Raw genomic sequence first — 57671 nt, forward strand, 5'->3', positions numbered from 1 at the left:
AGTAGAGAAATACCCATTACGAAATTCCTTGTTCCTTTTTCCCGTTGACGGGTTAATAACTATAGATGTGCTTTGAGCCGAACCTGTATATGTTAAACTCTTCAATTCACACTGAACACTCCCGTGGGCAGAACAACCTTCACTAACTCAATCTGTTCGGATTATTTTATAATTCTAAAAATCGGAGGGAATGCATGCAATGAGAAGAATGACGCTATTATTTCTAGTATTCATCCTTAGTCTCGGGGCATCGGGGCAAGCCATGGCTTACACAACTACGGACTTGGGCGAGGGAATCATTGAAGATCCCGCTTTGGAGGACGGACTGAAGTTAATCCTGAACAAACCTCTGGATATGCCATTAACTTCAACGGATCTGGAGCAGCTTGAGGTGGTGGATCTGAGCAATGCAGGTATTCACAGCCTGTCCGGTCTCGAATATGCAACCAATCTGACTCACCTCCGATTATATGGGAATGAGATTGAGGATCTCACACCGCTGGCGCACCTAACCCAGCTTCGCGAGATCGATGTTCGCAATAATTACATTACATCCATAGATGCACTTACTGAATTAAAAGACTTGGGACGGCTGTATATCAGCAACAATTCCATTTCTTCCATAGAGGTTGTACGTGGGTTCAACCGATTACATACGTTCCACGCCAGTGGTAACCAGATTGCCAGTCTTGCGGCCCTCTCGGATGCGGATGCACTGAAGTGGCTTGAGATCTCGAACAATACGATTAACGATCTGACACCGCTCATGGGTAAAACCCGGCTCCAACAACTCAATGTAGCAAACAACCAGGTTCAGACGCTGGACGTACTGGCTGAATTGCCAAATACACTGCGGAATCTGAATGTGGCAGGTAATCAAATCACGGATCTGACACCACTGGAGCATATGACACGCCTTCGGACACTTGATATCTCTGGTAACCAAGTACAGCATCTCAAGGGGCTTGAGGAACTGACTGGGCTGACAGAGCTGAATGCAGAGTCCAATCAGATCTATGATCTGGAACCTTTACGGCAGCTTTCCAGCCTGGACGTGTTGAAATTATCCAACAACCGGGTGTGGGATCTGACACCGATCGCAGGTTTTACGTTTACCCGTGATCAGTCAGCGACAAATGTTATACAGGATATCTCGGCGTCTACCTCGTTATCCTCGGGTATTCAGACGTCTGTCTCAGAGGTTGAGCCTGCCGGACTCACGGTGCAGAACAATTATCTGGATGTTGTGAGTGGCAGTCATACAATGCAACTTCTGAATCGGATGAATGTGCGGGAGCAGAAACGAACGCCCCAGGGCAGCTTTCAGCGTCTAATCGAAGGGTCTACCACCGCCTATGTTGGGGATCGTGCTTACGCACTGGATGCTGCACCTTTTATCGATGAAGGGCGGACCTATGTGCCTCTGCGTTTTGTCTCGGAGCAGTTAGATGCCCGTGTGAACTGGAACAGCGGTACGCGCGAAGCTGTGATCACACAGAATGATAAGACCATCCGCTGGAGCGTGGGCAACAAACAAGTTGTCGTGAATGATACACTTGCGATCAATGATGCTCCTCTTCTGATGAAAGATGGTAAAGCTTTTGTACCGGTTCGCTTCATCTCGGAGCAATTCAATACCTCTGTTGGTTACATCGGAAGCAGCAAAACGATTCTGATTTTTGAAAATAAACAGCTTGGTGAGAGTGTACAGCCTTAAGTTGTGTCTCACGTTCATTTACAGCCATAAGAGAATATGAGAAACATAGCGCAAGTCCCCGTCTGAATAATCAGCGGGGATTTTGTTGTGTTATGACAGTTGTGTTAAGACATTGGATAATGGTATATGGACATCGCCGATCACAAGCAAATACAGCATACGATCTGTCTATGCGAATACGAACTCGTAATACTCCATCTTCGATTAGGGTAAATTTCACACGGTTTAGCATATCTTCTTTTGCCGTGGGAGTTGTTATACTGAACGTAATATATATGACAACTGAGGTTCAAGCGAGGAGGAAATTCACATGACATTCACGCTCACTGGTTATTCCACAACCCAAGACAGCCCGTGGAGAGAGCTATCTTTTGTGCCAACTAATGAAAGCGCTAACCTAAAACTCACGGGTGAACAGCACCAACTTGTGGAAGGGTTTGGCGGATGTTTCAACGAGCTTGGTTATATGGCTCTGTCCCATTTGAATGAGGAGCAGCGCCATGAGGTATTTCACTCTCTTTTCCATCCCGAGGGCGAGCACAAGTTTAACATCTGTCGCCTGCCGATCGGCGCAAGTGATTATGCAGAGCAGTGGTACAGCCACAACGAGGTGGACGGCGACGTGGCCATGGAACATTTTTCGATCAAACGTGATTTCAAATATCTGATTCCTTACATCAAGGAAGCTCTGACTTATAACCCGAACCTGCAATTCTTCGCCTCGCCATGGAGTCCGCCAACGTGGATGAAGTCGCCCAAAGCCTATAACTATGGGACACTGCGCTGGGAGAAAGATATTCTGGAGGCCTACGCCCTGTATTTCGTAAAGTTTGTACAGGCTTACCGTGACGCAGGCATTACGATCCATCAGGTGCATGTGCAGAACGAAGTGATTGCAGATCAGAAATTTCCTTCTTGCATGTGGACAGGCGAGCAGCTTCGTGAGTTTATCGGCGATTATCTGGGCCCGGCTTTTGACCAACACGGTCTGGATACGGAGATCTGGCTGGGAACGATCAACGCCCCTGATCCATGGGAGGAATTAATCAAGAAAAAAACGAATGACTTCGATGAGTACGCCGGGCTTGTCCTGAGTGATGCAAAGGCCTATTCCTATATCAAAGGTGTTGGATATCAGTGGGCAGGCAAAAATGCGATTCAACGTACCTCGGCGAGTTATCCGGAGCTGCGTTATATGCAGACCGAGAACGAATGCGGTGATGGCAACAACTCATGGAACTATGCCAAGTATGTATATAATCTCTATCAGCACTACTTCAGCAACGGAGTGAACGCGTACATCTACTGGAACATGGTTCTGGAACCCAAAGGCCGCAGCACATGGGGCTGGGAGCAGAACTCCATGATTACGATAGATCCAGACAATAAGGAGGTTACTCGTAACCCGGAGTATTATGTGATGAAACACTTCGCGCATCATATTGTTCCTGGTGCTCGAAGAGTCGGTCTGTCAGGCGCGTGGAGCGGGAAATCCGTTGCTTTTCGCAACCCGGATAACAGTCTCATTATTGTCATCAACAATCCATTCCAGGACCGTCGTGACCTGTATCTAACCCTTGAAGAAGGACAGACCCTACACATGGAGCTGGAAGCCGATTCATTCAACAGCATGGTTATTCATCCGAAATAACTAATCCAACACATCGTTAAAAACGCGAACATCAATAGCGTCAGGCCCCAAGGATTCCCCGGGCCGGCGCTATTTTTCATGGGCCATTCAATGCCTAATGTCACCATTATTGCTACTGTAGAACACAAACCGAAGACAACTTAAAGAAATGACGTTTCACCTTTTATATTTACAAATCTATAAATATAGATATAATGTAATCCAGAGAACTTACTCTCATGTCCATCATATTATAGGAGGCAAGGCAGGCTCATTTCGACACAATATATCTACTTTTCTGTATATTTAAATTTATTGGAGGTACGCTTTGCATGAAATCACAACAGGTCAATCCACTCCTTATCCTGATTCTGGCACTCGGGGTATTCGGGATTATTACAACAGAAATGGGAATTGTGGGGGTACTGCCTCAGGTTGCGAATAAATTCAACATTACGGCTGCACAGGCAGGTTGGCTGGTCAGTATATTTGCGCTAGTCGTAGCCATTGCGGGCCCTTTTCTCACCTTGCTGGCATCCGGGATGAATCGCAAAATTATCCTTTTAGCCGCTGTGCTGATGTTTGCCATTTCAAACGTGGTCTATGCCTACGCCACAACATTTGATACCATGCTTATCTTCCGTATCATTCCCGCGTTATTCCATCCCGTCTTCTTTTCCGTAGCCCTGGTCACCAGTGCCCAACTTGTTCCGGCAGAGAAAAGCAGTCAGGCCGTCGCCAAAGTATTCACCGGAGTTACCGCGGGCTTTGCCTTGGGCGTGCCACTCACATCGTATCTTGCTGAACGCCTATCCCTCGAAATCGCCTTCCTGTTTGGAGCGATGGTCAGTGTGGTCGCTTTGATCGGCATATGGATCTGGCTACCCTCGATGCCCGTGAAGGAAAAGATGTCCTATGGCAAGCAGCTCGGTATTCTGCGCAAACCTGGATTATGGCTGAATGTTGCCGCAGTCATTTTTATATTCGCCGCCATGTTCTCCGTGTACAGCTATTTCGCCGAGTATCTTGGACAGGTCACCCACATGAGCGGATCATGGATCAGTGTCATGCTGACCGTCTTTGGTGTCGTCATGATCATCGGAAATTTGGGGTTTGGACAGTTTCTGCGTAAGAGCGTGGTCCGCACTGTCCTCATGTTCCCCCTTCTGTATGTAGCAGCTTACGCACTCGTCTATTGGGTCGGTCCCCACTTCATGTGGATGGTTATTGTAGTCATCCTCTGGGCATCCGTGCATTCAGGAGGATTAATTGTAAGCCAAACCTGGTTAACCGCTGAAGCGCAGGACGCGCCTGAATTCGGCAACAGCTTGTATGTATCCTTTTCCAACCTCGGTATTACCCTGGGTACTGCTATCGGCGGATGGTTCATCGCAAACCTGGGAATACATCAACTGATCTGGAGCGGAATGATATTTGCGCTGATCGCTTTTGTCTTGATTTGGATTAAAATTAAATGTTTCCCTGCACCATAAATTGCCGAACACTGTTGAGACAAAGCATTAACACAAAAAGCGCCATGTTCCCATGCTTAACATGTGGAACAGGCGCTATTTGGTGTTATATGATTACCGGATTTACAAAGGATGCTCCGACTCGTCAAAACGCACGCTTAAGGATTGTTCGCCAGGTAATTTCTCAGCCATTGCATAGCCGGACGTTCTGTACCGTTGCTATTGACCAAGTGAGAGCCAGCCTGCCAGGTTTGATTCTGGTTGTAACCCCACAGCGTCACACCTTTAACAGCAGAGTGTTTCCACAGCACAGGGAATTTCTGCTGATAACGTTGCAATTGTGTATTATCGTCACCTGTCATATCCAGCTCGGATACATAGATTGGTAGCCCTGTAGCCGCAAGCTTGTTCAGTACCGTGTTCATTGTGTTCACAGAAACGTTGTCCATATTGAAGTAATGCGCCTGGATTCCAATACCATCAACTAGACCTCTGTTTTTCAAAAGGTTGATAATCTGGATATATTGGTCCGCTTTAGCAGGATCACCGATAATACCATATTCATTAATTAACAATTTGGAGTTAGGGAAGGCTTGTCTCGCCTGTTGGAATGACCAGATAACCCAATCCCAACCCGTTGCCCCATCTCCACCAATGGCATTGCGATAGGATGGTTTCGCATGCAGAGGTTCATTCACCACATCAACGAAGGCAGACTTCGAATACCGTTGTCCTGCGGCTTTAATCCATTGTGTCACTTCAGCCTTCTGATCTGCGGCTGAGAGACTGTTAATCCAATTTGGCTGTTGATTTCCCCATACGAGCGTATGGAACTTGAACGGAAATCCGTTGTTGTTAGCATAGTTGTAGGCCATGTCCGCCTGGCCCCAATTCATTACGTTGCGTGTGCCTTCAACAGCATCCCACTTGGTTGAGTTCTCCGGAGTTACCTGATTCCAATATGGACTAAAATTCGAAGGAACCTGGTTGGCAATAATATTGCCCAGAAATTTGCTACCTTTCGCCAGACCAGCGCTCACACTACCAACCGCAACAGAAGCAGCGAGAATCCCTACCAATGCCAGTGAGCCGACTGTTTTGAACCACTTAGACTTAATCAATGATTTTCCTCCTTAGTATTCTTTTTTGTAAAGCGCTTACAAACATCATTTTACTGGATAATTTTGGTTTTTAACACCTGTCAAATTATAGTATTTTATTGTAAAAAAATAGATTTAAATGCTTTTTCTGAAGTTATTTATAGATTCACTCACTTAAATCCAACATAACTCTTACATTGGAGTTTACATTCACCACATGTTTATCTAGTATGAAATGATACATATCTTTACACACACTAGATAACAAGGGAGATTACAACATGCGCAAAATTTCAACGAAACGTTTCGCCGGATGGCCTTTATCTTTCCTCTTATGTGCCTCCATTTTGTTCGCCCCTTTTGCTTCCACTCCGGTTCAGGCTGCTGAGGCAGACAAGGAGACCAAGATTACGTTGCTGGGTACATCGGATATACATGGTCGATTCATGCCGTGGGACTATGCTCTGGACGGTCCAAACCCAGCCGGTAGCATGACACAGCTCTACACCATTGTGAAAAAAGTCCGTGCGGAGAATCCCAATACGATCCTGCTGGATGCAGGAGACATGATTCAGGATAACTCGGCTGAGTTGTTTAATGATCAACCTCAATCTCCCATGATGGTTGCAATGAACGAAATGAAATATGACGCATGGGTTATGGGTAACCATGAGTTTAACTTTGGACTGGACGTACTGGAGAAAATCTCTTCCCAATTCAATGGACAGCCTCTCGTGGGTAACATTTTCAAAGAAAACGGCGACCGCTACATGCCTGCCTATACGATTATCGAGAAAGACGGAATCAAAGTGGGTGTTATCGGAATGAACACACCTATGATTACCGAGTTTGAGAAAGGGACGGATCACCTGGACGGCATCATCGTCAAAGATCCTGTGGAAGAGACCAAAAAGGCCATTGCTGAGCTGAAAGGCAAAGTCGATGTCATGGTTGGACTCATGCATATGGGATTGGACAACGAGAACGGTAATCCGGGAACCGGAGTGACGGATATCGCCAATGCCAACCCGGAGCTGGCTGCCATTTTTGCCGGACACATGCATACTTTGATTGAATCCCAAACGGTTAACGGCGTATTGATCTCCGAACCGAATAAATATGGCTCACATATCTCTCGAATTGACCTTACATTTGAAAAAGACGGCGACAAAGTTGTGCTGAAAAGCAAGGAAGCTCAAGCACTCGCTGTAAAAGCAGCAGACGGAACGTATGAAGTCTCCGATCCTGCGCTGGAAGAGACTTTGCACCCGTTCCACGAGTTCGCTCGTGCCGATGCCAACATCGAAGTGGCTGAACTGAAAGGAACGAACCTGGTCCCTGCTGATGAGATTAAGGGTATCCCTGCGGTGCAGATCCAGGAAACACCTTTGTCTGATTTTTTCACCGAAGTGATGTTGCATTACAGTGATGCCGATGTGGTCGCGCATCAGATTGATAACGACAAAGCCAAGCTGGATGTAGGCCCGATTAAGAAAAAGGATATTGCATTCAACTACCAATACACCTTTGGTGAAGTGACCGTATATGAAGTAACCGGACGCGATCTAATGGATTATATGGAGTGGTCTGCGGGGTACTTCAACTCCACACGCCCGGGTGATGTGACCGTCAGCTTTGATCCGAAACGACGTGCTTCCAAATACAGCACCGATGATTTCTTCGGCGGCGTAACGTATGAGATTGACCTGACCAAACCATACGGTAATCGGATTACAAATCTCAAGTACAGCAATGGGTCAGTGGTCAAAGAAGATGATACGCTGAAACTTGGCATGAACGCCTATCGAATGGAAGCGCTGATTGCCAAAGGTGGTGCCATGGAAGGGCGTAAGTTCAAGCAACTCTGGTCCTCCAAGGACGCCTCGGCATTTGGTGAGATTCAAGGCACGATTCGCAACCTGTCCATCGCCTATCTGAAAGATGTCATGAAAGGTGTCTACGAACCGAAGATTCAACACAACTGGAAAATCACTGGCGTAGACCTGACTGCACCGGAACGTGTAGATGTGGTGGAGTTAGTTAACGATGGCATCATGTCTGTGCCAACAACGGAAGATGGCAAGTACACCAACATTGCCTCCATTAACATTTTAGATGCAGTGACTCAAGAAGAGATTGATACATTATCTGCCAAAGCAGGTGTGAATGCAGCACAATTTGCAGGCGTGAAAACCAAGGGAGCGTTCTATCAACAGCTGAACAAAGCTCGCAAATCGTCAGGCAATGGCGAGGGAGCAACTACTCCTACACCTGAGAAGCCGACAACGCCAACAGTACCAAAACCAACACCAACTCCAGGCACGCCGAAACCTGGTAAACCATCCACACCAAGCACTGGTAAACCGGGAACTGTCATCAAAGGCAAACAAGCCAAGGTTACTGCGGCTTACCTGAACGTACGCGCTGGCGCTTCATCCAAAGCGAAGGTCGTTGCTGCGGTACCAAAGGGCACCCTGCTTGAGGTGATCAGTACAGACAAATATGGCTGGGTAAAAGTGAAGCTGGATGGACGTGTAGCATTTGTATACGGGAAATATGTGAGTATTTTGAAATAAGTAAAATCGTTACGCACTACGCTTAACGAAAAAGAAAAAGGGCGATTCTCCCATGAATATCATGGTCAGGATCGCCCTTTGTTATGTTAAACGAATGGTTATGCGTATGGCCCTTCCTCTACTGCTCTAGGGGAATGAAGTCATTTAGCCTTGTGGTTGGTTCTTGATTTTATCCATAAAAGCGTCCAGCTGGATGCCATTCGTTTGTTCCATAAAATCACGCAATTCCTCCGATTCCCCCTCGTAGGCGGCAAGTACGTAGTCATCATCGACAATATAGTACGTGCCGTAGCGAGTGAATGAATATCCTCCCTGCTGTTCTCCGGTCGTCCCCTTTTTGACTACAGCGATAATCTTCATACCTGGTTTAAGTTCAGGCTCCACACCTGCGAAGTCAGCGTTGTAAAATAAAAAAGTATCCTCGGGTACATCATCTCCTGTTACTACTTCATTTACCTTCACCTGATAAGAGATGAATTCAGGTTGGTAGGATGTGATTCCATTAGCCCTATCCTTATCAGCCATCTTTCGTTCAGGCGTACCAGGTTTAGTCGAAAGCTCCACACGAAAACTCGGCAACACCTTCACGACCTCCGCCACAACAACCCCATCCCCAAACGCCATGACCTCATTGAAGCTAACTTCTCTCATGTTAATCGTCGCGGGGACGCCAGTGGATAGCGGATATTCCTTGCGGAGTTCCTTCATTCGATCAAAGGATAACCTGCTCCCTGCGGCATTAAACGATTCGTAAAAAGGGGACGAGCACCCGGATAGGCTGACCAGAGCCAGTACGATACTTAACAACCAACATGTCATCTTGACTCGCGGCATATCTTATCCCCCTTTTCCTGATAAAAAAATAAAACACAGACATCCATGTCTGTGCAGTCCATTAAAATTTCGGTTGTACTCGCTCCGGCCGGGTAATACGTAGTATATAAAAGTACCACTATTATAAAAATTCTTTCATGACTAGCGACATACGTGTAATATACGATTGATTATCCTATAGCTTTTTTACGGGTACCCATATGCTACCATATCCCATTTTTCAGTTCCAGCCTCAATGGAGTGATTTTTGTTCTTTATTCCATTGATGTAAAGGAACTTTGTTGTCTCTAAGACCGTCCATACTTATAGATGTATTAAAAAGGAGGTGAGCAACCCAATGTCCATTGCACGAAGGTTATCCTTACTACCAGTCATCATGCTCCTGTTAACCCTTGGATGTGCAGAGAAGTCCGTAGAACAAGGGAAAGAGAAGCCACATGTGCGAGGAATTATTACGGATTTTGAGGAAGAAAGAGGTCAGGTACTCATCGAGAATAAAGAAGATGGCGGTGTTGATTCAGGACCGATTTGGGTCTCGCTCAGCAAGGACGCCGAACTCATCGTCGGAGGAGAGATTGTCACCGTCTCTTTGGATGAGACACTCGTTGGTCGAAGTGCAGAAGTGTGGATCAATGGAGTTATTGCTCAATCTTACCCTCCCCAAACCAAGGCTGTGAAGATGGTCATTCATTAACACCAAGCATATACGCCGATACATTTCGTTTCACGTGGAACGTTATGATACACATACGAACAGCAACGGGTGGTTGCTACTAAAATCGGAAATGATGAAAACAATTTACACACTTGAAGCATTTACTCCGTTAGCCTGCCTGCATATAGAGTATAATGAAGAGGTATACGATAAATGTACGGTGCAATAATTGTACAAAAACTAACGCAAAAGAGGTAAACGATGAGCAAGCAACAATTTAAAGATTATGGACTTGGTGAAGAGATCGTAAAAGCACTGGACAGTCTGGGCTATGAGACACCAACCGAGGTTCAAACCAAAGTTATTCCGGTAGCACTAGAGAATCAGGATCTTGTGGTCAAATCACAGACAGGTAGTGGTAAAACAGCTGCTTACGGCATTCCGCTCTGCGAGCTGGTGGATTGGAATGAGAATAAGCCACAGGCTTTGATTCTTACCCCAACCCGCGAACTGGCTTTGCAGGTTAATGAAGATATTACGAATATCGGGCGCTTTAAGCGTATTAAAGCAACCGCACTATACGGACAGTCCCCTTTCCATATCCAAAAAGCGGAGTTAAAACAAAGAACCCACGTGGCTGTTGGTACGCCGGGCCGGGTTCTGGATCATATCGAACGTGGCACGCTGCCACTCGAACGGATCGCTTATCTCGTTATTGACGAGGCTGATGAGATGCTGAATATGGGCTTTATCGAGACGGTACAGGCAATCATTCAGAAACTGCCGCAGGAGCGAGTAACGATGTTGTTCTCCGCTACATTCCCTGAAGATGTAGCCAAGCTGTCACGCAAATACATGAACAAACCGGTAGAGATCGAGATCAAGGCAAGTGGACTGACAACAGCCACGATTGAACATGCTGTGATTAACGTACCAGAGGTGAACAAAACCGCACTGCTTCAGGACTTGTTCATTGTGGAAAATCCGGATAGCTGCATTGTGTTCTGCCGTACGCAGGAGAATGTGGATAAACTGTTCCGGGTCATGGCTGACCTGGACTACCCAGCAGATCGTATCCATGGTGGTATGGAGCAGGATGAGCGGATCGAAGTGATGAACGCATTCCGACGGGGACAATTCCGTTATCTGATCGCGACAGATGTAGCCGCACGTGGTATTGATATCACAAATATTACTCATGTCATCAACTACGATATTCCTTTGGAAAAAGAGGGCTATGTTCACCGTACAGGCCGTACGGGTCGCGCAGGCAAAACAGGTAAAGCCATTACGTTGATTACACCGAAAGATGGCAGACGTCTGGCTGAGATTGAATCCTATATCGGATTCGAAATCCCTGTCGTGAAGGCTCCTTCCGAGGAAGCTGTAGATCGCCGCAGAGAAGATTTTGAGAAAAGATTGAAGATCGTTCCTGAACGTAAAAAGGACAAGCGTGAACAGCTGAACCAACAGATCATGAAGCTGAACTTCAACGGAGGCAAGAAGAAGAAACTTCGCGCCGTAGACTTTGTAGGTACCATCGCCAAGCTTGAAGGGGTAACCGCAGACGACATCGGGATCATTACCATTCAGGACAATGTAACGGATGTGGAGATCCTGAACGGTAAAGGCCCGCTCGTACTGGAGCTCATGCAGAATACAACGATCAAAAAGATGCAGCTCAAGGTTCGCAAAGGTCATAAATAGTTTGGTAAACACGGTCAAACAACTAGGAATTCAAACAGGGATAGTGGACTCTTTTCTAAGTCTACCATCCCTGTTTTCATTACCTTTTCTTTTTCCGAACTGTACCGCCTTCCACCGTATACCGAAAGAGCGCATCTTCGGCGCCCCCGATATCATCCGTAACCTGAAATGTCGCTGCATCTCCCGACTTATAAACCCCACCCGTCACAAAGCTGAACACCACACGCTCATCTTTACCCCAATATTGATTCAGCATGACAAATGTACTACCGCTCACACCCTTTACCGTGCGGTTGCCATTGGCATTATACAGACCATTCTGATCCATTGCCCAACTCTGGGGATCAGCATCGAATAGATGTGTAAAGCTGGCTCGATCGATATGTTTATTTGGTTTACCCCATAGATACACACGATTGGCATCCACCGCCCAACTGCCGGAAGGTGTTATTAACTCAAACGTTGCAGCATCAGCTCCCTTGATGATCTGAAGCACATCGTCTGGATGACCGAAAGGCTGACTTGTCCGAACAACCTCGGCACGGTACACATGTTGCTGATCCTTGGAAAGTCCAAGATGCTCCGTCCCGGCATACGTTTCAAAGTGCTGAGTATCAGCTCCATCTACACGGTAACCGTTGTAATACACATGATTGCCATCACGACCAAAAGGCCCACCTAGCGGCTGGAACGTATCCGGGTCTGCTCCTTTTACAGTACGCCACTGAAAATAAACACGTTCCCGGTCCCGAGCAAACTGCTCATCCAGCGGTTCAAAGGTAGACCTGTCCGCTCCACGAACAAAGTTGAATACCGCTTTTGCTTCTCGATGAGCCGTCCCGCCCCATTCTGTTCTATAAAAAATAGACGACGCAGTCTCAACCCAATTCCCTGTGATCTGCGTAGCGCCCTCTCCACTGCGGGCATAATGCACATGCCACCAGCCATGTACGTCGGGATGATGTTCTTGCAGCCATGCCCTCACCTCATCCTTTTCCCCATTCGCGTAACGAAGAGAGCTAGACAGATGGAACAGATGGTCCTTGTCGGTGCAATAGTCGTGATGAGCAATCACAGAGTTCGTATCAATATCCTCAAATAGATGAAAATGCGTGCTGCTCTTTACATATAAATAACGTTGGTCCTGAGCAAAGTAAGGCGTATCCAGCAACAGCCGAAAGCTGCTCGGATCGGAGTCAGGCACGGCCTGATCTTCCAGATAGACATACTGAGAGTCGCAGCAGTAATCTTCATCGATCACACGAAAAGCTTCCGTATCCCGACTGAACAAACTCGCCTTATTCTTGCGGGCATTGAACCACCATATTCCCTGATGATCACGCAGATAGGCGAAGGTCAACCATCCCTTTTGATAAGTAGAGATGACTTCAAAATCCTGAGCAGTAATGCCTCCCTTAATCGGAGCGCTGGTTCCATCTTCTTCATTTTGCAATATCACTTGAAGGTCTTCATCTACAATAAACTTGTCCATGATGGTTCCCCCTCCAGATCTGTTGTAACAATTAGTCTATCCTCATTTTAACGTGTGCACCTGAGCCTCTCTACATCATCGTACTTGATATTTAGGAACATTTCCTCCGCTCTCACCGCTCAGCCACGATGAAATGAAGGTTTGTTCAGCAATGGATGGATTGTTCACTTGAAAAAGAGTCTGACCCAACTACAATATAAATGAAAGCGCTACATTTTATCTGATATCTTTCGGGAGGTGTATGTAATGGGTAACAGGAAAGCCGTCTGGTTTCTGGTCTTTGCACTCACGTTCACCCTGTTTGGACTTCATCCTGAACGGACAAGCGCAGCAAGTGTCGCGATAACCAACGGTACCGATTGGCTCGATACCGCAGGCAACCCCATCCATGCGAACAGCGGCAACATTCTGCAGGTAGGCTCTACGTATTATCTGTACGGTGAACATGCGGTGGGCGGCAGGTTTGACAGCGTGAACGTCTACACCTCCACCGATCTGAAGAACTGGACTTTCAGCAACGCTATTCTGACGAAAGATTCCGCAACCGAGCTGGCTTCCAGCAAAATTGAACGCCCCAAAGTCATCTATAACGCATCAACCAACCAGTATGTGCTCTGGGCACACTATGAGAATGGAACGGACTACAACCTCGGGCGTGTAGCGGTCGCAACAAGCAATACCCCGAATGGCAAATTCACCTATGAGGGAAGCTTCCGCCCGCTGAATTATGAATCCCGTGACATGACCGTCTTTGTTGATACAGATGGCACAGGTTATCTGGTTACTGCTTCACGCAAAAATGGCGGTGCCAATGATACGATGGCTATTTTTAAAATGAATGCAAGTTATACGGGAATACAATCCTTCGAGGGCTGGCTGTTCGAGAACGCCTACCGTGAAGCACCTGCTGTTGTGAAAAAAGGAAACCGTTACTACCTCTTCACCTCTCAAGCCGCTGGCTGGTATCCGAATCAGGGCGCTTATGCTACAGCAACTTCCATGACGGGTCCATGGGCTGCGCTTACGCCATATGGCAATCCATCTGCCTTTGGTTCGCAGATTCATGATATTGCCACGATTACAGGCAGCAACACCACATCCTACATCTACATGGGGGATCGCTGGAATCCGATGAACCTCGGAGAGCACAAACATATCTGGCTGCCGCTAACCTTGAATGATTCGAACGGAACCGCATCACTGGAGTGGTATACAACGTGGAATATCGACGCAGTAACGGGTGCGGTAACACCGCCTGCTCTCGTCAATCATGCACAAGGCAAAACAGCTACCGCCAGCTCCACAGCCTCCGGCTCGTCTGCATCCAACGTCAATGATGGCAACTACCAGACTTCATGGGTGGCTTCCTCCAATAGCTGGCCTGCCTGGTGGCAGGTGGACTTCGGCGCACCAAAGACGATCACCGAGATCGACACGTCCTGGTTTATGTATAAAGGTTCCGAAGGGTACTACAAATACAAAATTGAAATTAGCAACGATGGAGTCAATTACTCCACCTTGGATCGCACCAACAATCTGACCTATGGCTTTACGACCGATGCTGTGCATTTCACAGCCCGTTATGTACGGATCAATATGGTGAACGCCGTCTTGTGGAATAATCCGGGTAACTGGTACACCCCAACTCTGCACGAAGTCAAAATGTTGGGCCCTGCAACACCTGAAGCCACAGGTTACAGCCGGTTCAATTCACACAACGTTCCGGATCGATACATCCGCCATGCCAATTACACCGCTCGCGTGGATGCCAACGTCTCTCCTGTTCTGGATTCCCAGTTCCGCGTCGTACCGGGTCTTGTCAGCTCCACAGGAATCTCGCTTGAGTCCATTAACTTCCCAGGCTACTTTCTGAAGCGTAATGCCAGCAACAAAATTGTACTTGAAGCTTACGCCAACACCGCCGCCTATAAGGGAGATGCTACGTTCCTAAGCAGTCCTGGTTGGGCTGATAGCACCAAAGTATCCCTTCAATCGTACAGTCAGCCCGGATATTACATCCGGCATTATGACTACGTTTTGCAGTTGGATGCTGTAAATGCAGCCAGCAGCGCAACTGTGAAGAGTGATGCCACGTTTGGGCGAACCAATTTCTAAACACATAAATTGGAGATAAGATTAGCATCTACATCTACAATTTAGATCTCGGGAAAGGCCGTTTTTTCAGGGTTCAAAACTGATTAACCCACCGAGGTAAAAGTCTAATGCCCATTCTGGAGGAAATCTGCAAATGGGGTGTGCATAACGTCCCAGAGACACAAACGCTGCATGAAATATAGTGAGTTATGTAATATATGCAAAAAAGCCTACTCCGATGGGAGTAGGCTCTTCTGCTAGTTGATCTATAAAAGTTATTTGAAATTAGGATCAAACTTCATCACGTTCATTTTACCTTGTTCCTTATAACTCACATAGATGTTATCGGTGCTGTCTATGGTGATGTCTAGCTGAAGAACGTCACCAGCGGAGAATCCGGCAGACCCTACGGGTCTCCAATCCATGTTCTCATATTTCAACACAGTCACCCTGTTGCCGTCTGCTGCATCTCGATAAGCAACGTAAGGCGTTCCTTCGCTGTCAAAGGCCATATCCATGCTTCCTTCTTGAGATGTACCGACCGAGAATCCGGAAGTGTTCACCTTTTCCCATGTCGTATCTTCTGACGGAGTCGAGTGCGGATATTTCCACATTTCAACACCATTGGAGCTGCTAAGATAGATCATATAAGGTACGCCAGATGGATCAAGCGCGGATGCAGCATCCATATTTGCAGTTATTAGATATGCTTTACCATCCAATTGTTTCCATAATCCATCTGCCAAGCTATATCCTTTTGCCACAGGGGTACCAGTTAACCTGAATGGAGCAAATAAATACATGCCGTTGTTTGGTAATGGTGCGAGGAAGGCTCTTAGACCTGCGAATGCCTCTAGTCTCGCTTCTTGTTTCCATCCACTACCTTCATGATAACTCCATGACATAAGCATTGACGGTTCCGCAGCATTACCGACCAAAATACCTCTAAACATCAGAAAAGGATTATCATCCTTATCGAAGGTAATGAAGAAGCTATCATTAACTTTATCCACTTTTCTGCTCGTCTTTCCATCATTCCAACTGAAATCAGAGATAGTAGATACTGGTCTCCACCACTTATGTTCATCATTATAATTCTTAAAGCTTACTTTACCTGAGCTATTCTTATAAGCAACATAAAGCTTGTCCTTACTGTCTATTCCGAGCGATATAGCTGAGCTCCCTAATCCTCCCGCTTTTTCAAGATCGCTTTGATTGCCAAAGGACTGCCACTTGCCTCCCTTAAATTGCATCACAAACACTTCGTAATTGTCCTTTATATAAGCCACGTAAGGAGTCCCTTGACTGTCGAAGATGACATTGGACTTACTATTCAAATCCAACAAGTCACCTACTTGCAGCCACGATGTCATCGTCCACTTCGCGTACAGGGTGATGTTTGACGTCACCGGCGTCATGAAGTCGTAGGCGATCTTCAGATCGCGATCGCTGTACCAACCTTCAAATCGATACCCTGCCCACTTCAGCGCAGCAGGTGCCACAGCTTTGTCGCCAGTAACCACCGTCTGACTACCTACTGCTGCCCCACCGTTACTGTCAAAGTCCACCGTGCGGCTGTTAAATGTCCACTTCGCGTACAGCGTAAGGTTACCCGTCACCGATGTCGTGAAGCTGTAGGCTTCATTCAGTCCGGCGTCGCTGTACCAACCGTTAAACACGTAACCGTCCCTCGTCGGTACGGCAGGCTCCGTAGCATTGCCGCCGTTTTCCATACTCTGGTTATCCACCGATGATCCGCCGTTACTGTTGAAGGTGACCGTATATATAGCCGTCCACTTCGCGTACAATGTGAGGTTATTCATCACAGGTGTCATGAAGCTGTAAGATTCATTCAGACCAGCATCGCTATACCAGCCTTCAAATACATGCCCTGCACGGGTCGGTGCGTCAGGAACTACTGCCGTGTCACCTTCACTCACGGACTGACTGCTCACCGACGATCCGTTGTTACTGTTGAAGCTCACTGTGTAGCTGTTCTTTGTCCACTTCCCGTACAGCATCACATTGGCAATTACACCTTCTGTGAAACCATAAGGTATCATCAATTCGCTATCGCTATACCAGCCATCGAACGTATACCCTTCCAGCATCGGAGCGCCAGGAGCAGTAGCCACGGCACCTTCATTCACAGTCTGTTCTGTGACCAACGATCCGCCGTTACTCTCGAAAGTTACAGTGTAGGTAATCGGTACATATACCGTCCACTTCGCGTACAATGTCAGGTCTCCCGTAACCATCATAGTCGTGAAATTGTAGGCGTTCATTAGCTCACTATCGCTGTACCAGCCGCTAAACACATAGCCGTCTTTCGTCGGAGGGGCAGGAGCCATAGCCTTGACGCCTTCATTCACTGTTTGGGCATCTACTACCGACCCTTCATTACTCTCGAAGCTTATCGTGTAAGGGATCAGCCACTTCGCATACAGTGTGAGATCCGCCGTCACCGCTGTAGCGAAGTCGTAAGCATTCGTCAACGTGTTATCACTGTACCAACCGCCGAATACATAACCATCTTTCGTCGGTTCAGTCGGCGTACTAATCGTGGCGCCAAACCCTACAGTCTGAGCCGGCACTTCTTCGGACCCACCGTTACTGTCGAAATTTACAGTGTAGTCGTTAATTGCCCACTGAGCGGTAAACTGGACATCTTCAGCAGGCATCGTGGTCGGAGGCGTTGGCGACCAACCCGTAAAGCTATATCCCTGCCATGTCGGAGTGCCTAGACGCAACAGCATCGTCGCTCCGAAAGGAACATTATCCGTTTTATTTGTTGCCCCAGAACCGTTATAATCAACCGTCATTTGGTATACATCACGCTTATAATATACCTTCAACGCCGTTTTGCCGTTGCTCGTGATTAGATCCGTCAGTACCGAAATGCTGTCGTCCCGCACGAAGCCATCATAGGATCTCGGCTTGACATCCGCCAAATTCGCCTCGGTACCCGTAACTCCACGATACGATTCCGTATCTGCAACCGTATAGGTGTCACTTCCGATATTTTGCAGCAAGTACACGACCTGATAAGGCGTACCCTCTCTCCCCGTCCACTTCGCTGTATACGTAGTATCCTCAATCGGCATTGTACTTGGAGCTTCTGGCGACCAACCGGCAAACGTATATCCCTGCCTTGTCGGCACAGGTATACGAGCAGCAATGTTCTTGCCAACGGCTTCCGTTAGCGAGATTTGGGGCGCACCGGCATAACCCCCAACGAAGGTCATCTTTCGATTCTCCGGATAGTAATTAACTCTTACGACTGTCGAGCCGTCTCCCTTGATTAATACGCCGCTTACCGTTCCGGTCGCATAGCCCTGCTCCTTAAACCTGTCGGAGCTGATTCGAATCTCTGTGTCCGTTGTTCCAGTCCTATTTTCAGTATCCACAGGCGGAGCCTGTATTCTGCTGTTCGGGTCTAGCACATAATACTCAACCGTATACGGCGTATTCTTGTTCGCAATCCAGTGCGCGTACAGTTTCCGATCCTCCGCAGCCATTCGGTTCGGAATCGTGATCTTCGTGCCGCCGGAAGCGGCCGTATACCAGCCGTCAAAGGTGTATCCTGGATATACCGGGGTGACCACACTGATTGGCGCGTTATAAGGAGCCGCCACAACCTGGGTCACTCCGCTGTTCTGTGGATCCAGCTGAAGGATGTAGTCACCCACTCTGGCAAGCCAGCTTAACTGAATCGTACGCTTGAGTGGCTCGGACATGAACGACGCCGGTGCCCCCTTCCAGGTGATAACCAGATTGCCATCACTCACCTGAATGTTCTTGTCCACCACTTCAATCATCCCGTTTGCTGCGTCATACTTGAAGTTTGGATTGTCCACCTGAATATCGAAATTCGAGCGATCATACGCCTGTTCATCCGTATCGCCTGTCTTCAAATCAAAGGTATTCATCGTGACCCACAACTCCGGTACAGCGATGGATGACGCAGAACCCGCCATGTTCACTTTGAGCGACTTATCCTGTGGATAGGCGAAGTCGTAGACGTTCTGTTCTTCTCCAATCGTATACAGTGGCCACTCTTCATCGACCAGCTCCACGCCGCCGGAAAGCGCTCCATCTCCTAATTGAGCGCCGAGTTCGACCTCCAAATAGATCCCAATCTCGACGAACAGGGCACCTAAAGACTTCGTGGTCTTCACCCCGCTAATATTTTTCAATTGATAATAGAAGTAGCCCCAAAGATTCACATACACACCGGGTTCTACAGCAAGCCCGATACTATTCAACTTGACGCTTCCAATCCCCGCTTTGACCTCCATATGAATACCAGCTCGTAAACCGATCGTCCCCATCACATAGAAGGTAAATTGGTAATCTCCGTCTCCCGGCAAGCTGACCGTATTGCTCGAACCACTGAAACTCAATACGCGCAAGCTAACCGAGTAGCGCTTCGCCATCTTATAGTAGAAATCTGCCCCCACCGTCAGGTTCACCTGGGCGCTGACCACAAACTCCGCTTCAAATTTGACTTCCACAATACCTAAAGCCACGCGTACGCTCTTTTCAAAAAGCTCTTTCTTGATTAACGGAACCCACTCCGTGTCTTGCTCCAACATCTCTTGATACTTTTCCTTCAACGATTCCGCATCTACGGCAGTATCCTGCACACCCGCCATTACCGCTTTAATCTGTGTCGCAATGTTCTGAACCTTTCCCAACCTGCCAGCGTTCTTCTCGCCCACCCAGTCATTCAGTGCATCATTTAACTTATCGTGTTCAACGAGAGCTATCTCTGCCGTGATGTTCATCCCGGTATAGCTATAAGCATCCAGATTCGCCGTAATTACATAATCATCAATGCTGTACCAGTAAGGAATCCCCCACTTTTTCAGCCAGTGCCCTTTCATATCCCCATTGATACCGAGGTCCAGGCTCATCTCCTGCACGAATGTACCCGTCATATGGATGACAAGATCGCTGTCTTCATTGATATTGACAACAATATCGGCACCCACTTGTAATGTAACGCTTACGCCTGAGGTTCGGCCGTCAATATTCTTCAGCCTCGTGCCGAGTGAAGCAAAAACGGTCAGATTCTCCACACTTACCCGGCTCCCTTTACTGGACGCTAGGGAGGACTGAGCCTTGATCTCCTGAATTTCCTTCGTCTCCATGGCGATGTCAGACAGATAATCCGCGGCTTCATTGACGAATCCGCTGTCTCTCGCTTGCTGCTCAATTTGCTCTTCGAGCTGTGCAATCTGTTCTTCCGAAAACAGATCGTCGCCGTCAATTGCTTGCTTCTGATAGATGTTGAAGGCATTTTCAATATCTTCAATGGTGGCATCTTCATACGTAATTACGTCCATCTCCGCCTCAGGCGTAATCGACGTAATACGTCCATAACCCATGATCTCAATACCTTCTTGATCGAATTGTCCATCATAAAAACCAATAAAGTCGCCCACATCAACAGTGGTCAGCTCATCCAAACCAAAGGGCTTGTACAGGCTGTCACTGTAGTTCATGGCAGTGTGCTCAACCGTGATGGAATGGTTATTGGGAATTCCATCCTTATCTGCTTCTATGCTCACCGGTAGAACATCCGGCTTGAACAACACTTGATTGGCATCTGCGTGATCATAAGTGTAGACACTTCCATCTACCGCCGTGATCTGGACATAGGCCACATCACCATCGTCTTCACCAGTCGTTTCGACTGTGCGCAGTTTGGGACTAACTCCCTCATAGATGGCTACGGTATCACCGACTTGAATTACCGTGCCAGTGCTTCCGGTGTACTTGAACGTTCCACTACTCGCATTCACTTCGGCGAGTGCATTTTCGCCACCTACCGTCGTAGTAACGACTGAAATCGCGGGCGAATCGACATCTGCTCCATTTATCACCATATCCGTGACATCCGTGAACGGAATGTAGATCATATTCGGATTGAGTGGAACATTCATGACTTCTTGTTTAGCAACGCTAAATACATAAATACTTGTCGTCGCGTCTTGGCCTTGGAAGGACAAGCTGTCATCCGTCAACGTAAGTTGATATGTGTTACCTTCAACGAACTTGCCGTTTTCGGCTGCTGACGATACCGTGAAAACTCCGTTCCCGCCAGAGACGGTAACCCCTTCGAATTCGGGATTCGCCGTATCCACGAAGTTCATCCCCTCTTTGACCTGGGATTCCGTTAGACTGCCCGATGAATCCTGCACCTTAATGGTGAAGTTCGGCGCGACATCCAGTACCGAATAGCTTGGTACGCTCTGTACTGCACGATCTATGCTATCCGTATACTTTGCATACAACTTTGTATCCGCGTTCAGGGTGCTGCCGCTTGCGAAGATGAGTGAAAGATCACTATCCGCAAACCACCCTTGGAATATATATCCTTCTTTTGTTGGAGCAGGTAGATTATTTAGCACCTGGCCTTTTCGTACCGTCTGCGCAGCAACTGCCGTGCCTCCGTTGCTCTCAAACGTGAGCGTATACGCAGTGGAACCCGTGCCTGGGTTACCTCCGTTATCTCCAGGCGTTCCGCCACCACTATTACCGCCGGTTGTTGGTGTCACCGGCGATGTCGGTGTTGGTGTTGGAGTAGGCGTCACCGGCGTTTGATTCTGATTTTTCCACGCCTCTACAACCGCGTTGTTGCGCATGAAGAGAACCGCTGCTTCCGCGCGAGTCGCTTGTGCACGCGGATTGAAGTTCCCCTTTTCGTCCCCGGTGAACACACCGGCTTGCCACAACTTGATGACCGCGTCAGCCGCCCAAGGCGATACATCCCCGAGATCGCCCGGCTCTGTCGTGACCGGATTCTCGGTCTGATAAGGGATCTGTTCGCTTTCGAAATACCGCAACGTCATCGTCGCCATTTGCTCCCGAGATACGGTAGCATCCGGCGAATATTTCCGATCCCCCGTGCCATCGGTAATTCCCTTCTTAACCGCCCATTCGACATATGGCGCATACCAGCTGCCCGCCTGTACATCGGCAAAGCTCGAAGTGGAGTACGCCCCGGCATCGACTCCCGCCATCCGTCCAAGTGCCGTTACATACATGGCACGTGTCATTGTCCCCTTAGGAGAGAAGCTACTCGCGTTCGTTCCGCTGAATATGCCCTTCTCCTGCACATGGACGACTGCATCATAGAACCAGTCGGTGGGACTCACATCCTGGAATCCAGTAGATGTGGTTACTTTTGTCATCTGCATCGGCAGTTCAGCCGCTACTGCCGATTGCGCTGGTAATAGGGGCACGGCAGAAACTACTAAGCTGATCACCAGCATCCACATCAGGATCTGCCGGCTCACCTTCCATCCCTGTCTTACTTTCTTCACTTTCATTCATCCCTTCTATGTATAGATCAAACTAAAAAAGACCTTCCAAAATTGGTTTCTAATCAAGCTAATCAACAAAGCCAGACTAATAGCGGATACCACTGACCCAGATCGGGATCATTGGTTTCCTGCGAGTCAGTTCGCTCGACACGTGGAGATCAAGCGAGGAAAAACTTTACATACAGAAATGGAATTGTCCTAGCTGCGGCGTTCAGCACATTCAGAACATCAACGTCAGCTCAAACATCCGACTGAAGAGATCCGACTGCTTTAAGGTACGATAATGCCAACTTTACAGATTGAATTCGTTCACCGACCTTCCTGATCAGTCGCAGTCGAATTGTGACACCGACACAGCAAATTATGTCGTTTTTTCTTCCGTATTTTATCATGCGAGATAGGGGCGCTTGTGAATTATAAAGAAAACTTTAAGTAAGCAACTACTCGCAAGTGAGAACATCAATGACATCAAAAAATAGCGGCGTAGGGAAGGTAACTCCCACACCACTCTTTCATGAATTCTTTAGCTCGTCTGCAATCCATTCCAGATGGTTCTCTTCCCAACGATTCATCTACCAGAATCGACTATAACGAACTACTCTTCCCCCAACGCAGTCTTGGAGGAAGTGAAAAAACACTAATATGCCTCTTGGGTTTCAATGAGATAAAAGGCTCCTGCTGATTCTTCGCCACATTGTGGGCGATATGCCTGAAGCGCAGCCCGCTTTCAAACTCAGGATTAAGCGCAATCGGGATGCCCTTATGTACGGAACGTATAATTTCTACATCGGCATGGATCACGCCAATCACACCGATATTGAGAATATCGATCATATCCTGCATCTTTACCGTTGCCGAACGGGCTTCCTGTCCGTCGGCCATATTAATAATGAGCTGTGGCGGAGCCGGAATCATATCTTCTAATAATCCGATTACGCGATCCGCGTCCTGAAGCGATGTACGATGAGGTGTAGTAACGACAATAGCCTCATCTGCTGCCAAAGCCGCATTCCAGAATCCATTTTCAATGCCTGCCGGCGAATCGATCAGCACATAATCATAGCCCTGGGCTATTTGCTGTACAACCTTGCCAAAAACTTGCGGATCATCATGATGCACCGTGTCGTTACTACAGGAGATAAAGGACAAGGTACTGATTCGCTTATCTTTGACGATCACTTGATGTAAAGCACATCGACCCGTCAGAAAATCAGAAATATGATACCTTACCCTATTACTCAAACCAAGCGGAATATCCAGATTTCTCAATCCAAAATCAGCGTCGATCAGGCAAACGCTGCTCCCCGATAAGGCAAGGGCAGTCCCGAGATTAGCCGTGACCGTTGTCTTGCCAACTCCGCCTTTCCCTGATGTGATACATATAACTCGTGCCATCGGAGCCACTTCCTTCTCTTCAAGTACTAATGCGGGACAGCAAGACAACCATTTCTTCACGTATTATCGTTTGATCAGGCTTGAATGTAACGTCCTCGTAGCTAATAATCAGTTGCAATTTGATGAAATATGTCGTTATATCGACCACAGTGATTTTATCATGATGGATTATCCTACTTGAGAAATCTAAAGAAAACTTTAAATCCGTGCGTATTGGATCGTTTAATTTTTCGGAGAGATGGCACATCATTTTGACGAGGATGGAAAAGCGCAGACTGGTGTTGAGGGATTCAATATCTTGAGTCGATTACGAAGCTAGTGGAAAGAACAAAAAATGGGCCAATAGCGTCAGATACTGCTCCAACGCCATTTTCCCATTTATAATAGACTACCCTTACTGCTATATTCATGCTTGTGACGTACTGTTAGAAACCAGCATATATCCACTCCCCCGAACCGTAATGATTCGCTCGGGGTCGGCAGGGTCAGACTCAATTTTTTTGCGTAAATTACTGATATGTACAGCAACCGTTCTCGTATCCTCCAGACTTTCCATTCCCCAGATGATTTGAAACAACGTATCGACACTGACGACACGATTCACGTTTTGTGCCATATAGGACAGCAGACTGAATTCTTTTTTCGATAAAGAGATAGATGTACTTCCCATGTTGACGGACTGCGTGTAGAAATCCAGTGTCAAACCCGGTAACTCCAGCAGTTGTTCCCTTCTACCCGTCGACACTCTGCGAAGGTGAGCCTTGATCTTGGCCATGAGCACTCCCGGACTGAACGGTTTGGTCACATAATCGTCCCCGCCATAGGATAATGCGCTAATTTTTATTTCGTCTTCCTCTTGACTGCTCAGAAACACAATCGGCGCACTGGTGAGATTACGCGCATTCCTGCACCAGTCAATACCGTTTTCATTAGCCAGCAATATATCCAGTATAATTAAATCCGGCTCAAACGATGCAAGCAGCTCCATCGCTTCTGACCCGCTATGACTGCAGGTGGAGACAAATCCCTCCCTATCACAATACACCTGCACAATCTCGCATATATGAGGATCATCATCAACGATCATGATTTTGTGCGTGTCCATCTCATCACCCCTTTCCTTCAATCACCGTACAAGGAAACGTTACATAGAATGTCGCCCCCATCTTGCCGTCGCTCTCCGCTCGAACCATTCCTCCGTGCGCTTGTACGATTTCCCTGCAAATTGCCAGCCCCAGTCCACTGCCCTCTATGCCCATTCCCGGCCGATCATATCTGTAATTACGTTCGAAGATTTGCTCAAGCTGATCCGGAGGAATCCCCATTCCAGAATCCTGTATGCTAATGACTGCATGGGGAGCATGATTCACCACTTCCACAACTAGTGCAATACGCACCAGCCCCCCGCTGGAGGTGAACTTCATGGCATTTGACACTAGATTAAATAAAGCCTGCTCTATTCTTTTCGCATCCATCTCGACAACTGGCAAAATAGATCGTCTATCCTCGGCATCTCCGATATCCAGTATGAAGTCTAATCCTGCGTCGCGCACTACCAACTCATATTGTTCAAAAAAACCATGCAAGAAAGGAATCATCTGAATCGGCTCCATTCGGTACGAGACTTGTCCAGTCTCCAAATGAGACAAGAAGGACAACTCCTCGATCATACGGTTAATCCTTATCGTGTTCTCCCGGATGTACTTCAGATATTGTTCATTGCGTTCCGGCTTGACCCTGTCCTGTATAGCTTCTACATATCCAAGCATACTGGACAACGGCATACGCAGATCATGCGTAATATAAGCAAGTAGCTTCTTCCTCCCTTGCTCGGAGTGAAGCAGTCGGTCATACGAGGTTTGGAGATCATCATGCACTGTAGATAAGGCCTGTGTTCGCTCCTGAACGGTCTGTTCCAGATTCATATTCATTTCAATCAGCTTGTCATTAACGTACTGTAATTCACGTGTAATTCTCTCTTCGTTCGATGCCGTCCTCGTAGATCGCGAAGACAGCAGAATCAGCTGCGCGATCGTAAATATCAATAAGCCAAGCGGAGATGTATTTCCAACTAGCGACCATCCGTTAAAATACAAAAAATCGTTGACAACCGTGACCAAAGTAACCACCGACACCAGCAGGAAGATCAGCGCTCCCTCCATACGTCGCACAGCCGCCTGAACCAGCCCGATCATCAGATAAATCATATGTAGAACTACCATCACACCGATTACCAGCAAAAATTTTGTATATATAATTGCAGGGGTTACCACTACAAGGATACAGAATGCCCCAGTTACGATCCGGGTGCCAAGGCGAAACCATCGCGACACATAATTCGGAAAAATACAATCAAAATACATGGTGATGATATAACCGCTGAGGCAAAGAATCAGATATTCGATCTTGAACTGCAATTCCCAAGGAAAATGAGGCAACCATTGTGTAAAGATAAGCTCGCCGTTGAACAAGGATCGAATACCAAGCAGTACAGTAAACAGGCCAAAATATAACGGAGCTTTATCCTTACGTCGCAACATAAACAACAGCAGATTATACAAACCGATCACTAGCAAACTTGCCGTGATGAACATATCCCTGGCAAGATTCAGATTGGTCTTGGTCGTTAGTACGTCACTGCCACCCAGCTCGATATCCTTGGTAATGCCGCCCCGATGATGTTGGAAGTTGGATACTTGCATGACCAGCTCTAACGTGTCGCTTTCAGGCTGAAAATACACCAGCTTTGTTTCCAATTGCGGGGTCATGCTGTGCTTGTCCTGACCAACCTCACCAACTTCTGCCAGCAGCTCGCCATTGACCCATAATTTGTACGCATTAAAAATGCTAGACAGCCGCAGAGCAAGCATCTCATCGCGATCCTGGTCGCTTAGATGAACGACCAGTCCAAAGGTTGCATAGCCTGTACCGCTCAGCCGCTGACCTTCTAACGGGTAGCCCAGCCAGGAGCTTGGGATGTTAATCCAGTGGTCCTGATTTCCTTCCCTTGCCGAACGAACCCGCATATCCTCAGGCGACAGCAGTTCTTGCCAATAGAACGCCCACTTCCCTGTTAATTTTTGCGGATTCGTACTAAGTTGAGCCTGCGTTAAATCCAGAATACCTTCTTCACTTTGGAGCCTAGGAGAGTCCGGCGAAGAGAGGACGACATAGCCTGTAACCAAACCAATAACAGCAGCAATGATATACAACCAAACCTTACGAGAACCGACTCGGAGAATCTCCCTCATGATGAACCCAACCCCATTCTACAAGAGCGCAATAAGTAAGTTGATCATCCAAATAATATCATCAATACAGGAGAATGTACCCTGCAAATTTCTAGCAGGTGTCGATAGCTAACATCGCGATGATACCCTTTTGACGACGCGCGCTTAGCTGGGTGCGCCGCCACAAAAAAAGTACACACTTTGAAGTGCATACTGATATGAAGGATCTTATTCGCAATGAATAATTCGAGCACAATCTGTATGTGCCAGATTCACAGATGACTCATGCATTATAGTGAATTATTGATGATTTCTGTGAAGGGCTTCATGTTGTACGTGTCATCCTGAATGCGCCATTCTCCCTGATCCTGCAAAAAGGTGATATCACCCGATAACGGAATGGACTTGAACTCTTTGCCATCCTTATCCGTAAATTTCAAATCGAGCGTGTATTCCACAAGAATCCAGTCACTCTTGCTATCTTTGATCTTGGTTTGTATATTTTCAGGATGCAGCAGAGCCTTCTCTTTGTCTGCTACACGTAAAGGAATCTTGTTAAATCGCGCATCTATATTGGATTCGAAATTCCTTTCTGTCAAAAATGGTCTGATTACTTCTGCTCTAGCCAGCAGACCCTCCACAGTTAACGTATCTTCATAGTCCTTATAATCAACAGTCAGTTCGGTTGTTTTATAATCCAGCGACATTTCGAGGGCCTGCTGCTCATCTATGGCTGACGCCTTCTGATTGCTCACAATACTCGGCTGATTCGTCGCTGGTGGAATGGTCTCTTTAACGTTCTCGGCTGACTCAGATGGGGTGCACCCCATTATCATGACAGATGAAAGAAACAACGTACTCATCACATAAGCTAACTTACGCGAGGTGATCAACTCCTTTCTCGTCAGTATTACTCTCAATTATCCCTTCAATAGGATATAATGTCCAGTTATTGGGCGTATCTGAACAGACACCCAGTGAATTACATCCATTGGGTGTCATCTTCATCATAGATTGTGTTATAGTCATCGGGAAGTGATTTGGAGGAGATAATGATGATGATCAAAATTACAACTGGACCAACTCTCGAAGGATAGCGCCTGTGGGTCCAATAACTGCGTGTTTCCTTCAACAATGAAGGTGTGAAAGCTATGTCAAACTATCAAGTCGTTCCCATGGTCTATAACTCTAAGGAACAGATTAAAGCTATTATTTTACTCGAACAACAATGTAAACAGCTTGATTCCGTTCATCTGAAAGCAGACCTTGACCATATTAGCAAAAAAGACGGAGACCATGCACTCCTCTGTTATCGCCACGGTGATTTGGTAGGACTCCTCAGTTGGTATCCTTCCGACACCGTAACCGGGAATATTAATGCCATCGTACACCCAGATTTTCGCCGCCAAGGTGTATTCAGCAGCCTACTGAACAAGGCCATCCTGGATATGAAACCACAGGGAATCAACCAACTCAGTTATCGCGTTCCTCAGGGCTTATCTCCGGGTGTTCATACTGCCCAATCCCTCGGAGCCATTTATGATCGTGCGGAGTACTCGATGCAACTTGTGAATGAGGTCCTTTCGGTTGTGGAGCCACCTGAACTAACGTTGTCCGTGGCAGAAGCCGAGGATATGGAATTTATGGTCACTTGCTCCTCCCAAGCCTTTGGAGATTCGGAGGACTGGACACGCGAGTACTTTATGCAAACAAATGAACCCAGCCGAGTCACCTATATTGCGTGGCAGAATCAACTGCCTGTTGGGCTGGTACGGGTCAACTCCATTAATGCAACAACCGCATTTATTCATAACTTCTGTATCTTGCCTGCTTATCAGGGACAGAAACTGGGGCGCACTGCGCTTAGCATCCTGGTTGATCTCCTAAGGAAACAAAGTTACACAGATATCCGCTTATCCGTTGTTACCGAGAACAAACGTGCTTTGAATCTGTACCGCAGTGTTGGTTTTGAAGTGATTTCTGAGTATCACTATTTCAACGGTAGTTTATAAAAGGCAGTAGAGAGAGATCATTTTCCGCAAAGGGAGACGGTCTCTCTTTTTATATATTGGAGAATTGAAAAATCAATTTATAACCATCGAACGTTTGCCCGTAAATCTCCCGATAGTTACCTTTAGTATAATTATCCACTGTTTTTCGCCAGAAAGATTGGCCAATCTTATTTTTCTCCGATGGATTGGTGAACAACTCCCAGTTTCCTATAAACATGCCGAAGATCGTCGATGCCGCGTATTCAGCAACGCCTACACCTCGAAACGGCTGCATCAGAAAGAAGTCATGTACAAAGAAATTCGTGCCTTGTGAACAATATGGCGGAGTAGCTATGAACGCAAACCCTGCCGGTATGCCATCCACAATCATGAGGAACGGATAAAGACACTCCGGTTTTTCCCACCATATGTCCTGGACGTTATACTGATCCTGCAAAGTTATATAATCAGGACTTGGCTCAAAAATGCCATGTTCGTTCGGGGTATGCTCTCCACCCAGACCATAATGTCCGGATAGATCATGAAGGTATAGCGGGTACATATTTTTAATCACATACGCCTCGTCTTTATTCGTTAATTTCACTTCTATATTCATATTCACCAACCTTACCAGATGATTTAAGGAGTTAATTCAAGAACTCTTACCGCAAATCCTTGTACCGTCAAATGAATTGTACGCGTAGTTAACAACCTCGAATATGTAAAAAAGCTTTAATAACTATTCTTTATTCTTACAGGAAAAAGCCACATTCGATTGCTCGAACATGGCCTCTATAGTTTCATCCCTTTTTGCAATACACAATTTTCTTGATGCTATCGATGGATAAACAGTATTGGTCCGCAAGCTGATCGATGGTTGTTCCGGCAGCAAAAAGCTGGCGGATCTCGTCGTTCCGCTCCCGGACAATCCTTCTGCCACCCGAATTCTCGCCCCACTTCTTGTGGGCATCCTTGGGCCTCGGAATATAGATCAAGCCACCAGAGATATGACGCTGTATTTCTTTGAGTAATTCTTCCGGGAAGATTGTATCCGCATTAATATATTTCACGTTGCTCCACTCCTTAAAAGTTAAAATCTTTAAGGCAGCAGAGTCGTACAATGAACACATTGGATATGCACTACAATGATATGGCGGAAAAGAATTTCAAGCTCTATGCAAACAACCGCCGTTGTTCATCACATGGACTCTGCATAGAGCGGATCGTGAAACTTCTTATGAAACGAATCATGGTAGCCCCCCATTCAGTTAATCTTATTCGTGCTGAAGAACTTTTAACTGTCTATACCATAATAAGGTTTACTTTCCCTAATGGCAAAATCTACACGTCGAATCTGTAATATACCCCTGTTAATTCTTCTGATACGCTCCATAGCTTGTTTGAAATGTTAGCGTCATATAATTTTTCGATGATCTTAGCGCTCTTGGGATAGCCCTTAGTGCCGCCCATACCGCTGGGAGCAATATACTCCCCTCCCGTGATCGTCGGATCTGCTGCAGCATATAAGGTAGGTAATGCCCCCATATGTGCCGGTTGACTAATGATTTTCAAAAGACTGCGCATGAATATATTGGTCTGTTTCCCCGAACCGAAGGAAAATAGGTTGGTATGCGAAATTCCTGGATGAGCGGCGATACTCATGGAATCAATATGGGCGGAATTAAATTTATTCTGCAGCTCTCTCGCAAACATCAGATTGGCTAGCTTGCTTTGACTGTAGAACTTCATAGGATTATATCCTTTGGAGCCATCTAAATTATTAAAATCAATCGCACCATTATGAGCTGCCATACTACTTACAGTGACTACTCTCGATTTCGGAGTAGAGATCAATCGAGGCAATAGTAGACCCGTAAGCGCAAAATGGCCTAGATGATTACTACCAAACTGCAATTCAAAGCCATCTTTCGTCAACTGGAATGGAGGGTTCATAATTCCTGCATTATTAACGAGAATGGACAAAGAATCGTATTGCTCAAGAAAAGCGGCTGCGAACTTACGAATACTAGCTAAATCGCTAAGGTCGAGCTGCATAACGATTACCTCTCCAGCTACATGCACAGACGACTTTATTTTATTAGCTGCCTTTTCACCTTTTTCCAGATTACGAACTGCAAGGATAACTTTTGCGCCTTTTTCAGCTAACGCTAATGCCGTTTCATACCCTAACCCGCCGTTCGAACCTGTCACAATCACTACTTTATCGGATACAGTCGGGATGATATCTTTAGTCCAAACTTTGCTCATTTGTCTACACACCTTTCTTATCTCTTCCTTGATACCCTAATATCCAGCGTTTGAAAGCTCTTATCCCCCACCATACTGGCTTAAACTCCGTTCCAGCATCCCTCTAACCTGCTGCTGTAGTTCGAGCGGAGACACCACCTTCACTTCCGGCCCATAGGAGAGTAACTTTCGTGCTGTAAAAGAGAACTCTTCAGGCGGAATCAGTCCGCGCCACTCATGGCCTTCAACTGACTTGAACAATACATCTGACGCAGCAATCCTCGCTCCAAATTCCGTGAAATGCAGCACCACTTCTACGCTTGCTCTATCTTCTTTGGCAGCTAACCATGCCTTTAGACTTGGAACAGATTTATCCACTGATTCCATAACCGTCAACTGCTGCATGCGATCCACCCGATACAATAATACGCGGTCCTTATTCCGGGCTGGCATGTACCAATGTCCCTGCTCATAGTAGATGCCATAGGGAAAGACCTGGACTTTTTTAGGACCACTGCGGGCATGATACATAAATTCGATTTCTCTCTTTTCTACCGCTGCACCCAATATCGCTGTTGTTAAAGGCTCGGCATGCTCACCTGGATGTTGGACAAAAGCAATGTGTTCCCTCATTCGCATAATCAGATCCTGTACATCTTCGGGCAAAGTAGAAAAATACTGCTCAGCCAGATGTTCACGCATTGATCCATACGGAAAATCCGGTACTTGCTGTAGATATTCCAGCATCATAAACAGCCCTAATGCCTCCTGCTGTGTCAGTTGAAGAGGTGGCAAAATCCGATTGGGCAACACCCGATATCCTCCGTTCACGCCAACTTCTGTGTACAAGGGAAAACCCAGCGCCTGCAATGCATCCAGATCGCGCTGGATCGTACGAACCGAAACGTCGAACCGTTCTGCCAGTTCCCGGGCGGTGAACTTTTGTCTGGAATCCATCAGGCGCATAATAGCCAGTTTTCGATGATTCATGAATTCAACATCCTAACTACGTCAACTTTTGTCATAGTTAAAGTGTATCATACATTGTAGAAGGGAGCGATGAACATGTCTGATAACAAAACAATTTTGTACATTGCTATGAGTTTGGATGGATATATCGCAAGACTGGATGGTTCGGTCGATTGGTTATTTGATGTGGAGGGTGATGGTGGAGACAACGGGTATGCTGCCTTTTATGAAACGATCGGTAGCGTTGTTATGGGACGTTATACGTATGAAGAGGTGCTCACACTTTCCGATGATTTCCCCTATGCAGATCGGCCAACATATGTGCTTTCTCGCTCGGAACAGCCGCCCGCTTCGAATGTACAGTTTACAACCGAGGAGGTAGGTACGCTCATTCCCCGATTAAAGCAGACTTCTGATGGAGACGTGTGGATTGTGGGTGGCGGCATATTGGTTCAAGCTGTGTTAGCAAAAAAATTACTGGACGAGATTGAAGTCGCCATCATTCCCAAAATTCTTGGCGAAGGCATCCCCTTATTCCCGACAGGCACTGTGCCAAGTCAATTTAAAATGCTCCGAACCCAGACGCTCGGACAGATTATTTCGATTCGTTACGAGGTACAAAACAGCGACACAACGGATAAACCCTCGAATGTCTAGATGAGTAGAAAAGGGAAAGACCATTCTTGTGATAAATGGACCTCATAAAGTTAGACACCATCTAACCATTGGGGTACATTTCATGAAAGAGTGGTCTTTCCATCACCATGTATCAAGTTATCCTATCAATCCTCGTACATATTCCGCTAACACCTCTGCCGTCCTACGATGAGATAAATCGCCAGGATGGGTACGCGCCCCTACCGTCTCTTCGGTTGTATCAGGAAGCTGGATGATTGAGACCTTACGATCTCCTGTCCCCTTTGTATACGCATCAACCGCGCGGTAGATGGCAGGCATCAATGGAAAACCAAGCATGCCGTACGCCCATACGAGTTGTGCACCCGGATTGTTTTTTCGAAGTTTGAACAGGAACTGTTCCACCGCTTTCTCAAAAGCAGCCAGATCCTCTTCATGATACGTACCGTCTTCGTTCAAACGCTGCTTGTACACCTTGCCCGTGTCGGGGTCTTTCCACTCCGGTGACTGAAATGCACCCCCATCATTGCTGCCCAGGTTCACGACTACCACATCCGGCTGCCAGGAACTAAAATCATGCTGATCTCCTGCGCCTAGCGCTTCGTTACGCTCACCAGTAAGCAAGCCACAGACCTGTTCGTAATACTTGGGGATATTCCCCTTTGGATTATTATCCCAACTTGTCAGCACACCCCAGCCACTTTGCGAGATGACCCGATACTCCGCATTCAATGCCTCTGCTGTCATAAACGTATAATTATGTATGGCGCTGAACCACATCGGAATCCAATCTTCCTCCGCTTTCGCTCCAATCGCACCTTCGCCAGATGTAATACTGTCACCAATGAACTCGATCTTGTACGGTTTTTCCTGCACAGGCAGGAACGCTCCATCCGATTTCACCGCATGAATCTGCAAGGCACAACCCGGGTCACCACTCATCGCTTGAACATCTTTGACGATCCGTACATTCTTCACCACATCTGCGTTCATACCTCGGAATACACAGACCCAGTACCTTCCCGCCGTTAACATCTGTCTGCTCACCGAAACACCATTGATCAGAATGCTGATCCATGACTCATACATGTCATACTGCGACTCTACTTCAACCCATAGTTCGGAGCCCTGTACATTGAGTTCAACTGCACTCCCCGTCCAAAATAACGTCAACGGCGATCGCTCTCCAGTTGTTCTGCCATGCACTTTAAGATTTCCGATCTCAGGCAGAGCATATACCTTTAAATTCTCATTAGATATCACGGTGCAAACCTCCTACGTTTGGCTCAGATTATAAGCAGGCTCTCTACATGCCTCGGATGTACGCTTAACTGATATTATGCAACTTTTGAAGCGCTTCCTCTTTGTTTTTCAAAAAGAAAACATGCTTGCCATTGTTGCACTCATAGATGAAATCTCTCAGGCTCTTGCTGTTATGTCCTTCGAAATCTCCCACAATAGCAAGCTTAACATGATAGTTCACGTATTTCTGCAAAATCTCGCCTGCAAGCTTGGTTTTCAGTTCGAAGAACTCTTCCGTGATGTTCGATTTGTCGATAATGAGCTTATCGGCATCATCGCTATACCTTACCGAAGCCATCAAATCCAGTGCATCTTGAGCATTGTTGATGACGATGCCATCACTTTCAATAATGGCGACCTTGGAATTGCCTTGTTGATCAATAGTTATGTTCATTTCACTTTCTCCTCTTCTGGACATCGTTTCTTTATAATATCTCGCAGTTCTATATTAAAAAGCAATATTTGTAGAGTGCGTTTAATCATTAGTGTGATTCCCTAAATTTGAGTTGTCCTTTCTTAGTAGTTATAGACTGTAATTCATATGATATAATGGGGTTATTTCCTAACTAAACTAAATCTCGTGACTTGCGAAGAAAAGAGGAGTCCATGGACACAAAGTGGCTAGAATGGGCAAAACAGATTCAAGCTATCTCACAAACAGGTTTAACCTATGCCAAGGATGTTTATGATATCGAGCGATACGAGGAATTGAGGCGCATTAGTATTGATATCTTAAGCAACTATACTTCTGTTAACAAAGAGAAAATATCACTTACATTTGCAAGTGATTCAGGTTACGCAACGCCTAAAGTCGATATTCGCGGTGTTGTTTTCAGGGAAAACAAAGTGCTTTTGGTTCGAGAGAAATTAGATGGGGCATGGGCATTACCAGGGGGATGGAGTGACATCGGCCTATCACCATCAGAAGTAGCTGTGAAAGAAATTAAAGAAGAATCCGGTTTTGATGTTGTGCCGATGCGGTTGTTAGCGGTATTGGACAAAAAATTCCATGGACACCCACCTGAGCCTTATCACGTATATAAGATGTTTATCCGCTGTGACATTGTGGGAGGGCATGCGGAAACAGGTGTAGAAACCAGCGCAGTTGATTTTTTTGCTATCGACGCTTTACCTGAATTATCATTGGAAAGAAATACGCTGGAACAAATTAAAATCATGTTCGAATTTCTTGAACAGCCAGATAAAGAAGTCATTATGGATTAAAATAATAACCCCTTCAGCTTGCCCGTCTTTGGTGAAGTGACCTCGACACCGCCGATGGTCACCTTCCCGGGTTTTCATATCCTCCAACAGACAGAGGCATATGATGCCTCAGTTATTCATCTTTTCAAGCGTCTCCATGTAGAACACATGCAGGAACTTTTTGATATTAACCTTGCCTTTGTCGCCTGCCTGACCTTCTTCCATGGCTCTCATCTTCATTCGAACATCCTGGAAGTCAAAGTAGAGTGGCGCATAATGCTCAAACTTGTGGTTGCTATAATCGGTGAGTCCAATCGAGGCCATGTTCGTTAACGCGGCAATTACCGTTCTGCGAATGCGCTGTTCCATCGCCTTGCTCTCTTTCTCCACATCCTTGGGCGTTGACTTGTACGTCTGGGCCACCGCTTCATAGGACTCCTTCAGTGGCGGCCACTCCGCGACCTGCTTCTGATCAATCGCATACTCCATGAGAGCCACAATATCCTTGCTACCACTTTCTCCGATAATCCCCAGATCCATTAGAATGCTTCGTGCCGCATCTCGCACCGTACGACCTTGGGCAGGGGCCGGCGCTTCCACCAGATTCAATCGAGCCATCGACTGCTTGATCTCCAGCACGTAACGCTCATACTTCCACTGGTCATTCACTTTGCTGAGCACATGCTCCACTTCCACCCGATTAATCGGTTTATGAATAAAGAATTCAATTCCGTTCTGGTAGGCCTCCCCTACCATCTCTTTGTTCTCTACCTGAGAGATCATGATGAATTTACCGGTATAACCGCATTGCTTCAGCTTCCCTACCGTCTCAATTCCGTCCTGATCCGGCATCAGCAGATCAATCAACACCACATCAGGACGCAGATCCATGATCATCCGTGCGCCTTCTATACCGCCCTCAGCCATGCCCGCAAGCTCACCGATACCACAGGATTCAATGATATCATGCAGCATGCTCCGACTCACCACATCATCATCCACGATCATGATAGAAAGTGTCATCGACATCGGCCCCCTTTATTAAATTCATCTTGGGAATAGCTATACGAAATGTAGTCCCTCTCGCTCCCAGAGGCGCCGATTCCACTGTGATCTGTCCCGTCAACGACTGAACGATATCACGTACATGGGACAGGCCAATGCCTGTCGCGGCAATGCCAACTTCATTGAACTTCGTTGTGTACCCCGGTTCAAAGATGACATCCCGTTTGGCTTCGGGTACGCCTTTTCCAGAATCCATCACAACGAAATGCACGTTTTCTTCCTGCTCATATATACGAATTCGAATCGTCCCATCATGCTCAATCGCCTCTACCGCATTGGCAATCAGGTTATTCATTACCGTGAGAAGAGGAATGTAATACGGAGACTCACAATCATACTGTTGCTCAATGTCGATCTCGACCTGCTTATGCAACATCTCGCTATATTTTCGGTTTGCTTTACTGGCAAAGTTCAGCACTTCAGACAGGCTCATGTTGACTGCTTTTTCATTATCATACAGCTTCAGCAGACCCGCCAGAATACGTTGTGAATCCTTCTTCACTTCATGAATCTGCTGAGCAATGCCCAGGGTGCGCTGACTGTATTGGTTCATGTCCTGCTCCCGGAGATCGCGATATAGATCATAGCTGTCAGCTGTAATGCCTTCGATCGTATTCATCGCTTTCTTCAGGTAAAAGACCTCGCCATACAGACCCGAGTTCACACTCAGCATCTGCTCCATCCGCTTCTCCTGCTCTGCATGCAAAAGCCGCATCTGCCTCACCGCAATGCTGTTATATAGCCCAATCACAAAGTAACTTCGCAGACCACCTACCACAAGCAGATACAACCATTCCTTCATATAAAAGATATTGGTCCCGCTTAACATTCCTCGAAAAAGCAGCTCAACAAGATTAGAGGAGAAATCGATACATGTGATTAACCCGCCGAGCAGAAGAGGCTGCATCTCATGGAATCGATGCTTGAATTTGCTAAGCCCATAGGCAAAGACCACATAATACACACCTGCCCCCAGATTGTCCCGCATGCTTTCCAGTATAGACACCGTCTGTACATGATTGATGAGATCTACCGACTGGAACAGCAAATTCGCGATGCCTGTCAGGATTCCTGTCTTCACATAAGACAAGTGTGGCATGATCATCAGCAGAAATAAAAGGATGCTAACCCCCAGTCCGATTCGGAAGTAATCTTCCCGGAACGGATTTATCTTGAATTGCGCCCCTACCGCAGTGGTAAAGGCAATGGCCGTCATCTGCACATTCTCATTTTTGACCCAATTGCGCATCGATCTCTTCACCCACTATAACAACGTTTAGCGCCCAATGCCGGAACCCGCGCTTCTAATGTTAAATATACTAACATATGAAAGATGCATTAGAAATAATTAAAATTAGGGAATGAACACGCAAGTAAAACAAAAAGGCCGGAAGTTTTCACTTCTGCGGCCTTTTCCTTATATCTTATCCGGAATATCAAATGATACCATCGTGCCCTCACCCGGCTCACTTACGATCGATAATCCCTGACCATACCGTTGCAGCAATCTGCGGTTTGTATTCACAATGCCTATTCCGCCTTTTCCACCTGGCGTAGCATGTAGCAGTTCTGCAACCTTCTCCGGTTCGATGCCTTTGCCATTATCCTTCACCTCAATACGGGTATAACCCTCATGACGAGTAATGGATAGGCATAACGTACCGCCTACATTGCGGCTTAATAGTCCGTGTCTGACGGCATTTTCAATCAAAGGCTGAATGGATAGCGGCGGGAGAAGCAACGGAAGGTCCGGCTCTACGTTTAATACCACCGACAATCGATCTTCAAATCGTGTTTTTTCAATAAAAAGATAGGCTTCAACGAGTTCCAGCTCGTATGATAATTTCACCAGTTCCCCTGTATTGAGATAGTTGAAGCTGATCCGTAAATAGGATGAAAAAGCTTCACCAAGCTTCCGCATATGCTCTGTATCAATATCACTTAAAACCATAAGTGAATTCAGTGTATTAAACAGGAAGTGAGGCTGAATCTGAGCCTGTAAATAAGCGGCCTCCATGCGCAGGCGCTCTTGGATAGACTGATTTAGCATGGTCAATGCACGTATCCGATATTTCAGTTCCACCGCATCTACAGGCTTCGTGACATAATCATTGGCCCCCGATGCAAACCCCGTGTAGATATCTGGCGGCTGACTTCGTGCCGTCAACAGCAGCACAGGAAGCTCCGACATCGAGAATTGTTCCCTCACCTTCTGGGTTAACTCATATCCGGACATATTGGGCATCATCACATCTGTAATGAGCAGATCCCACTGACGTGTCCCGAGCAATTCCATCGCTTCCTGACCCGAACCTGCTGTAGTTATATCATATGGTTCCGTCGAAAGAATGCTGACCAACACATCCAGATTCACCGGATCATCATCCACAGCCAGAATGGTGGCTCTCCCCTCTTTTAACAATGGAGCCATCTCTGCCGTCGCCAAGGCTTCCGCGTCCCCCATACCTTGGCGGGGTAACAGGAATCCGCTAGGTGCATCTTCCATCATCTCGGCGGCCTGTTCCCATATCAGGGGAAGTTGTGACTGAGCCTGATCGGCGGCTTCATCCGCGAGTGGTAGATCGAAGCTGAATACCGAGCCCTTTCCGAGTTCCGAGCGAACCGTAAGTGCCCCGCCGTGCAGTTCTACGAGCTCTTTGCAGATGTTCAGTCCAAGCCCGATGCCTTGTCCATCACTGATTCCATACGATCCTTGTTCATACGGGAGGAAAATACGCATCCGTGTATCCTCATCCATGCCAATGCCTGTATCCGTCACATGAATCAGAGCATGTCCTTCACGAATTTCGGCACTTACGGATATCGTTCCTTCCTCTGTATGTTTAAGCGCGTTATGCAGTAGATTATACAAAATCTGAACGAGCCTTTCTTCATCAGCCATGACCTGAGGGAACGATTCCGGAATCTCCATATGAAGGCGGACTGGTTTTCGTTCTGCCATGAACTGCAGCATGGCGATTACGCCGGGCACAACCGACTGTATGGAAAGAGGCCCCTGACGTAACTCAATGCGGTGCTCCTTCAGCCGGACTACATCCAGTAGATCACCAAGGAGATGTGACATCCGTCGACCGATCGTAATCAGCAATTCCATATCCTCTAGGCTCCGTTCATCCAACCGGTTTTTCTCTCGGGTGATCACGTTGTGAGCGATGTTAATAATCCCGTGCAGCGGGGTCCGCAGTTCATGTGATGTATTCGCCAAGAACTGATCTTTAATTTTGTCACCCTTCTGCAGTTCTGTATTCAGCTTCATATTCTCCCTGACATTCCTGAAGTATTTCTTGAACCAATAGGCGGAGAAGCCGGTAATCGCAAAGATAATGTCAATGGGATAATAGACTGTTGTCACATCTTTGGCTGTCTCGACCACACTCCATATCAGGTTGGATATAATGCCTCCTGCAGTAAGCAGCAGAAAAACAATATCCCGGTCCGCCTGTTTCCTGAAGATCATCGTTCCGACGATGTATAGAAACCAGATCATGGATACAAGAAAGAATAGGTTAATGACGTTGTAATGGATCATGGCATATGTAATATGAATGGGCACCACCACAATCACGGCCGTATAGATCAAGGTCATGACAACATGCCACTGTAGCCATGCCTTTCGTACATGAACCACCGTTAATCTCTGGAATAACAGAAGGATACAAGCATTTTGCAGTAACAAAGAGATCAATCGAATTTTAATGCCCCAAGTATAATTAATAGGAAGCCATAACATCAATATATTGTCATGACCCATCGTAACCGTGATGCCAACAGATAAAGTTAATACGGCTCCAACCAGCAAGGAACGTTCCTGTCGATTAAATGCGTAAAGAATACAGGCATACATGCCGTGGAGGAGCAAAACCAGAAAGGTGAGCATCTGAAAACCAATAGAATACCAACGCGAAAAATCAACGGCTGCCTGTGAACCAAAGCGAACAGGTTTGCTAATTCCGCCCATATACGGGCTATCGTAATTGGCTACACGAACCAATAGTTCAATGGAGGTTGTTCCTTCCTGATCATAGGTCGCTGTATACGAAGTACTTCGGGGTATATATGTACTGCTATCCACGGAGATCTCACCCATGCCCCCGTCCGCGTCTCCATTCATCTCGATCTCGGAGGAACTTCGAATCCCCTTGAACCAAAAGGTAACAGGCGTCTGAAGTGGATCTGTCAAAATACGCAAGCGATATGTTCCGTAACCGTGCGAACCCTCTTGTTCCTGACTCTGTCCACTCCCCCAGTCTCCTGGGACCTGAACACTCTTCGCACCGCCATTCCTCTTCGCAATATCTTGTTGGGTCAGCAACTCATCCGGGTAAAGTTCCCATTCCCCATTCAAGTACATGACAGGGGACTGATCCAGATCCACATCTCTCAAATCAAGCACCCCGTTAACGGCGCGATGCTCATCTACTGTGTGGAATAGCTCAGACCATACCGAGCGCATGCCAATTAACACTCCAAAAATGATTAGCATGATGATCAAATATTTGTAACGGTCCATACGTTTCGTTTGAAGTAATTTCATTAATTATTTTTTCATGACTTTGGTTAAACCGAGCTTCCAGTCCTGATACCATTCGGTAATGTCCTCACTGATCGGTATCTCCAAATCTTGCTCCATTCTGGTGGTTAAGAGACGATACTGCTCCTCCACACCGAGATCGTTGTGCATTTCATCATATAACTTCATTAGCATAAAATAACTTTCTTCTTCATCCGGAAGCATATGCTGGATACGTTGTGTACTCTCGACCACTTTCTCCGCCAGCCCATGCTGCTGGTAATACAGACTTAGTTGTCTCATATGATACAGCCACAGATAGCGTAATCTTTCCCGCTCAGGTTCAGCCCACATGTATTCATAATTGCCAAGATAGGTACCCTTATATAGATGAAGCGCTTGCTCATAGGCATGAACGGTACTTGCGTCTATGACTTTCCATTGCCTGATTTCCCGTTCCCACTGCTCACTATCCAACTGAGCCTCACCCAATTCGAGTCGATAACCTGCCTCCAGGTGCCCGCTCTGAATCGTGATCATATCCATATTGCAAGTTTTCAGGGTTTGGCGGACATGATACATTGCAGTGTAGAGTTGATGTGTCGTCTTCTCCTCTTCCATTCCCGGCCACAGAAGCTCCAGCAGAACACTGCGATGGATGACCTGGTTCCGGTGGTGAAGCAAGTATGCAAACAGCTCCTGCGCCTTGCTTGTACGCCATTTGGCCACCTGAACATCCTTGCCTGGAAGCTTAAACTGAATCTGATTAAAACAGCAAATTAAAGGTATGTTTGTATCCTTTGACCGTTGCTCGCGTTTTACGCTCAGTTTCTCTCTTACGCGGCTCACCGTCTGCTTCAATCGATCCTTTTGGATGGGCTTCATCACATAGTCCAAAGCCTGTAATTCGAAAGCATGCACCGCATATTGATCGTAACTGGTCACAAATATAATTTCGGTGCCCGGTGTTGCCGCCTGAATCTGTCTTCCCAGATCCATACCATCCATCTCCGGCATATGAATATCCAGAAATACAACATCAGGACGGTGCTCCACAATACCCGCCACAGCCTCTGTTGGATTCATATATGTAGCGATAATTTCAATGCCGCTTACTTCTTTTTCTAGTGATTTTTGAAGGCCTATCAACGCTAGACGTTCGTCGTCAACCAATATCACTTTCACAGGAGCTTCCTCCTCGACCCTGAGGTCTTGAGATTTATTTTCACTATTATATCATAGGCATTTTAAGTATTTAGCGTTCTTCGTTATCCATTTTTAATTTTTAGCAATTTAATTGTATAATACTAAATAGAAGACAGGTTATCAGATCCGGTCTTGGAAGAGAGGAAGGTTCCATATGTCAGATGTTAATCAAAGCTTTGGGCAAGCCCTTGTCAAATCATTAGTGGGGGAACGCGGTCATATCCGCATCGCCCGTGCTCTACCCGATATCGATGTCACACTTGCTGCTCGTACGCACGATGCCATGCCATATACGATCTATCAGTTGGTGAAGCATATGCATTATTGGCAGCAATTCATGCTCGAACACTTGGAAGGACGCAAGCCACAGCTCCCTGCTAACGTGAGTGAAAGCTGGCCTGAAGAGAAGGGTCCACAGGACGAAGCGACGTGGAAGGCAGATATTCAGGCATTCTTGGATGGAGTTGATCAAGCCGTAGCCATTGCAGAAACTGCACAATTAGATGATCCACTGCTCTATTTCCCGGGTGAAACTAAAGCAGGACTTCTGCGCAATATCGCCTCCCATAACTCGTACCATCTAGGGGAGATTGTTCTGCTACGTCGCTTCTACGGCGCATGGCCGCCTCCAGGTGGCGGATATCCGGCGTAAACCGGAAAGATTCCGATAGAATGAAGCAAGCCGCAAGGGAATGTATCTCCCTCGCGGCTTGTATTGTTTTTACCATACTCTACATTGTCTAGTTAGCACTAGTATAGAGGCGCTTCAACACAATGATATTATTCATACTAGACTTCTGGAGTCATCAGCCCTTGGATAAACGTCTCAAAGTTCGGTGCCAGCGGAATGATCTCTTTGGGATTCTCCCTCTTCACATAAACGACCTCAGGTTCTCCATCATTACCGAATGAACGATAATCGAGCATGACAACCCCCGACTCCGAAGGAGATACCGCGATGACCACACCAATCTCCGGATACCCTTCACGTTCAATCAAATTCCAGCTACCTTGAATACCCGCTAGTGTGCGAGGCTTCTCACGGCCAATGCCCAGTATACCTTCAATTTCAACATAATCCGTAGCTCCCGTATCTGTGTTCGCCACAGGGAAATAACGATTGTACGGAATACCGCCGTTATGTAGCTTCATCATCTCAATGTAGGAAGCCGGCAGTCGGAACACCAATTGCTCCTCAACAGAATCAATGAGGCCATCACTTGGCGGATTGGACACATAGTGCTCCAGTGCCTGCTCACTATCGTTCCAGAATTCGCCGGATTCCGGTCTGGGAATCGCTTCAAAGGTTGCTACAACGTCAACGGGTACATGGAATTCTCCAACAGCCTCTGGATCCGTTTCAACTTCAGGTTCAGATTCGGACGGCTCCTCCATTTTGCTTCGAATCCATCCCAGAAACTCCAGCGTATCTTCATCCTCAGGGTCCAATTCATCCGCTCTTTCAAACGCCTGCAGTGCATGCGCATATTGCTCCAGATAATAATAAGCCAGTCCAATCCGATAATGCCAGAGTGGGTCACCTGTGCCCTCTTTAGCAACCGTCAGGAATTGTTCAACCGCTTCTTCATACTGTTCCAAGTTATTCAGCGCTCGTCCCAAATGGTTAACCAGCTCATAATCTCTTTCTTCCACAGGAATGGCTTGAATTGCATCTACAATTTCCTGAAATTCATCTTCTTCATGCCACTCTTGCAATTGAACCAACAGATCGTCTCTCATTCTCTTTTCCTCCCCGTTCATTCACTCATGATTACGTATTGAAAATTATACCACTATCCGGATCACCATCTCCAGCAAAGCAAGATCCTTAGGGATATCACGAAGCGATATCTTTTCATTTCGGATGACAAAGCTAAAAGAGGTAACCTGAACCTGGTTAAGAAAACCAGGCAGGCTACCTCCTATATTCCTTCCACTATATTGCATTCTTCATTCAATTCAGCAATTCAACACAATCGTAGACCCAGCCTGCACTTAACCAGTTACCCAAGTCACTAGAACCGCTGATCGGCGTAATCGTGATAGTATTGGATCCATTCACGAAGTAGGATGCTGGAACATTCCAGCTAAAGGTTGTGTTGTTCCCACGATACGTACCAATGGTGAAGCTACGAGAATTGGGCTGTGAAGATGCAGCAGGATTGGTTAACGCATGTCCATTAACCGTTACACTCGGTCTGCCATTATTGTAAGCTGCGGTAATACCGATGTTGAGCGTATGAGAAGATGCCGCTTGAGATGCATTCAAGTTAAACGTTATTGTGGTTGGAGAATTCTGACCACGGAACTGGATTGCCGGGAATCGATTGGTCGCGCTACCGGTGGCATAGGTGACAGGTCCCCAGCTTGGGTTGCGACTATCGGAAGGGTGACGGATCGGAATCGTCTGTCCATTCAGGAGCTCCCGTGGTGTACCATCCCAGTTACCGATTCGCCAGATGTTAGAGGCTTTACTTGGGTCATTGTTGATCGTACGTGTATTCAGTGTCGTCGTTTGTCCTGCCGTGACATTAACCGTTTCCGTATATACGGCCAGTTCTCCCTTATAGGCTGTCATAGTGTATGTGCCCGGGATCATGCTGTATTTGGCTGCCGCCCCACTTGAAGACGTCCCCACCCAATACTGGGCGTTGCTATTAGCGAACCCAATTGTGTATGCATAACCCGTATCCATCCCGGAGAGACCATTAAGCACAACGTTCCCCCGACTGGATACCCAACCCTGCAGATTCAGACCAGACATCCAGCTGAAGTCGGGCACACTTGGCGTACCTCCCGTTGTGAAGATCAAAGCGTACGGCCCATGCAGACCCAGGCGCCAATTCTCCGTCTGTGCATGTCCCGAGTTCATATAGTTATATACTTCCGTCTCGGTTCCACTTTGGAACTGGATGTCGCGGAAGAATGGACCACCAGAGCTTTTTTCCCGATTGCCGTAGGCCATAAATACACCGACGCCATTCCCCGTAACTCCACGAACGGATAAATCTTTGGCCTGATCATTACCATAATATTTGGAGGCACTCTGACCGTTTGCGAAACCAAATACATCCTGACTCTCGATTGCTCCTGTGTTACCTCGATTATTGGAATTCGCCGGAACACCTGTCAACACACTACCATTACCGCGGAAAATGTACCGCAGCTCCCCGATCGAAGGTTGAGCTGTGATATGCGTGGCCATGTATATGATGTTCTCCCCACCACGTGAAGCATAATAGTGAGTTAGTGTGCTTGTGGATACCGTGATTAACACGGTTGATCCTGAAGGAGAAGTATTCCAAGTCACATTGGCGGAGGAGCCCAAACCTGAGCCGATATGTGACCCTCTGTTGCTGTTCAGCTCCGTACCGTTCATTTTGGCCGAGATAATATCCCCATTGGTTTTGTTCACCACATAGACTAATCCTGATCCGGTGTTTACTTCAATTCTGGAGCCGTTATCCGTAACATTAATGGTTGCCGCGTGTCCGGTAGATGCAGGGTATACAACAGCTGTTGCGATCATAACGATGATTAAAAACAAACCAAGCGCCTTTCTCACTATACTTTTGGTCATGAGTAATTCCCTCCTTGGAACTCATTTAATAAAGCGCTTACATTATAATGTATAATAACTGACACTTCCGTCTCATATCGATATGTCTGCTATGTGAGCCTGTCCATAATCAATGGAATGTTATGTCTGCGTGCGTATAGAATAGAGTCATCACTTCATGTAAACCTGATCTCGCCACCCCCTTCTTAAATCACTCTTCTAAATACAAGTATTCTTACAATTCCAATAGAATAATACCATTATATTACATATATTTGCAATGAAAACGGCTCGAATATCCGATAGCAAATTCTGAAAACAAAAAACGCAGCTTCAAAAAGCTGCGCCCGCAGATACCAAGCTAGAGACAGTATCATCTCTTCCGAATAGGTATCCATATCTCACTTCTATATTGCTCTACAGTAACATCCTTGTGCTCATTCCATAACATTTCCGGGCCCTCACTCAGCTCATAGTCCGATGAAGGAAACCATTCCGCGTAGATCCGGCCCCACACCTCCTGAAGCGTACCAGGAAACGGACCCACCACGGTAAATACAGCCCACGTCGAAGCAGGAACCTCCAGGTGTTCCAGTCCTTTAGGCGTCTCTTTTGTCGTAGCTGCACCAATGTAATGATCCAGTTCTCCCTGTTCTGCCATCCGCCCCTCACTGAAATGGGCCGAAGCACTAATTAAGCCCAGAGGCTGGACGTTCGATGCCCCCTTAATCGTGTCGATCAATTCCGGTGTAAGACTCTGGTACATCGCAGCGTTCTCCGGATTAACCCCGTTGAATACGATTGGCACCCTTTTACGAATACCCACGATTCGAAACGCCTCTTTATCTTCAATACGGTAGTTCATTTCGCTTCCTCCTTGAATGGTCAGTTGAAATGTCATCCGTGGGAAGGCTTTAAGGGATGGGCCATGGTTTCGCGCTTCGGAGGGCGTAGTGCCATGCATGCTTTGAAATGCCCTAGTGAAAGAATCCGGCGATGCATACCCGTACTTCAGCGCAATATCAATGATTTTGCTGTCACTGTGGCTTAACTCCATGGCTGCAAGTGTCAAGCGGCGGCGTCGAATATATTCCGAGAGTGTTACACCACTAAGAAAAGAGAACATGCGTGTAAAATGATACTCCGAGCAGCAGGCAATCCGGGAAATCTCCTTCATGTCCACGACATCCATCAGATGCTCCTCAATATAATTCAAGGCTTCATTTAACCGCCTCAGCGTATCCATATCATCCCTCCCACGTTAATTTAAGCTTAGCAAAGTCATTCTCTTTGCATCCGACATTACCTGCACCATTCTGTAGGCTCTTTGCATTTAAACCAGAAAAAAAGAGCAGCATCAGCTACTCTTTTCTAACTTTGATATTCACATATCGCCAGTAGTCAGGTCAAACAGGTCAAACCAGATACTCCGCCATAATCTGCTCGATATCATAGGGTGTAATACCTTGATCCACCGAATAGATTGTATCCGCTTGATCTATTGTATCCACCAGTTCTCCTCTAGCTTTGGCGTGGAGCATGAACAAGTCGTGCAGATCGGGTTTGCGTAAATTCGTTAGTGCTTTACCCATCAGCACGATACCTTTCTGATTCCCCTCTACGTTATTGTAGTATTCCGGATATCTGGTCAGCGCCAGGTCTGTCCAGATGACGGTGCGTTCGACCAGATCCATAATGACAGGGATCGCAATCTGCGTATCCGCGGTAATATCGATTTTGTTCGCTACGGTAGACGGTTCGAAAATCTCGCCAGACCCCGGCTTCTTCCTCATCATCCACCCTACAAAACATTCCGGCAGATCACAATACGGATGACTGGTGAACGAAAGCAGGGTTGCCACCACATATCGTCCACCATAAGCCACGATGGATGGAATATGCAGATCAATGAACTCACTTGCTCCGTTAGGTGCAGTCACGACATCTCCGCTATGGACAGCCTTATAGTTAGAAGATCGCAGATTCGTATAGGAAATATGCTCCACATAGTTCCAGTCCTTATCGTACATCACCGCAGACAAGTCAATGTCCACGCGCCCTGTAGACTTTCCATCCACGTCCCCCTCTTTCCACCAGTTGAAGAAACGAATGGTATCACCCTCTGCCATCGGCACACGACTTCCACGAACGATGGTATGCAGAGCCTTGCTCGCCGATCTCTGGGAAAAGGGTACCAGATAATCATGAAGCTGTGGATCGACATAGGTCTTCCCAAGCGGGGAAAGGTTAGCGAATCGTTCTACCAGTGCCTGCTCGCACAAATGTACGACATCCTGACACGTCACTTCATCGATCTCTGGCAGCTCATTCGGAACAGCAAAAGCTTTGGCTACATTTCCTTTCGGGAAGAAGACACGCAGATCCTGCGGTTCATTACGGTGGGCAAAATGCTGTCTTACCTGCAATAACACCGGGGTAGATACTTGCTCCAGTACCTCACCAAATGCCAGCAGTACATACGCTTCATCTTCGGTCATCCGCAGCAAGTGATCCAATCTTCTCGCAAATTCACCTGGACGCTGTGACAACAGATCAATCAGACTCCAGACATTCCGATATTGGAAGGCAAGCTCCACACTTCCGTTGAAGGTCGAGTAAGGCTTATTATTACGCAAAATATCAAAGGCTTCTTCGCATCGCGGATACCGAAGCTTATATTCCGAAGGATGCAGAATTTCGCCAAGGCGAATCCAGCGATCTTTATAGCGGAGCATATCCTCCGTGATGGAGCCACATTGCTCCAATAATCCGAGCAAAAGGCGTCTCTCGCGGCGTTTGAATTTCCGGAAGGGAGAAGCCGCAGCGAGGCTGACATCACCATCGGACCAGGCAACAGCCAGACGGAGGACATCACTTGCCGTTTTGAAATACGGACCGATCCGGTCGATGTTTGCTTTTTCATGCTTCAACAGCGAGGCAATCACAAAGCCCACATTTTCTTTGAACGGAATCTCAGCGGGTAATAGCGCATCCACGTCTTCCGGGTCTGCATGCTCCAATACCGTGTCGATATCCGCCTTGTCTGTTTCCGAGATGGAACCTTTTGCTTCAATGATCTGACGGATGAGTGTCTGGAATGCTTGCTGGTTTCCCAAACCAATGACTTTCAAGTCCGTCTTCTCCAGCAAAGGCATTCGCTCCACAGATTGTTGATCCGGATAGACCACAGTCAGGTTGGTCAGATAATGAATAATCGCATTGAGATATAACTCGGCCTCATCCGCTTGCATCACCTGCATCGGGAATCCTGCATACATCGGTGTGTACTTCACATGTGCGCCGACCATGACTCTTAGATCAGCCACGAGTTGAATATATGTTGCTTCAAATTGTTCCTTGGACAGCTGCCGCATCGCCTGCATTAGCTCATCCGAGAAGGTATATCCGAGTGCTTCAATATTTTTGAGGGTAGTCGCCAGATATGTCTTCGGCAACTGTTGTTTCCCTTCGTTTGATTCGATAATGAGTTTGTTCGCTCTGCGCAAATAGATTGTATTGTTCATGATAAAAGAGTCCAGGAAAGCCACATCCCTATATAACGTGGAAGGTTAGGGTTAGAAGGAAGGAATGTGATAGCCTGGACGCCTCCTCTCTGAAATAAAATCTTCAGGAGAGCTGCGACCCTATGATCTCCAATGATTGTAGAAGGAAGGATCGCAATAGCCTGAAGGCCAGCAGTTCAAAGTTTGTCACCCGAACCTCTGGTGAACCCATCATCTCAGATTCCACGATCTGCCAACAGGGCGAAAGTATTACGACATGGATTTAAGAATTTAATAAAAATAGAAAAAAGCCTTTGCCGACCCCCAATGTCAGCAAAGGCTTTTCATTTTAGATTGTGTTTATTGATCAATCAAGTTTGTTACTTTCAACATTCTTGCAATCAATGCAGTAACCTCGGCACGAGTCATCGTGGTCTTTGGACTCAGCACCTCCGGCCCATTACCTTGGATGATTCCGGCTGCAATCAACTGGGCTACATCTTCTTTGGCCCAATTCGATACATCCGTTGCATCACTGTAACGTTCCAGTTCAGAGTTCATCTGATCCGGGCTGATTACCGCTTCCGGCTCAATCAGACGGTAGGCACGAGCAACCATAGCAAATCCTTGCTCACGTGTGATTTCCTGATTACCGTTGAAGTTCCCATTATCGTAACCGCGAACGATACCGAATTCATTTGCAAGGGCTACCGCAGAGCGGAACCATGCGGAATCGTTAACGTCAGGGAATAGATTCTGTGGTGCATCCTGACGCATTAAGCCCAGTCCAAGCACAACAATCTCGGCAAACTCAGAACGAGTAACCTGACGGTTCGGTGAGAATGTGTTATCTCCGTTACCTTGAAGATCTAATCTCGCAGCGATGTTGTTCACATCGGTTTTGCCCCAATGGGATCTGGCATCTTCAAAATCCTGCGGGTTCCAGATAACCGAGTAACTTCCGCTGCTACGCAAGTCATTAATGAGTGCGTAGTAACGACTACTGATCTTAGTGACAACCGTTGGTACATGGAAGATGCTACCGTCCGGATTAATGATTACGCCTGTAGTAATCCGGTTCGGATCGATACCTTCCGGAAGTGCAATATACTTCGGTGCATAACCGTTCAGCTGGCCGGATCGCACGGTCTGTCCATCTTTCGTAAACGTCAGATCCAGATCAACCGGTGTGACAAGTAGCTCGTATCCTTGGGATGCGGCTCTTGTCTCAGCGCTGTCAATCAAAGCATCCGAGGAACGTGCGATATCAACATGGACATCAATATCATTCAACGCTGCATTACCAAGCTTTCTGGACACACCATTCACGTCCATTTTACCACCAGGTACCGGATAGATTGCCAGCGGATTGCTAATGTTTAGTTTGGAACCTTGATCCACCAATTGTTTCAGTGTTTCCAGGGTTAAACCGTTCACCTTCATATCCCCATCATTCGGTGAATGAATGGCGAACTGCTGGCCTGTGCCTTGTGACATGGCAACATTCAGCTTGGCTGGATCAACTTGAACCAATGTTTCTTTGTTGTCAGATGGTTTGGATGTAGCAAATGGTTGATGGTTACCATCCCGAGTTGTTTCCAAATTATCCTTCACGGGTACCGGAGTTGGCGTTGGTACTGGCGCAGGTGTAGGTGCTGGTGCTGGTGTACTTCCGCCGTTACCTCCCGTATTTCCACCGCCGCCATTGTTGCCTCCACCATTGTTACCATTGTCACTGGATGCTCTAGTCACGTTGATTTTATACGCCGTAACATTTCCAAGTGAATCGGTTACTCTAACAACGATCTTATTTCCACCGACTTGGAGCGGTAGATTCTCACTTACAGTACCACTTGAAACCTCGTTCCATTCTCCATCTCCAACAGCTATTTCAATCTTCGCAAGTGGATCAAGTGCCGTTGGCGTGAGCTGGAATTGATATACGCTATTCGGCACAGAGATGGTGTACGTGTCTTTCGCCGGATCAAAAGCCGGAGACAATCTTCCCACGGAAGGGACCAGTGTTTGCAACGTAGACTCATCTGTACCAATTACTTTGGTAAGTCCCGTTCTAGCGTTAGTCAGATCCTGAAGTGCCTTGTCTACCTGCGCTTGATTCGCTGTCAGATCATTAAGCACTCGATTTGCTTCATTCATCGCATCTTTGAGTGCTTCCCAGCTCGCTGGTGTGTACGCTGACTCTTCCAGGCTTTCACCTGTAATTTCAGTTACTTTCGCTTGCAAAACTGATTTATCTACAACGGGTACAGATGTTGTAGGGATTAGGCCCGTTCTTGCATCTGTCAGATCCTGAAGTGCCTTATCTACCTGCGCTTGAGTCGCTGCCGGTTCATTCAACACTCGCTCTGCTTCATTCATCGCATCTTTGAGTGCTTCCCAGCTCTCTACCGTATATTCCGTTTCGGTTAGATTTTCACCCTTTATTCTATCATGTTCATTTTTCAGCACTGACGTGTCGACACCAGTACCAGGCTTTTTGGTAAGCCCCTTCCGGGCATCCACCAAATCCTGATAAGCCTTTTCTACTTGTTCCGGTGTTGCATTCTCGTCGTCGAACACGGATTCAGCAACTCCTAACGCTTCTTGCAGCGTTTGCCATGTTTCTGGTGTGTACTCCTCTTCGTCCAGTTCGCCTGATTCGATCTTACCGTTAATCTCATCGGCTTTAGCTTTCAACTTCGACTTATCAATAGCAACAACATAACTTTTCGAATTCGACTCTTCTGAATCAGAATAGGCAGGATTGTTCGTCTTCGCTGTTACTGTCACTTTGTAGGTGCCAACTTCTAGCGATGGTACCAATTGCGACAGGTTAAGCGCCGTTCCGGTTACTTCCTCCGTCCGCTTCGTGCCGTCTTCCAGTTCAATCGTTACTTCATATTTATCTGCATGCGCAACTGCTTCCCATGTCAACTCATCGTCGGTCAGTGTGACGTCCGGTACCGTCAAAGGAGTAGCAGCAGTTGCAATGGTAAAGTACGAGTTCGGACCAAAACTAGAGGTATTCAGGGTTAATTGGCCATTCTCAATTAAATGTAATGAGTTTGGATTACCAAATTTAGCATCATCGCTGATCACAACATATTGAGGCAACGCCGGGTTACCTCCCGTTTCGTCTACCTGAAGTGTAATCTGTGATTCAGTCCAGTTTGCTTTCTGTACCTTGTAGATACGCTCCATCCCAAGCATTTTTTTCTCATCTTTCGTAATCGGTGTTTTGAATTCAGTACTTGCTCCATTGTCACCAAACGTAAAGAAAGAAGAATCCTTTGAGAATTCATTTTTATTTGCAGAATTGGTATCCTCAACACTGTTGCCCAATGCAATCGTCAACGTAGATCCCAGTTCCTGCGCTTTGGCTTGTTTCTGCATCAATCCACTCTGATCATCTCGACCGATGCTTGTAATCCGATGGGTATAGACTGCGTTCTCCTGGGCATCCCAGATCGTAGCCATGTTTGAATCGACATATGAGTTGGCTTTCGTCTGATCAAGCGTATAGCCGTATTTGATCGCCAAATATGTGCTGACTTTTTGGCGTTCTGCGTCCGTAAGAGCATGATTGTATACGATAATTTCTTCAATCGTACCCTGCCAATGTTCAACACTTGCAGTTGCTGGAATAAGCTTACCGACTACTGCTCCACCAGAGTTGCCGGTATCCCAAGACTTGGGAACATCTTGTCCATATCCACCTGCACCTAGTTCCTGCACTATCTTCATTTTACTGTACAATCTAGCTATGTTAGATTCAGTATTCCCGCCTGTCCAAGTAACAAATTGCTCGTTCGGGAACGTGGTTCCTAGGAACCCGTCAGGAGTGTATAATGTCTGACTCCTGGTACTGTTAAATGTGGTCAAGCCACCTCTTGTGCCATTTTGAAGCATCCCTATACCGGTATAACCGGTCGTTTGTACTCCCCAGGAAATGATATACTTGATGCCTTCAGCTCTATCGGTTCTACTAACGGTAATGATCGATCTGGGGCTCTTCCCTTGAGGAAGCTTACTTACATCCAGATTCATAAAACTACTCGTGCCGTTATATTCCAATACCGGATTGAAATTGATATTATGATTTTTATCATCCCAATAGGTCGGTTGATTAGCTTCCGTACTTTGGGTTGCGTTGTTTATTTTACTGCCTTGATCTTCCCAGATACTCACCTTTTCGCCGCTGGCAACTCCGTTTACCCGCTCTGGTCGTAGCCATAGTGAAGGGGATCCAACTCCGCCCGGACCAACAGGAGTCTGGTTAGTCGCATCCGCTTGAGCCAAACTCATGGGCAACGTTCCAATCGCCAGAATAAAGGAAAGAACCAGCATGGACATTCTTTGCCATGGTTTCTTCCGGATTTTTGCTGTGTACATAGGTTCCTCCTACTTAACATGTTATTTTTTTTGGACTGCTTACTGACTCAAAACATCATATCTACCCTCATCTTGCTTATTCTACACATGGCCTCTTACCAAACTCTTACCAAACCTTTCACTAGCAAATACAACAAAAAAACAGCCTTGCAAATGAAGCTGCAAGGCTGTATATTTCCAATTAACTATTCGAATTTTTCCATTGTTGGTACCATAACTCAACTTCCAGGCCAGGACGTATACCTGCCTCTTGTTCTAAAGCGATAACCAACTGATTATATTGAGCGACCACAGGATCTTTATTGCCTAATCGATCGTAGGTCTTCATTAAGGCCAGTCCGACTTCCTCCAATGATGGTTCGAATTGCTGTACCCGGTAATATAGCGTTAGTGCTTCCGTATTCTGTCCCAGTTCGATGTAATATTGTGCAAGTTGCATGGCATGATTACGCCATAGTGCATGCAAGCGCTGACGCTCCAGTTCAGCCCATACGTAATCGTCCTCACCATAATATTTGCCTTCATATTGATCTGAGGTCTGCCGATGTTCAGTTATTGTAGACGAAGATAATAGAGGCAATCGGTTAAGACGACTCTCCCATTCTTCCGCATCAATCCTAAATTCACCCGTTTCCAATAGATAACCAAACTGTTGATAACGAATGACCATCTTGTCCTCACCCATGAATTCGTTCATCATGCTGCGTAAGCGATGGATCCCACTGTGCAGATTGGATATACCTCTCCGCTCATCCAACTCTGGCCACAACAGTTCAAGTAACGTATCCCGCTTAATCGGTTTGTTCCGATGGTGGAGCAAATAGGCGAATAACTCTCTAATCTTGGTTGTTCTGAACTTCATATGTTTTGGCGGCTCATTTGGGTGCACTTGGACTTGGAGCATCCCCAGACAACGGATCAACATGGATGGCCCTTCTGTTATATTCAGACTTGCTGACACCGTTCGGCGTTGATACATCTTCATCGTTTTTTCCAAACGGTCACGCGTTACAGGCTTCATAATATAGTCCAGCACTTCAAGCCCATAGGCTGTCAGTGCATGTTCGTTATATGCGGTTGTGAAAATAACTTCTGTTCCAGGAGAAACCTCATGGATACGTTCGGTCGCCTCGATCCCGTTCATCCCCGGCATTTGAACGTCCATGAAGACGATTTCCGGCAGATGAATTTCGATCTGATCTATGGCTTCCTGTGCCGTCAGAAAAGAGCCGATAACTTCGCAATCCTCTCTCTCTTGCAACAGTTTGTTCAACCTGCTCAGAGCGAGATATTCATCATCTACCAAAATCACTCTCATATGCACAACTCCTCTGGCTCACTGATCACCCTTTAATCTATAATTTTACCATAAATCCTGACGTGGGACCGCTATCATTTAAATATAGAATCTATGTTCCGGTATTCAAAAAAATGTTCATCTTTGGCAGAGGGCATGCAGGAATTTGAAGTAAACTGTCGAAAACTAAAGTCTGCCATGAAACCAATAACCTATAAAAAGATACCCCGATATGTAGTGCTGTCGATTCTATTCCTGACTATTTTGCTTGGCTTTCGCTGGATATGGTCCGAGACTTTCACTATACCCGCACATCCTGAACCCATTGAAGGCTTGTTAGACCTTCGAGGCTGGGACCTCGCCAACACTTCACCCATATCCCTGGATGGAGAATGGGAGTTTTATCCCCAGACGTTAATCTCTAATCGTGACGCGAAAATAGCGGATAACCCATCCACACCGATTCAAGTTCCCGGTGACTGGCGTGATGCATTACCACAATCCTCATCGTCGTTTGGATATGGGACATACCATCTTCGCATACTTTTAGATCCATCTGTGGAGGAAGTCTCTCTCTGGGCTCAGAAAATCCAGACATCATCGATTATCGAGATGAACGGGACCATTGTTGCCGAATTCGGCCAACCTGCCACTCATGCCGAAGCCTATCGACCAGAAAGGACTGCATTTACAACTTCCTATGTGCTTGACGGTTCTACCGAACTCAATCTTTTGGTGCAGACAGCCAATTTTGACGATCCTTATAGCGGAGGGATCACACGCTCTCTCTATTTTGGTTCTCCAGAAGCCATTGGAAGTGAACGAGGACTATCCATTGACTTGCAAAAGATTACATTCGCTATACTGCTTTTGCACAGCCTATACGCTTTTGTCATGTTTCTGTTTATCCGGAAGGAACGAGCTCTGCTGACGTTCTCGATGCTAACACTGGTAGCTGCCCTAACGGTCGCTTCCGACCATGACAATCTGTTATTAAGTTGGATTCCACTCAACTTCACTTGGATCGTTAAGGCCAAAGCGTTGTCCTATCCGTTGTTCGCATTCTTTCTTTTACAAATGGCTAAAAGTTTCTCCCATAGTCTACAATGGCGTAAACTGTTCCGCATCTATGCCAGCGTGCTTGGCGTTTACTGTTTATTTTTGCTAGTCGCACCAGTGACCCTGATCTATCATGTACTTGAGATTGGGCTCTCTGATTTCCTTTATCTGTTTGCCATCGGCTGGTCTGTGTACCTATTCTTCCGAATGGCAGCCGAGAAACGAAGGGACGCAAGCTTTTTGCTCTTTGCGGCTACTAGCAGCCTATCAAGCGTGTTATGGGGAATTGTGAACTCACATAGCGAAATTACCAACGTGTATTATCCGATCGATGTGATTGCGGCCATGTTTGGCTTCTCCGCCTATTGGTTCAGAAAATACTTCCGCAATTCAAGTGAGATCGAGAAGTTGTACGAACAGCTCAAAGAGGAGGATCGCCAGAAGGATCAGTTTCTTGTGAATACGGCTCATGAATTGCGTACACCGCTACACGGGATCATCAATATCGCCGAGAGCATCGCGGTTCGTGAACGTCGTAAATCAGGTGGGCAACAGGCAGAAGACATGAAGCTGTTAGTTACCATCGGCCGACGCATGTCCCAACTGGTGGATGACCTCCTTGATGTCATTCGTTTGAAAGAAAAACGTATTACGCTTCAGAAGAAACCTTTATCTCTTGCCTCTGTCATTCCAGGCGTGATCGGTATGTTCCGATTCATGGCAGAGGGGAAGCCCATCCATATGAAGGTGGATATTCCAGAATCACTGCCGTTGATTCAAGCCGATGAGAGAAGACTTGTTCAGGTGCTCTACAACCTGTTGCATAATGCACTCAAATTTACCGATGAGGGTACAATTACCGTGTCCGTTCGGGAACATGGAGAGTACGTCTTGATTCAAGTTTCAGATACAGGTGTTGGTATGAGTGAGGAGATACAACAGCGAATATTCGAGGCGTATGAACAAGGGACCCCAGAGGCCCGTTTAAGCGGAGGAATCGGCCTCGGTCTCAATATCAGCAGGCAGCTCACCGAACTCCATGGCGGCCAACTCACCGTGCAATCCGTACCTGGGCAAGGATCGACCTTCCAGATCTCGCTTCCACGGGAAGACACCGCATCGTTATCGGACCAGACTGAGCAGCAATGGGACGCTCACAGCTTCGATGAAATTGCGATTGCAGAGCCGCAGCAGCAGACCGTCTCTCAAGATAAGACTGCCGCAAGAATTCTTGCCGTCGATGATGATCCTGTAAACCTGCGAGTACTGATCTCCATGCTTGCGAATGAACCGTATCATATTCAACCCGCGGCCTCGGCGCTTGAGGCACTTGAATTATTGGATAAGGAGCCTTGGGACTTACTGATTGCCGATGTCATGATGCCTCATATGTCCGGTTATGAACTGACCGAGAACGTACGCAAGCGTTATTCGGTATCCGAGCTTCCCATCCTGTTGCTGACGGCCCGTAACGAGCC

At 46.7% G+C, this 57671-nt stretch carries 36 protein-coding genes (1 of these 36 cut by a window edge); 12 read left to right on the forward strand and 24 right to left on the reverse strand.

The window, feature by feature from the left end; genetic code table 11:
• Positions 1 to 199 precede the first annotated feature (199 nt).
• The 3 genes from MKY95_RS32370 (at position 200) to MKY95_RS32380 (ending at position 4840) form a co-directional block, all read left to right on the forward strand.
• A complete protein-coding gene (locus MKY95_RS32370; protein ID WP_051447233.1) occupies positions 200 to 1717 on the forward strand; it encodes a leucine-rich repeat domain-containing protein in 1518 nt (505 codons plus the stop codon).
• Positions 1718 to 2027: 310 nt separating this feature from the next.
• On the forward strand, positions 2028 to 3368 hold the full coding sequence (locus tag MKY95_RS32375; RefSeq protein WP_036611696.1) for a glycoside hydrolase family 30 protein: 1341 nt from the start codon (positions 2028 to 2030) through the stop codon (positions 3366 to 3368).
• Positions 3369 to 3679: 311 nt separating this feature from the next.
• Entirely contained in the window at positions 3680 to 4840 is a 1161-nt protein-coding gene (locus MKY95_RS32380) for an MFS transporter (RefSeq protein ID WP_339196137.1), read from the forward strand.
• Positions 4841 to 4977: 137 nt separating this feature from the next.
• Here the strand turns inward: MKY95_RS32380 and MKY95_RS32385 are convergent, their stop codons facing one another.
• Positions 4978 to 5940, reverse strand: a complete 963-nt coding sequence (locus tag MKY95_RS32385) for an endo-1,4-beta-xylanase (protein ID WP_036611704.1) — start codon at positions 5938 to 5940, stop codon at positions 4978 to 4980.
• Between the two features lie 260 nt (positions 5941 to 6200).
• On the opposite strand from MKY95_RS32385, the gene MKY95_RS32390 reads away from it, so the two are divergent.
• On the forward strand, positions 6201 to 8495 hold the full coding sequence (locus tag MKY95_RS32390; RefSeq protein ID WP_339196140.1) for a 5'-nucleotidase C-terminal domain-containing protein: 2295 nt from the start codon (positions 6201 to 6203) through the stop codon (positions 8493 to 8495).
• A 144-nt stretch (positions 8496 to 8639) separates the two neighbouring features.
• Here MKY95_RS32390 and MKY95_RS32395 read toward each other — a convergent pair whose 3' ends face one another.
• Entirely contained in the window at positions 8640 to 9329 is a 690-nt protein-coding gene (locus MKY95_RS32395) for a hypothetical protein (RefSeq protein ID WP_339196142.1), read from the reverse strand.
• A 337-nt stretch (positions 9330 to 9666) separates the two neighbouring features.
• On the opposite strand from MKY95_RS32395, the gene MKY95_RS32400 reads away from it, so the two are divergent.
• Positions 9667 to 10023 (forward strand): hypothetical protein, encoded by a 357-nt coding sequence (locus tag MKY95_RS32400; RefSeq protein WP_339196144.1) that lies wholly within the window; start codon positions 9667 to 9669, stop codon positions 10021 to 10023.
• Positions 10024 to 10245: 222 nt separating this feature from the next.
• The gene (locus MKY95_RS32405; RefSeq protein ID WP_036611715.1) at positions 10246 to 11691 is read left to right on the forward strand and encodes a DEAD/DEAH box helicase; all 1446 of its coding nucleotides are present in this window, start codon (positions 10246 to 10248) and stop codon (positions 11689 to 11691) included.
• Positions 11692 to 11770: 79 nt separating this feature from the next.
• Here MKY95_RS32405 and MKY95_RS32410 read toward each other — a convergent pair whose 3' ends face one another.
• Positions 11771 to 13183 carry a DKNYY domain-containing protein gene (locus MKY95_RS32410; RefSeq protein ID WP_036611717.1) on the reverse strand — a complete coding sequence of 471 codons (1413 nt, stop codon included), beginning with the start codon at positions 13181 to 13183 and terminating at the stop codon, positions 11771 to 11773.
• A 246-nt stretch (positions 13184 to 13429) separates the two neighbouring features.
• Between MKY95_RS32410 and MKY95_RS32415 the strand changes: the two genes are divergently transcribed.
• On the forward strand, positions 13430 to 15298 hold the full coding sequence (locus MKY95_RS32415) for an AbfB domain-containing protein (protein WP_036611719.1): 1869 nt from the start codon (positions 13430 to 13432) through the stop codon (positions 15296 to 15298).
• A gap of 254 nt (positions 15299 to 15552) precedes the next feature.
• Here the strand turns inward: MKY95_RS32415 and MKY95_RS32420 are convergent, their stop codons facing one another.
• The 5 genes from MKY95_RS32420 to MKY95_RS32440 form a co-directional block, all read right to left on the reverse strand.
• A complete protein-coding gene (locus tag MKY95_RS32420; protein ID WP_339196147.1) occupies positions 15553 to 22614 on the reverse strand; it encodes an InlB B-repeat-containing protein in 7062 nt (2353 codons plus the stop codon).
• Between the two features lie 579 nt (positions 22615 to 23193).
• On the reverse strand, positions 23194 to 24003 hold the full coding sequence (gene minD, locus MKY95_RS32425) for a septum site-determining protein MinD (RefSeq protein ID WP_339196149.1): 810 nt from the start codon (positions 24001 to 24003) through the stop codon (positions 23194 to 23196).
• 406 nt (positions 24004 to 24409) lie between these two features.
• A complete protein-coding gene (locus MKY95_RS32430; protein ID WP_036671783.1) occupies positions 24410 to 25108 on the reverse strand; it encodes a response regulator transcription factor in 699 nt (232 codons plus the stop codon).
• A gap of 4 nt (positions 25109 to 25112) precedes the next feature.
• Positions 25113 to 27254, reverse strand: a complete 2142-nt coding sequence (locus tag MKY95_RS32435) for an ATP-binding protein (protein WP_339196151.1) — start codon at positions 27252 to 27254, stop codon at positions 25113 to 25115.
• Between the two features lie 269 nt (positions 27255 to 27523).
• On the reverse strand, positions 27524 to 28096 hold the full coding sequence (locus MKY95_RS32440) for a hypothetical protein (RefSeq protein WP_047840960.1): 573 nt from the start codon (positions 28094 to 28096) through the stop codon (positions 27524 to 27526).
• A 288-nt stretch (positions 28097 to 28384) separates the two neighbouring features.
• Between MKY95_RS32440 and MKY95_RS32445 the strand changes: the two genes are divergently transcribed.
• Positions 28385 to 29245, forward strand: a complete 861-nt coding sequence (locus tag MKY95_RS32445; RefSeq protein WP_339196153.1) for a GNAT family N-acetyltransferase — start codon at positions 28385 to 28387, stop codon at positions 29243 to 29245.
• Between the two features lie 49 nt (positions 29246 to 29294).
• Here MKY95_RS32445 and MKY95_RS32450 read toward each other — a convergent pair whose 3' ends face one another.
• The 4 genes from MKY95_RS32450 to MKY95_RS32465 all read right to left on the reverse strand — a co-directional run bounded on the left by MKY95_RS32450 (position 29295) and on the right by MKY95_RS32465 (position 32461).
• Entirely contained in the window at positions 29295 to 29828 is a 534-nt protein-coding gene (locus MKY95_RS32450; protein ID WP_339196155.1) for a hypothetical protein, read from the reverse strand.
• A 196-nt stretch (positions 29829 to 30024) separates the two neighbouring features.
• On the reverse strand, positions 30025 to 30294 hold the full coding sequence (locus tag MKY95_RS32455) for a CD3324 family protein (protein ID WP_036611734.1): 270 nt from the start codon (positions 30292 to 30294) through the stop codon (positions 30025 to 30027).
• Between the two features lie 271 nt (positions 30295 to 30565).
• Positions 30566 to 31492, reverse strand: coding sequence for an oxidoreductase (locus MKY95_RS32460; protein WP_047840963.1), 927 nt, complete (start codon positions 31490 to 31492; stop codon positions 30566 to 30568).
• Between the two features lie 60 nt (positions 31493 to 31552).
• Positions 31553 to 32461 (reverse strand): YafY family protein, encoded by a 909-nt coding sequence (locus MKY95_RS32465; RefSeq protein ID WP_339196157.1) that lies wholly within the window; start codon positions 32459 to 32461, stop codon positions 31553 to 31555.
• A 69-nt stretch (positions 32462 to 32530) separates the two neighbouring features.
• On the opposite strand from MKY95_RS32465, the gene MKY95_RS32470 reads away from it, so the two are divergent.
• Positions 32531 to 33097, forward strand: coding sequence for a dihydrofolate reductase family protein (locus MKY95_RS32470; RefSeq protein WP_076252052.1), 567 nt, complete (start codon positions 32531 to 32533; stop codon positions 33095 to 33097).
• A gap of 117 nt (positions 33098 to 33214) precedes the next feature.
• On the opposite strand, the gene MKY95_RS32475 is transcribed toward MKY95_RS32470, so the two are convergent.
• Positions 33215 to 34339 (reverse strand): SGNH/GDSL hydrolase family protein, encoded by a 1125-nt coding sequence (locus tag MKY95_RS32475; RefSeq protein ID WP_339196159.1) that lies wholly within the window; start codon positions 34337 to 34339, stop codon positions 33215 to 33217.
• A gap of 64 nt (positions 34340 to 34403) precedes the next feature.
• Entirely contained in the window at positions 34404 to 34772 is a 369-nt protein-coding gene (locus MKY95_RS32480) for a DUF4180 domain-containing protein (protein WP_036611747.1), read from the reverse strand.
• A 212-nt stretch (positions 34773 to 34984) separates the two neighbouring features.
• On the opposite strand from MKY95_RS32480, the gene MKY95_RS32485 reads away from it, so the two are divergent.
• The gene (locus MKY95_RS32485; RefSeq protein ID WP_339196161.1) at positions 34985 to 35602 is read left to right on the forward strand and encodes an NUDIX hydrolase; all 618 of its coding nucleotides are present in this window, start codon (positions 34985 to 34987) and stop codon (positions 35600 to 35602) included.
• 108 nt (positions 35603 to 35710) lie between these two features.
• Here the strand turns inward: MKY95_RS32485 and MKY95_RS32490 are convergent, their stop codons facing one another.
• The 4 genes from MKY95_RS32490 to MKY95_RS32505 all read right to left on the reverse strand — a co-directional run bounded on the left by MKY95_RS32490 (position 35711) and on the right by MKY95_RS32505 (position 42362).
• Positions 35711 to 36604, reverse strand: a complete 894-nt coding sequence (locus MKY95_RS32490) for a response regulator (protein ID WP_339196163.1) — start codon at positions 36602 to 36604, stop codon at positions 35711 to 35713.
• The gene (locus MKY95_RS32495) at positions 36576 to 37907 is read right to left on the reverse strand and encodes an ATP-binding protein (protein ID WP_235193855.1); all 1332 of its coding nucleotides are present in this window, start codon (positions 37905 to 37907) and stop codon (positions 36576 to 36578) included. Before MKY95_RS32495 ends, MKY95_RS32490 begins: the two co-directional genes overlap by 29 nt.
• Before the next feature lie 156 nt (positions 37908 to 38063).
• Positions 38064 to 41201, reverse strand: coding sequence for an ATP-binding protein (locus tag MKY95_RS32500; protein ID WP_036671797.1), 3138 nt, complete (start codon positions 41199 to 41201; stop codon positions 38064 to 38066).
• A 3-nt stretch (positions 41202 to 41204) separates the two neighbouring features.
• Complete coding sequence (locus tag MKY95_RS32505; RefSeq protein WP_339196166.1) at positions 41205 to 42362, reverse strand: response regulator; 1158 nt, start codon at positions 42360 to 42362, stop codon at positions 41205 to 41207.
• Between the two features lie 175 nt (positions 42363 to 42537).
• On the opposite strand from MKY95_RS32505, the gene MKY95_RS32510 reads away from it, so the two are divergent.
• Positions 42538 to 43035 (forward strand): DinB family protein, encoded by a 498-nt coding sequence (locus tag MKY95_RS32510; protein WP_036671799.1) that lies wholly within the window; start codon positions 42538 to 42540, stop codon positions 43033 to 43035.
• Positions 43036 to 43172: 137 nt separating this feature from the next.
• Here MKY95_RS32510 and MKY95_RS32515 read toward each other — a convergent pair whose 3' ends face one another.
• The 6 genes from MKY95_RS32515 to MKY95_RS32540 all read right to left on the reverse strand — a co-directional run bounded on the left by MKY95_RS32515 (position 43173) and on the right by MKY95_RS32540 (position 55155).
• Positions 43173 to 44123, reverse strand: coding sequence for an SMI1/KNR4 family protein (locus MKY95_RS32515; protein WP_100526683.1), 951 nt, complete (start codon positions 44121 to 44123; stop codon positions 43173 to 43175).
• A 214-nt stretch (positions 44124 to 44337) separates the two neighbouring features.
• A complete protein-coding gene (locus MKY95_RS32520) occupies positions 44338 to 45963 on the reverse strand; it encodes a rhamnogalacturonan lyase B N-terminal domain-containing protein (protein ID WP_036611768.1) in 1626 nt (541 codons plus the stop codon).
• A gap of 352 nt (positions 45964 to 46315) precedes the next feature.
• On the reverse strand, positions 46316 to 47188 hold the full coding sequence (locus MKY95_RS32525; RefSeq protein WP_339196169.1) for an AraC family transcriptional regulator: 873 nt from the start codon (positions 47186 to 47188) through the stop codon (positions 46316 to 46318).
• A 169-nt stretch (positions 47189 to 47357) separates the two neighbouring features.
• Positions 47358 to 49466 carry a TerD family protein gene (locus MKY95_RS32530; protein WP_339196171.1) on the reverse strand — a complete coding sequence of 703 codons (2109 nt, stop codon included), beginning with the start codon at positions 49464 to 49466 and terminating at the stop codon, positions 47358 to 47360.
• A gap of 339 nt (positions 49467 to 49805) precedes the next feature.
• Positions 49806 to 53837: an S-layer homology domain-containing protein gene (locus MKY95_RS32535; protein ID WP_339196173.1), complete on the reverse strand. Its 4032-nt coding sequence runs from the start codon at positions 53835 to 53837 to the stop codon at positions 49806 to 49808.
• A 181-nt stretch (positions 53838 to 54018) separates the two neighbouring features.
• On the reverse strand, positions 54019 to 55155 hold the full coding sequence (locus MKY95_RS32540; RefSeq protein ID WP_339196175.1) for a response regulator: 1137 nt from the start codon (positions 55153 to 55155) through the stop codon (positions 54019 to 54021).
• Positions 55156 to 55332: 177 nt separating this feature from the next.
• Between MKY95_RS32540 and MKY95_RS32545 the strand changes: the two genes are divergently transcribed.
• Positions 55333 to 57671, forward strand: the 5' portion of a protein-coding gene (locus tag MKY95_RS32545) for an ATP-binding protein (RefSeq protein WP_339196177.1). 742 nt of this gene lie beyond the right edge of the window; 2339 of the gene's 3081 nt are visible here — the first part of the coding sequence; its start codon is at positions 55333 to 55335; the stop codon falls past the right edge of the window.

Source organism: Paenibacillus sp. FSL P4-0176, from assembly GCF_037975265.1.
GTDB lineage: Bacteria > Bacillota > Bacilli > Paenibacillales > Paenibacillaceae > Paenibacillus > Paenibacillus amylolyticus.

Excerpts from the sequence above, each read along its gene's own strand:
- MKY95_RS32485 (WP_339196161.1), top strand. The coding sequence starts at position 34,985 with ATGGACACAAAGTGGCTAGAATGGGCAAAACAGATTCAAGCTATCTCA.
- MKY95_RS32375 (WP_036611696.1), top strand. The coding sequence starts at position 2,028 with ATGACATTCACGCTCACTGGTTATTCCACAACCCAAGACAGCCCGTGG.
- MKY95_RS32380 (WP_339196137.1), top strand. The coding sequence starts at position 3,680 with ATGAAATCACAACAGGTCAATCCACTCCTTATCCTGATTCTGGCACTC.
- MKY95_RS32400 (WP_339196144.1), top strand. The coding sequence starts at position 9,667 with ATGTCCATTGCACGAAGGTTATCCTTACTACCAGTCATCATGCTCCTG.
- MKY95_RS32435 (WP_339196151.1), bottom strand. The coding sequence starts at position 27,254 with ATGAGGGAGATTCTCCGAGTCGGTTCTCGTAAGGTTTGGTTGTATATC.
- MKY95_RS32480 (WP_036611747.1), bottom strand. The coding sequence starts at position 34,772 with ATGAACATAACTATTGATCAACAAGGCAATTCCAAGGTCGCCATTATT.
- MKY95_RS32520 (WP_036611768.1), bottom strand. The coding sequence starts at position 45,963 with ATGACCAAAAGTATAGTGAGAAAGGCGCTTGGTTTGTTTTTAATCATC.
- MKY95_RS32540 (WP_339196175.1), bottom strand. The coding sequence starts at position 55,155 with ATGAGAGTGATTTTGGTAGATGATGAATATCTCGCTCTGAGCAGGTTG.
- MKY95_RS32370 (WP_051447233.1), top strand. The coding sequence starts at position 200 with ATGAGAAGAATGACGCTATTATTTCTAGTATTCATCCTTAGTCTCGGG.
- MKY95_RS32420 (WP_339196147.1), bottom strand. The coding sequence starts at position 22,614 with ATGAAAGTGAAGAAAGTAAGACAGGGATGGAAGGTGAGCCGGCAGATC.
- MKY95_RS32415 (WP_036611719.1), top strand. The coding sequence starts at position 13,430 with ATGGGTAACAGGAAAGCCGTCTGGTTTCTGGTCTTTGCACTCACGTTC.
- MKY95_RS32390 (WP_339196140.1), top strand. The coding sequence starts at position 6,201 with ATGCGCAAAATTTCAACGAAACGTTTCGCCGGATGGCCTTTATCTTTC.
- MKY95_RS32430 (WP_036671783.1), bottom strand. The coding sequence starts at position 25,108 with ATGGACACGCACAAAATCATGATCGTTGATGATGATCCTCATATATGC.
- MKY95_RS32460 (WP_047840963.1), bottom strand. The coding sequence starts at position 31,492 with ATGAGCAAAGTTTGGACTAAAGATATCATCCCGACTGTATCCGATAAA.
- MKY95_RS32405 (WP_036611715.1), top strand. The coding sequence starts at position 10,246 with ATGAGCAAGCAACAATTTAAAGATTATGGACTTGGTGAAGAGATCGTA.
- MKY95_RS32395 (WP_339196142.1), bottom strand. The coding sequence starts at position 9,329 with ATGCCGCGAGTCAAGATGACATGTTGGTTGTTAAGTATCGTACTGGCT.
- MKY95_RS32470 (WP_076252052.1), top strand. The coding sequence starts at position 32,531 with ATGAACATGTCTGATAACAAAACAATTTTGTACATTGCTATGAGTTTG.
- MKY95_RS32410 (WP_036611717.1), bottom strand. The coding sequence starts at position 13,183 with ATGGACAAGTTTATTGTAGATGAAGACCTTCAAGTGATATTGCAAAAT.
- MKY95_RS32510 (WP_036671799.1), top strand. The coding sequence starts at position 42,538 with ATGTCAGATGTTAATCAAAGCTTTGGGCAAGCCCTTGTCAAATCATTA.
- MKY95_RS32490 (WP_339196163.1), bottom strand. The coding sequence starts at position 36,604 with ATGACACTTTCTATCATGATCGTGGATGATGATGTGGTGAGTCGGAGC.
- MKY95_RS32515 (WP_100526683.1), bottom strand. The coding sequence starts at position 44,123 with ATGAGAGACGATCTGTTGGTTCAATTGCAAGAGTGGCATGAAGAAGAT.
- minD (WP_339196149.1), bottom strand. The coding sequence starts at position 24,003 with ATGGCACGAGTTATATGTATCACATCAGGGAAAGGCGGAGTTGGCAAG.
- MKY95_RS32445 (WP_339196153.1), top strand. The coding sequence starts at position 28,385 with ATGTCAAACTATCAAGTCGTTCCCATGGTCTATAACTCTAAGGAACAG.
- MKY95_RS32465 (WP_339196157.1), bottom strand. The coding sequence starts at position 32,461 with ATGAATCATCGAAAACTGGCTATTATGCGCCTGATGGATTCCAGACAA.
- MKY95_RS32440 (WP_047840960.1), bottom strand. The coding sequence starts at position 28,096 with ATGAGTACGTTGTTTCTTTCATCTGTCATGATAATGGGGTGCACCCCA.
- MKY95_RS32525 (WP_339196169.1), bottom strand. The coding sequence starts at position 47,188 with ATGGATACGCTGAGGCGGTTAAATGAAGCCTTGAATTATATTGAGGAG.
- MKY95_RS32500 (WP_036671797.1), bottom strand. The coding sequence starts at position 41,201 with ATGAAATTACTTCAAACGAAACGTATGGACCGTTACAAATATTTGATC.
- MKY95_RS32535 (WP_339196173.1), bottom strand. The coding sequence starts at position 53,837 with ATGTACACAGCAAAAATCCGGAAGAAACCATGGCAAAGAATGTCCATG.
- MKY95_RS32530 (WP_339196171.1), bottom strand. The coding sequence starts at position 49,466 with ATGAACAATACAATCTATTTGCGCAGAGCGAACAAACTCATTATCGAA.